At 62.9% G+C, this 57,416-nt stretch carries 50 protein-coding genes (2 of these 50 running past the window's edge); 24 read left to right on the forward strand and 26 right to left on the reverse strand.

Annotation, left to right across the window (positions count from 1 at the left end; all coding sequences use genetic code 11):
• Together argS and ABCV34_RS12405 are read right to left on the reverse strand one after the other, a co-directional pair.
• Positions 1-1,128 carry the 5' portion of an arginine--tRNA ligase gene (argS, locus tag ABCV34_RS12400; protein WP_345796516.1) on the reverse strand. The gene continues 555 nt to the left of window position 1, outside the view, so the window shows 1,128 of its 1,683 coding nt (coding positions 1-1,128); the start codon lies at positions 1,126-1,128; its stop codon lies beyond the left edge, outside the window.
• 74 nt (positions 1,129-1,202) lie between these two features.
• Complete coding sequence (locus ABCV34_RS12405) at positions 1,203-4,955, reverse strand: DUF2235 domain-containing protein (protein ID WP_345796517.1); 3,753 nt, start codon at positions 4,953-4,955, stop codon at positions 1,203-1,205.
• A 184-nt stretch (positions 4,956-5,139) separates the two neighbouring features.
• Between ABCV34_RS12405 and ABCV34_RS12410 the strand changes: the two genes are divergently transcribed.
• Together ABCV34_RS12410 and ABCV34_RS12415 are read left to right on the forward strand one after the other, a co-directional pair.
• Entirely contained in the window at positions 5,140-5,484 is a 345-nt protein-coding gene (locus ABCV34_RS12410) for a DUF1840 domain-containing protein (protein ID WP_345796518.1), read from the forward strand.
• A gap of 9 nt (positions 5,485-5,493) precedes the next feature.
• Positions 5,494-5,811, forward strand: a complete 318-nt coding sequence (locus ABCV34_RS12415) for a hypothetical protein (RefSeq protein WP_345796519.1) — start codon at positions 5,494-5,496, stop codon at positions 5,809-5,811.
• A 1-nt stretch (position 5,812) separates the two neighbouring features.
• Here the strand turns inward: ABCV34_RS12415 and leuA are convergent, their stop codons facing one another.
• Both leuA and ABCV34_RS12425 read right to left on the reverse strand, forming a co-directional pair.
• Positions 5,813-7,516, reverse strand: coding sequence for a 2-isopropylmalate synthase (gene leuA, locus ABCV34_RS12420; RefSeq protein ID WP_345796520.1), 1,704 nt, complete (start codon positions 7,514-7,516; stop codon positions 5,813-5,815).
• Positions 7,517-7,794: 278 nt separating this feature from the next.
• Positions 7,795-8,370 (reverse strand): hypothetical protein, encoded by a 576-nt coding sequence (locus tag ABCV34_RS12425; RefSeq protein WP_345796521.1) that lies wholly within the window; start codon positions 8,368-8,370, stop codon positions 7,795-7,797.
• Positions 8,371-8,389: 19 nt separating this feature from the next.
• On the opposite strand from ABCV34_RS12425, the gene rpoN reads away from it, so the two are divergent.
• Positions 8,390-9,733 (forward strand): RNA polymerase factor sigma-54, encoded by a 1,344-nt coding sequence (gene rpoN, locus ABCV34_RS12430; protein ID WP_345796522.1) that lies wholly within the window; start codon positions 8,390-8,392, stop codon positions 9,731-9,733.
• A gap of 92 nt (positions 9,734-9,825) precedes the next feature.
• Positions 9,826-10,080 carry a (2Fe-2S)-binding protein gene (locus tag ABCV34_RS12435; RefSeq protein WP_345796523.1) on the forward strand — a complete coding sequence of 85 codons (255 nt, stop codon included), beginning with the start codon at positions 9,826-9,828 and terminating at the stop codon, positions 10,078-10,080.
• Between the two features lie 53 nt (positions 10,081-10,133).
• Here ABCV34_RS12435 and ABCV34_RS12440 read toward each other — a convergent pair whose 3' ends face one another.
• Positions 10,134-11,054 (reverse strand): LysR substrate-binding domain-containing protein, encoded by a 921-nt coding sequence (locus tag ABCV34_RS12440; RefSeq protein WP_345796524.1) that lies wholly within the window; start codon positions 11,052-11,054, stop codon positions 10,134-10,136.
• Positions 11,055-11,179: 125 nt separating this feature from the next.
• Here ABCV34_RS12440 and ABCV34_RS12445 point away from each other — a divergent pair, with 125 nt between their 5' ends.
• The 11 genes from ABCV34_RS12445 (at position 11,180) to bfr (ending at position 23,666) form a co-directional block, all read left to right on the forward strand.
• Positions 11,180-12,418: a CoA transferase gene (locus ABCV34_RS12445; RefSeq protein ID WP_345796525.1), complete on the forward strand. Its 1,239-nt coding sequence runs from the start codon at positions 11,180-11,182 to the stop codon at positions 12,416-12,418.
• Complete coding sequence (locus ABCV34_RS12450; protein ID WP_345796526.1) at positions 12,415-13,212, forward strand: enoyl-CoA hydratase/isomerase family protein; 798 nt, start codon at positions 12,415-12,417, stop codon at positions 13,210-13,212. The genes ABCV34_RS12445 and ABCV34_RS12450 overlap by 4 nt, the downstream gene beginning before the upstream one ends.
• A gap of 75 nt (positions 13,213-13,287) precedes the next feature.
• Entirely contained in the window at positions 13,288-14,784 is a 1,497-nt protein-coding gene (locus tag ABCV34_RS12455) for an aldehyde dehydrogenase family protein (RefSeq protein WP_345796527.1), read from the forward strand.
• 108 nt (positions 14,785-14,892) lie between these two features.
• Positions 14,893-15,987: an ABC transporter ATP-binding protein gene (locus ABCV34_RS12460; protein WP_345796528.1), complete on the forward strand. Its 1,095-nt coding sequence runs from the start codon at positions 14,893-14,895 to the stop codon at positions 15,985-15,987.
• A gap of 92 nt (positions 15,988-16,079) precedes the next feature.
• Positions 16,080-17,147, forward strand: coding sequence for a polyamine ABC transporter substrate-binding protein (locus ABCV34_RS12465; protein ID WP_345796529.1), 1,068 nt, complete (start codon positions 16,080-16,082; stop codon positions 17,145-17,147).
• Between the two features lie 84 nt (positions 17,148-17,231).
• Positions 17,232-18,527, forward strand: a complete 1,296-nt coding sequence (locus tag ABCV34_RS12470) for an ABC transporter permease (RefSeq protein ID WP_345796530.1) — start codon at positions 17,232-17,234, stop codon at positions 18,525-18,527.
• Positions 18,528-18,538: 11 nt separating this feature from the next.
• Complete coding sequence (locus tag ABCV34_RS12475; protein WP_345796531.1) at positions 18,539-19,399, forward strand: ABC transporter permease; 861 nt, start codon at positions 18,539-18,541, stop codon at positions 19,397-19,399.
• A gap of 143 nt (positions 19,400-19,542) precedes the next feature.
• Positions 19,543-20,886: an aminotransferase class III-fold pyridoxal phosphate-dependent enzyme gene (locus ABCV34_RS12480; RefSeq protein WP_345796532.1), complete on the forward strand. Its 1,344-nt coding sequence runs from the start codon at positions 19,543-19,545 to the stop codon at positions 20,884-20,886.
• A gap of 69 nt (positions 20,887-20,955) precedes the next feature.
• Positions 20,956-22,152 (forward strand): ABC transporter substrate-binding protein, encoded by a 1,197-nt coding sequence (locus ABCV34_RS12485; RefSeq protein ID WP_345796533.1) that lies wholly within the window; start codon positions 20,956-20,958, stop codon positions 22,150-22,152.
• Positions 22,153-22,178: 26 nt separating this feature from the next.
• Positions 22,179-23,069, forward strand: a complete 891-nt coding sequence (gene mmsB / locus ABCV34_RS12490) for a 3-hydroxyisobutyrate dehydrogenase (RefSeq protein ID WP_345796534.1) — start codon at positions 22,179-22,181, stop codon at positions 23,067-23,069.
• Positions 23,070-23,201: 132 nt separating this feature from the next.
• Positions 23,202-23,666, forward strand: coding sequence for a bacterioferritin (bfr, locus tag ABCV34_RS12495; RefSeq protein ID WP_345796535.1), 465 nt, complete (start codon positions 23,202-23,204; stop codon positions 23,664-23,666).
• Positions 23,667-23,736: 70 nt separating this feature from the next.
• Here bfr and ABCV34_RS12500 read toward each other — a convergent pair whose 3' ends face one another.
• The 4 genes from ABCV34_RS12500 to ABCV34_RS12515 all read right to left on the reverse strand — a co-directional run bounded on the left by ABCV34_RS12500 (position 23,737) and on the right by ABCV34_RS12515 (position 28,265).
• Positions 23,737-24,378 carry a hypothetical protein gene (locus ABCV34_RS12500; RefSeq protein WP_345796536.1) on the reverse strand — a complete coding sequence of 214 codons (642 nt, stop codon included), beginning with the start codon at positions 24,376-24,378 and terminating at the stop codon, positions 23,737-23,739.
• 123 nt (positions 24,379-24,501) lie between these two features.
• Positions 24,502-26,109, reverse strand: coding sequence for a peptide chain release factor 3 (locus tag ABCV34_RS12505; protein ID WP_345796537.1), 1,608 nt, complete (start codon positions 26,107-26,109; stop codon positions 24,502-24,504).
• Between the two features lie 19 nt (positions 26,110-26,128).
• The gene (locus ABCV34_RS12510; protein WP_345796538.1) at positions 26,129-26,764 is read right to left on the reverse strand and encodes a LysE family transporter; all 636 of its coding nucleotides are present in this window, start codon (positions 26,762-26,764) and stop codon (positions 26,129-26,131) included.
• 34 nt (positions 26,765-26,798) lie between these two features.
• Positions 26,799-28,265 (reverse strand): DEAD/DEAH box helicase, encoded by a 1,467-nt coding sequence (locus tag ABCV34_RS12515; RefSeq protein ID WP_345796539.1) that lies wholly within the window; start codon positions 28,263-28,265, stop codon positions 26,799-26,801.
• A gap of 298 nt (positions 28,266-28,563) precedes the next feature.
• On the opposite strand from ABCV34_RS12515, the gene ABCV34_RS12520 reads away from it, so the two are divergent.
• The gene (locus ABCV34_RS12520) at positions 28,564-29,520 is read left to right on the forward strand and encodes a YgcG family protein (protein WP_345796540.1); all 957 of its coding nucleotides are present in this window, start codon (positions 28,564-28,566) and stop codon (positions 29,518-29,520) included.
• A 73-nt stretch (positions 29,521-29,593) separates the two neighbouring features.
• Here ABCV34_RS12520 and ABCV34_RS12525 read toward each other — a convergent pair whose 3' ends face one another.
• The 5 genes from ABCV34_RS12525 to ABCV34_RS12545 all read right to left on the reverse strand — a co-directional run bounded on the left by ABCV34_RS12525 (position 29,594) and on the right by ABCV34_RS12545 (position 35,946).
• On the reverse strand, positions 29,594-31,057 hold the full coding sequence (locus ABCV34_RS12525) for a GTPase/DUF3482 domain-containing protein (protein ID WP_345796541.1): 1,464 nt from the start codon (positions 31,055-31,057) through the stop codon (positions 29,594-29,596).
• Positions 31,050-32,444 (reverse strand): DUF2868 domain-containing protein, encoded by a 1,395-nt coding sequence (locus ABCV34_RS12530; RefSeq protein ID WP_345796542.1) that lies wholly within the window; start codon positions 32,442-32,444, stop codon positions 31,050-31,052. The genes ABCV34_RS12525 and ABCV34_RS12530 overlap by 8 nt, the downstream gene beginning before the upstream one ends.
• Before the next feature lie 85 nt (positions 32,445-32,529).
• Positions 32,530-32,943 carry a DUF1850 domain-containing protein gene (locus tag ABCV34_RS12535; RefSeq protein ID WP_345796543.1) on the reverse strand — a complete coding sequence of 138 codons (414 nt, stop codon included), beginning with the start codon at positions 32,941-32,943 and terminating at the stop codon, positions 32,530-32,532.
• A complete protein-coding gene (locus ABCV34_RS12540) occupies positions 32,943-34,967 on the reverse strand; it encodes a TRAP transporter permease (protein WP_345796544.1) in 2,025 nt (674 codons plus the stop codon). Before ABCV34_RS12540 ends, ABCV34_RS12535 begins: the two co-directional genes overlap by 1 nt.
• Before the next feature lie 22 nt (positions 34,968-34,989).
• Positions 34,990-35,946, reverse strand: a complete 957-nt coding sequence (locus ABCV34_RS12545) for a TAXI family TRAP transporter solute-binding subunit (RefSeq protein ID WP_345796545.1) — start codon at positions 35,944-35,946, stop codon at positions 34,990-34,992.
• A 91-nt stretch (positions 35,947-36,037) separates the two neighbouring features.
• Between ABCV34_RS12545 and thpR the strand changes: the two genes are divergently transcribed.
• From thpR to ABCV34_RS12560, 3 genes are read left to right on the forward strand one after another with little or no spacing between them, the layout of a single operon-like run.
• Positions 36,038-36,595 carry an RNA 2',3'-cyclic phosphodiesterase gene (gene thpR, locus ABCV34_RS12550; protein WP_345796546.1) on the forward strand — a complete coding sequence of 186 codons (558 nt, stop codon included), beginning with the start codon at positions 36,038-36,040 and terminating at the stop codon, positions 36,593-36,595.
• A gap of 22 nt (positions 36,596-36,617) precedes the next feature.
• A complete protein-coding gene (locus tag ABCV34_RS12555) occupies positions 36,618-38,051 on the forward strand; it encodes a chloride channel protein (RefSeq protein WP_345796547.1) in 1,434 nt (477 codons plus the stop codon).
• Entirely contained in the window at positions 38,035-39,882 is a 1,848-nt protein-coding gene (locus tag ABCV34_RS12560) for a sodium:proton antiporter (RefSeq protein ID WP_345796548.1), read from the forward strand. Before ABCV34_RS12555 ends, ABCV34_RS12560 begins: the two co-directional genes overlap by 17 nt.
• Before the next feature lie 69 nt (positions 39,883-39,951).
• On the opposite strand, the gene ABCV34_RS12565 is transcribed toward ABCV34_RS12560, so the two are convergent.
• Together ABCV34_RS12565 and ABCV34_RS12570 are read right to left on the reverse strand one after the other, a co-directional pair.
• A complete protein-coding gene (locus tag ABCV34_RS12565; protein ID WP_345796549.1) occupies positions 39,952-40,419 on the reverse strand; it encodes a carboxypeptidase-like regulatory domain-containing protein in 468 nt (155 codons plus the stop codon).
• A gap of 59 nt (positions 40,420-40,478) precedes the next feature.
• Positions 40,479-41,507: a hypothetical protein gene (locus tag ABCV34_RS12570; protein WP_345796550.1), complete on the reverse strand. Its 1,029-nt coding sequence runs from the start codon at positions 41,505-41,507 to the stop codon at positions 40,479-40,481.
• A gap of 201 nt (positions 41,508-41,708) precedes the next feature.
• Between ABCV34_RS12570 and ABCV34_RS12575 the strand changes: the two genes are divergently transcribed.
• From ABCV34_RS12575 to ABCV34_RS12590, 4 genes are all read left to right on the forward strand, one after another.
• On the forward strand, positions 41,709-42,260 hold the full coding sequence (locus tag ABCV34_RS12575) for a phosphatase PAP2 family protein (RefSeq protein WP_345796551.1): 552 nt from the start codon (positions 41,709-41,711) through the stop codon (positions 42,258-42,260).
• Between the two features lie 20 nt (positions 42,261-42,280).
• On the forward strand, positions 42,281-44,470 hold the full coding sequence (locus tag ABCV34_RS12580; protein ID WP_345796552.1) for an LssY C-terminal domain-containing protein: 2,190 nt from the start codon (positions 42,281-42,283) through the stop codon (positions 44,468-44,470).
• Positions 44,471-44,603: 133 nt separating this feature from the next.
• On the forward strand, positions 44,604-45,026 hold the full coding sequence (locus ABCV34_RS12585) for a helix-turn-helix domain-containing protein (RefSeq protein WP_345796553.1): 423 nt from the start codon (positions 44,604-44,606) through the stop codon (positions 45,024-45,026).
• On the forward strand, positions 45,023-45,637 hold the full coding sequence (locus ABCV34_RS12590; RefSeq protein ID WP_345796554.1) for a PIN domain-containing protein: 615 nt from the start codon (positions 45,023-45,025) through the stop codon (positions 45,635-45,637). The genes ABCV34_RS12585 and ABCV34_RS12590 overlap by 4 nt, the downstream gene beginning before the upstream one ends.
• Before the next feature lie 692 nt (positions 45,638-46,329).
• On the opposite strand, the gene ABCV34_RS12595 is transcribed toward ABCV34_RS12590, so the two are convergent.
• From ABCV34_RS12595 to petA, 9 genes are all read right to left on the reverse strand, one after another.
• Entirely contained in the window at positions 46,330-46,803 is a 474-nt protein-coding gene (locus ABCV34_RS12595; protein ID WP_345796555.1) for a hypothetical protein, read from the reverse strand.
• A complete protein-coding gene (locus ABCV34_RS12600) occupies positions 46,800-48,707 on the reverse strand; it encodes a hypothetical protein (RefSeq protein WP_345796556.1) in 1,908 nt (635 codons plus the stop codon). Before ABCV34_RS12600 ends, ABCV34_RS12595 begins: the two co-directional genes overlap by 4 nt.
• Complete coding sequence (locus ABCV34_RS12605; RefSeq protein WP_345796557.1) at positions 48,697-50,196, reverse strand: site-specific integrase; 1,500 nt, start codon at positions 50,194-50,196, stop codon at positions 48,697-48,699. Before ABCV34_RS12605 ends, ABCV34_RS12600 begins: the two co-directional genes overlap by 11 nt.
• The gene (locus ABCV34_RS12610) at positions 50,193-51,386 is read right to left on the reverse strand and encodes a site-specific integrase (RefSeq protein ID WP_345796558.1); all 1,194 of its coding nucleotides are present in this window, start codon (positions 51,384-51,386) and stop codon (positions 50,193-50,195) included. The genes ABCV34_RS12605 and ABCV34_RS12610 overlap by 4 nt, the downstream gene beginning before the upstream one ends.
• A 488-nt stretch (positions 51,387-51,874) precedes the next feature.
• Entirely contained in the window at positions 51,875-52,312 is a 438-nt protein-coding gene (locus tag ABCV34_RS12615; RefSeq protein ID WP_345796559.1) for a ClpXP protease specificity-enhancing factor, read from the reverse strand.
• A gap of 1 nt (position 52,313) precedes the next feature.
• Positions 52,314-52,922 carry a glutathione S-transferase N-terminal domain-containing protein gene (locus ABCV34_RS12620; protein WP_345796560.1) on the reverse strand — a complete coding sequence of 203 codons (609 nt, stop codon included), beginning with the start codon at positions 52,920-52,922 and terminating at the stop codon, positions 52,314-52,316.
• A gap of 54 nt (positions 52,923-52,976) precedes the next feature.
• On the reverse strand, positions 52,977-53,822 hold the full coding sequence (locus tag ABCV34_RS12625; RefSeq protein WP_345796561.1) for a cytochrome c1: 846 nt from the start codon (positions 53,820-53,822) through the stop codon (positions 52,977-52,979).
• Between the two features lie 32 nt (positions 53,823-53,854).
• Positions 53,855-55,240, reverse strand: a complete 1,386-nt coding sequence (locus ABCV34_RS12630) for a cytochrome bc complex cytochrome b subunit (protein WP_345796562.1) — start codon at positions 55,238-55,240, stop codon at positions 53,855-53,857.
• Between the two features lie 43 nt (positions 55,241-55,283).
• The gene (petA, locus tag ABCV34_RS12635; RefSeq protein ID WP_345796563.1) at positions 55,284-55,931 is read right to left on the reverse strand and encodes a ubiquinol-cytochrome c reductase iron-sulfur subunit; all 648 of its coding nucleotides are present in this window, start codon (positions 55,929-55,931) and stop codon (positions 55,284-55,286) included.
• Positions 55,932-56,093: 162 nt separating this feature from the next.
• Here petA and mscL point away from each other — a divergent pair, with 162 nt between their 5' ends.
• Entirely contained in the window at positions 56,094-56,546 is a 453-nt protein-coding gene (gene mscL / locus ABCV34_RS12640) for a large conductance mechanosensitive channel protein MscL (RefSeq protein WP_345796564.1), read from the forward strand.
• A gap of 347 nt (positions 56,547-56,893) precedes the next feature.
• On the opposite strand, the gene ABCV34_RS12645 is transcribed toward mscL, so the two are convergent.
• A protein-coding gene (locus tag ABCV34_RS12645) for a Nif3-like dinuclear metal center hexameric protein (RefSeq protein WP_345796565.1) crosses the window boundary here: on the reverse strand, positions 56,894-57,416 show its 3' portion. The gene runs 257 nt beyond the window's last position; 523 of the gene's 780 nt are visible here — the last part of the coding sequence; the start codon falls outside the window, past its right edge; the stop codon is at positions 56,894-56,896.

The following is a 57,416-nucleotide window of genomic DNA, read 5'->3' on the forward strand; positions in this document are numbered from 1 at the left end:
GTGCAGCACGTAGGCCGGGTAGTCGGCCGGGATGCCCAGGTTCATCCCTTGCAGGCCGGCGCGCACGCGCGCGATGGTGCCGTGGTGATCGGTGCCCTGGATGTTGATGGCGTGATGAAAGCCGCGTTCCCATTTGGCGACGTGATAGGCCACGTCCGGCACGAAATAGGTGTAGCCGCCTTCGGATTTCCGCATCACGCGGTCCTTGTCGTCACCCGTGCCCAGTTCGGTGGTGCGCAGCCACAGGGCGCCGTCCCGTTCGTAGGTATGACCGGCGTCGATCAGGGCCTGGACGGTGCGTTCCACCCGGCCGCTGGTGTAGAGCGAGCTTTCCAGGTAGTAGTTGTCGAAGCGCAGATCGAATGCCTGCAGATCCAGGTCCTGTTCGCGGCGCAGATACGCGACCGCGAAGCGGCGGATGGCATCCAGGTCATCCGGATCGCCGCTGGCCTGGATGGGCTCGCCGTCGCTGGCCTGCACGGTGGCGCGGGCCAGATAGTCGTGGGCGATGTCCAGGATGTATTCGCCCTTGTAGCCGTCTTCCGGGAAGTCGGGACTGCCCGGTGCGATGCCGCGGGCGCGGGCCTGCACGCTGATGGCCAGATTATGGATCTGGTTGCCCGCGTCGTTGTAATAGAACTCGCGGGTGACCTGGGCGCCCTGGGTTTCGAACAGCCGGCAGATCGAATCGCCCAGCGCCGCCTGGCGCGCGTGGCCCACGTGCAGCGGCCCGGTCGGGTTGGCGGAGACGAATTCCACCAGAATGCGTTCGTCGTGGGCGGCGCGGTGGCCGTAGCGTTCGCCCTGGGTCTGGATGACGTCGAGCACGGCCTGATGGGCGGCCGCCGACAGGCGGAAATTGATGAAGCCGGGGCCCGCGACTTCCGCCTGGGCGATCAGCGCGCCGGCGTTCGGCTGGGCGAGGACGGCGTCCACGATGGCCTGGGCGAGTTCGCGCGGATTGCGGCGGGCGCTGCGCGCCGCCTGCATGGCGATGTTGCAGGCCACGTCGCCATGGGCGGCGACTTTGGGACGTTCCAGGGTGATGTCCAGGGATAGCCCCGGGATCAGGGTGTCCAGGATCGAACGTAGAAGGGCGATGAGCTGGGTATGTTGCTCTGGTAGCATGACTGAGTGATCGGTGACGGCGGCCCCCTCGGATGAGGGGGCCGGTAAGGTGACCCCGAAATGATAGCCCGATTTCAGGGCTGTCGTGGGGGGCCGGCCATGCCGGACAGGCCCAGCTGCGATTCCAGCCAGGCCCCGTAACCCTGCATGTCCACCGTGCCCACCACGCTGCCCGACTGCAGTTCCCAGCCGGCCATGCGCTGGATGAAGGACTCGAACAGGGCGCGCTGGGCATTGCCCAGCCGGGCGTCGGCCCCTTGGGGGCCCAGCGGCCGGGTGCCGGCATCCTGCAGTTCCCGGTCGCCGGCCAGCAGGCGCTGCGCGGGGATACGCTCGTCATGCAGCCAGGGGCGCGCCACCTGCCGGTCGGCGTCGGCCAGCGGCTTCATGGGTACCAGGGCCGCCATGGCCTGCCAGCGCATCCAGTTCAGTGCCACATCGGACAGATCCCCGTCCGGGGTTGGCTGTCCCTCTTCGTTGAGCAGCAGCCCGCCGCCGATGTCGGCATGGGCGCCGATGAAGGGCGCCTCGACGGTGTTGCCGGGCTGGCCGCCCGTGGCCGAGATCAGGGGAAACAGGCTGCGCAGTTCATGCAGGGCCACGGCGTGGGCCACCCAGCCCCAGGCGCCGGAGACCGACAGATCGAAACCGGCGTTGGCCGCGCCCAGCAGCCCGAACTGCGCCACGGTGTCGAACAGGCCCAGAAAGCGCAGGTCCACGCACAGGGCGATCGTGCCGCGCAGCGGATCGTCATAGGAAAACCAGCCGTTGCGCGTCTGGCGGGCGATGCGGTTGGCGAACTCGCGTGCCAGCGCGGCCCCCCGCGAATAGCCCAGGATGTCGATGGGCGCGGCTTGCGGCGATCCCTGCGCACGTTGCAGGGCGTTGAGCAGCGACTGCCACTGATTGCGCAGGATCTGCCCGCTGCTGGCGGCGGTCACCGCATCCCAGTCCGGATACCGGTTGTTGCCGGGACCTGCATGATAGTAGGCCGGGCCATCGGTGTAGGCCTGGGTCAGCTTCCAGACATTGCTCTGGTTGGCGCGGCCATAACGGGTGCCGTCGAACGCCAGCAGGATCAGGCCCAGGGGATCGACATGGCGCATGGGCTGCTGGGCGCCGTAGCCCAGCGCCTGCTGCCCGGGAACGGGGCCCAACGGATCGGGTTCCAGGTACTGTCCGCGCCGCGGCAGGTAGGTGCGGAACACGTTGTCGTGCCAGCCCGTCGCCGGATCCTCGTCCTGGCCGGGCCAGCGCAGCGGCAAAGTCAGGTCGCCAGACCGGCGCGTTGCCCGGCCCAGGACGTCGTAGGTCGCTGACCAGCGGACTGTCCGCTGGTCGTCTGTGACCAGGACTGGCGCGCCCAGCAGGTCGGCCTGCATGAAATACAGGCGCGTGCGCCCGTCGTCGTCCGTCTGCAGCAGGCCGACGGGCGCATCCTGCGCGTAGATGTAGCGCTGGCTGACGCCAAAACGCCGGATTGCCGGCGGACCGCCGGCGGCCGACGCGGGGCGCAGCCAGCGTGCCGCCAGCCGGTTGTCCACGTAATAGCGCTCGATCTCCTGGGTGCCATGCCGCTGGCGGATCTGCTGGCCCCGCGCGTTGTAGGTGTAGCGCGCCAGGATCCGATCGCCGCTGCGCACCTCGGCCAGACGCCGTTGCGCCTGGTAGCGCAGCGCGAGGCCGTCGATGGACAAGGGCAGGCCGCCCGCGTCGCGCGGAATCGGGGGCGCGAAACCCGGGCCTGGTTCCTCGATGACCGCCCGGGCCTTCCGGGTGCCGGCTGCCGGATCGGATGCCGCAGTCTGGCCGATCGGGCCCGGCAAGGTACGCATCCCGGCCAGACTGCCATCGTCCGCCCAGGCGAACCAGCTTGTCCGCCAGGCCGATCGCCCGTCGTTCCGGGATTCCGCACGCTGGGCGATGCCGGCCAGTCGGCCCTGCATGTCGTAGGCGAAGCGGCGCAGCAGCCGGGGTTCGTCCGGAGCCAGTTGCGTCAGTTGCATCACCCGGCCCCGGTCGTCATGCCGGCGCCACTCGCCCCACAGGATCCGCTGGCCGTCGGACAGCGCCAGGCGGTCGGCCCGTCCGCGTGTGTCCGTTCCGGTCTGCAAATGCAGGCCGTTGCCGTAGCGGTAGCCGGCCGCGCCCGGGACCGTATCGATCACGGTGTGCCGCGTGCCGTCGGCATCTTCCCAGACGATGCGGCTCAGGCGGCCGGCGCCAGACCATGCGTAGTGCAGCGCGCCGCCCTCGGGCAGCGCATGGCGGGACAGGTGGCCCATCGCGTCGTAGTCAAAGGCTTCCTGATATTGCAGCATGCCGACCGGGTGGGGGCGGCGGATCGTGCGTGATCGCAGGCGACCGGCGTCGTCGTGGTTCAGGTACTCGGTTTCCGAGGGGTGTTCCAGCCGTTCAGGCAGGCGTCCGCGCCATTGGATGGAGACGGAGATGTCAGTCTGGCCAGGGCTGGTGTATCGCAGCCGGGCTGGGCGCCCGACAGTATCCGATCGCAGGTCCAGCCGGTCGCCGCTGGCGTGCAGCAGGCCCTGCGGTTGGCCGCCCGGGGCCGTCGATACGCGGGTCCGGCCGGTCAGTGCGCTGGACCAGGCCGTCAGCCGGCCGCCGTGGTCGTAGTCCAGCTGCAGCCCTGGCCAACCGCCATGCGTCTGAAGCAGCTGGCGGATGACGCCGTCCGGATGGCGGGTGATGCGCAGCCCGTCGATCTTGGTCAGCCGGTTCTGGTCGTCGCGCAGGACGCCCGATCCCGTCGCGATGCCGCCGCCATCCGGATAGCGCAACGCCAGCCGGCCGACTGTCTGGGTGGGAGGGCCCGGGATGGCCTCGACGACCTGGCCCTGCGCGTCGTAGGTCCAGGTGCGTGCCCGCCAGTGTCGTCCCGCGGCATCCTGCAGCGTGATGCCGGTCACGGCCCCGGGATGTCCCGCCTGCCGATCGGTTTCGTGGTGGTGGATGCGCCGCATGCCGTCCGGGCGTCGGACTTCGGTCAGCCTTGCCGGCAGGGGCGTCTCAGGGAGGGATTGTGCGTCGTCAGGGCGCTGCGTGAGGCGGGCGCCTTCGTGTGGGGCGGGTGTGTCGTATCGATACAGGAAGGTGCCTGCCGGCGAGTCCAGCGACTGCAGTATGGGCCGGTCACCCAGTAGCGCGTAGCGCAGGGTCAGCGCCGATGCACCGCGCCGGATCCGGCGCATCAGGCCGTCGAAAGGGCCTGTTTCGTGGTATTCGATCCCGATGATCGCGCGACCGGGCCGGTGCGCGGCGCGCAGACGGCCCTGGCCGTCGAAGTCCAGGCGGTGTCCGTCGCGACCCAGCCAGGCCATCGGCGCGCCGGCTGCGTGCGCGGGCAGGGTTTCACCCGGCTGGCCTGTCTCTGGCCATCGGGTCGCCACGAGTCGTCCGTCCGAGACTCGGCGCGAGTGTCCCCGGGCATCGTAGGACAGAATCCTGCCGTCGGGCAGGAGAAGCTGCCAGCCGCCCCCCTGGCGCCGCAGGCGGACATCGTACTCCGTGGTCCAGCCCTGGCCCAGCGGGCCGCCCGCCCTGGATCCGGAGCGGTACAGCCGGACGAAAGCCGGCCACTGCCCGTGGGCCGGCTCGGGCAGATCGATTTCACGCAGGAACTTTTCGCCGGTTGCCAGATGGACCGGATTGCCGATGCCGGTGTCCAGATCCGGTTCGCCGATGGGGCCCAGGGCCGAAGCGGCCCCGCAGGGTGGCGCGCCGCCTGCGTCCGCTTGCGGGACCGGGCAGGTCAGCGGTGCGGAAGCGGGCGTGGACAGGGCCTGGGCGACGCCGGCCAAGGACATGCCCGCAGCCAATAGGAGCCGCGGTGAAAGGCCCCTGGCCAATGGGTGCCGGCAGCTTGGAAAGTGGCGCCAGACGGCGGTCTTCGGCATAATGGGTTCTCCCCTCGAAGCTGGACATTCTCCAGCTTGGCAGGGTGCCGAACTTGCAGTAGTGTATGTTTATGTCCATTGCGGGAAACCCACCATGCTCATTTTGTTTCAGTCGAAATCCGCCGCCGAAGTCCTGATGTTCGCTCAGCATGCCAAACCGATCCTGGTTGCTGCCGGCAAACGATTCGACACGGCCGACCTGCCCGAGCGTGGGGTCATCACCCGGGCTCAAATGGACGCGGCCATTGCGGGCATCGAATCGCTGGTGGCCACCGATACCAGTCACAATGACAATCCCGGCGAACACGACGACGCCACCGAACACCCCATCGCCCAGCATGTCGGCATGCGGCGGCGTGCCTGGCCCCTGCTGGCCATGCTGCGGCTGGCCCGCGAAAAAGGCGAAGACGTCACCTGGGAACCGGCACCCATCTGGTAAGGAATCCCCATGCAGGGTCATGTGATCGTGATTTTCGATGCGCAGCGCTCGTTGGAATTTTCCGTCGATGCGCCGGTCGACGGGGATCGAGCCCGGGCGGCACGCGCCTGGTTCGGGCAGAACTGGGATTCGCTGGGTTGCGAGCCCCTGCGCGTCAGCGGCAAGGTCCTGCTGCTCGACAAGATCCTCGGCGTCGCCAAAGCGCTGGGGTACACCAACCTGTCCTCCCGGGCCGATCTGGCCCGGGAATTCGCCGTCCATGCCATTCAGGCATTGGAAAAGCCCCGAGTGACCGTCGATCTCCCGGGGCTAGCCATCGTGTACTGAATCAGGCCGCGACCGATGCGCGGGCCGGGATTTCCTTCCCGGCGGCGGCCTGCCGGTTGACGGCGCTCAGAATCGCCAGGAACGACGACGTCACGATGTCTTCGTGGATGCCCACGCCGTACCCGTTGGGTGCGTCGCCGATGCGCATTTCCACATAGGATGCCGCCCGGGTGTCGGTGCCCGTGCCGATGGCGTGTTCCTGATAGTCCATGACGCGCGCATCGATGCCCAGCGCATCGACGAAGGCCGAGATGGCGCCGTCGCCCTGGCCGGACAGGTGGCGCGTCTGGCCATCGGCCTGAATTTCGACCTCGATCGTGAACTGTTTCTGGCTTGTGTTCCTGGGGCTGCCTGTGATGCGATGCCGGACCAGCTTCCACGGGGTTTCAAGATCCAGGTATTCGCTGGAGAAGACCTCGAACACGTCCTTGGATGTGACTTCGCGGCCGGTTTCGTCGGTGACGCGCTGAATGGCGCGGCTGAACTCGATCTGCAGGCGGCGCGGCAGGACCAGGCCGTGTTCCTGTTCCAGCAGATAGGACACGCCGCCCTTGCCGGACTGGCTGTTGACGCGGATGACGGCGTCGTAGCTGCGGCCCAGATCGGCCGGATCGATCGGCAGGTAGGGAACTTCCCAGATGGCGTCGGGCTGCTGTATGGCGAAGCCCTTTTTGATGGCGTCTTGGTGCGAACCCGAAAACGCGGTGAACACCAGATCGCCCGCATACGGATGGCGCGGATGCACGGGCAACTGATTGCAGTCCTCGACGCAGCGGCGGACCTCGTCGATGTCCGAAAAATCCAGGCCCGGATGGATGCCCTGCGTGTACAGGTTCAAGGCCAGGGTGACCAGGTCTACGTTGCCGGTGCGTTCGCCGTTGCCGAACAGACAGCCTTCGATGCGGTCGGCCCCGGCCATGACGGCGAGTTCGGCCGCAGCCACCGCGGTGCCGCGGTCATTGTGCGGGTGGACGCTGATGACGATCTTGTCGCGCTGTGCCAGATTGCGGTGCATCCATTCGATCTGGTCGGCGTACAGGTTCGGGGTGGTGGCCTCGATGGTGGCCGGCATGTTCAGGATGATCTTGTCCTGCACGGTCGGCTGCCAGGTCTCGACCACGGCATTGCAGACTTCCAGCGCGAAATCCGGCTCCGTCGTGCTGAAGACTTCGGGCGAGTATTCGTAGCGCCAGTGGGTTTCCGGGTGTTTGGCGACTTCGGCCTTGACGATCTTCGTGCCCTCGATGGCGATCGTGCGGACCTCGTCGCGGCTCATGTTGAACACGATCTTGCGGAAAGCCGGTGCGCAGGCGTTGTACATGTGCACGATGGCGTGTTTGGCGCCGGCCAGGGCCTGTACCGTGCGGGGGATCAGGTCGCCGCGTGCCTGGGTCAGGCCGATGATGGTGACGTCATCGGGAATGCGCTTTTCCTCGACCAGTTTGCGCACGAAGTCGTAGTCTGTCTGCGAGGCGGACGGAAAGCCGACCTCGATTTCCTTGAAGCCGATCTTCACCAGCTGTTCGAAGAAGCGCAGTTTGCGCTCTACGCTCATGGGCTCGATCAGCGCCTGGTTGCCATCGCGCAGATCGGTGCTCATCCAGATCGGCGGCGTGGTGATGCGGCGGCTGGGCCAGGTGCGTTCGGAAAATTCACGCGCAAATGGCGCGAACGGAACGTATTTGGAGGCGGGGTTCTGGATCATGGCAATACCTGTCTGGGGGGTGTGCGCCGGAGTCCGGACACGGACATCGCACGGCGGCGAGGGTGTGGCGTAGGAACGGTTGCCGAACTGCCACGCGGCGCTAGGCCCGGCAACCGATCGCTAGCAGCAGTAGACCCGACAGGAAAGACAGGGGAGTCGCCAGGCGAGCGGACGCCGCCACCGACGCGCGCGCAAGCCCGGCCGCAGAAGCCTGCGGCTGAAGGGCAAAGGGTGCGCACGAAATATCCATAGCCATCAGTCAAACATATTTTCTGGCGTCACGCAAGTGTTGGCGCCTGTTTCGTGGGCGTCGGCTGCCGCTGGCGGGCGCTCTCCAGCGCCGCCAGCTGTTGCGCAGCCAGCTGCAGGCGCCTTGCCCGCCCGTTGGCCAGTTCGTTGCGGGCCAGCGACAGGTCGCCCACTCGCAGCGGCTCGTCGCGCGGCTGCCAGGCCCAGAGCAATACGTCCAGGGCGGGCGCCGACAGCTGGTCGGCCAACTGTGCGAACGAGGCGGCATCCACCGGTTTTAGCTGGGCGCGGGTCAGGATGGAGCGGACCGCCAGGTAAACCAGCCAGGCGATCAGGATGGTGAACAGGAAGACCAGGGCCCACCAGAAATACGGGTTGTAGCGCTGTACCAACGCGGTCGCCTCGGCCCCCATGAGGCGGTTTCCGGCATAATCGAGGCCATTGCCAAATGCCAGCAGGCGATTGAGCAGGTCATACCAGACCAGCGCGATCAGGACGACCAGGGTGGCCGAGACGATCTTGGCCGTGGCCGTCAGTTTGAGCAGGATTCTGCGCAGCAATGCGCCGTCCTGCCGGCTGGGAGTTTGGATATGTTCCTGATTCATGGTGTTCATCGAGTCGAATATGCGTTCGCAACCATCCCTGGAGTTGGGCCAGCACCAGCAGTTGGTGCTGACGCCACAGCTTCGCCAGGCCCTGAAGCTGCTGCAATGCTCGACCCAGGAACTGGAGCAGGAAATCACCCAGGCGTTGGCGGACAATCCCCTGCTGGAGCGGGATGATCCCGCCCCGGACGAGGCCGCGGCCCGGGCGGAAATGCTGGAGCATCGCTGGGCGCAGCCCGCACGCCAGATCGTATCGGATGATATCCCGGAATCGGGAACGACGCAGAGCCTGGCGGATCATCTGTTGCAGCAATTGCGCACGACCCGGGCCACACCGCGCGATCAGGGCCTGGTTGCGTTGCTGATCGGCGAGCTGGATGAGCGGGGGTATCTGGATTTCGACCCGCAGTCTTTTTCCTCTGCCCTGCCGCCCGGGCTGGACATCCAGGATGAGGAATGGCGGGCCGCTTTGCGCTTGCTGCAGTCTTTCGATCCGGCGGGCGTGGGCGCGCGGGACCTGTCCGAGTGCCTGCGGCTGCAGTTGCGCGCGCGGGAGGACGAATGGCCGCCGGACGTCCTAGCATGCGCGGTGCGCCTGACGGAATGCCTGGATGACCTGGGTGCGGGACGGTGGGGGCGGCTGTGCGAGACCCTGGGCTGCGAACGCAGCCTGCTGGATGCCGCCCATCGGGCCCTGCTGCGGTTGGATCCGCATCCCGTCAGCGCCTGGCATGATGAGGCGACTTGTTACGTGGTACCCGACATCCTGTTCTACCGGGGACCGGGGGAATGGCTCGCCAGCCTGAACCCGGCGCTGGAGCCGCGATTGCGGCTGGATGCCGGCCTGGTGGCGCAGATCCAGGGTGCGGACGTGCCGTCCGGGCTGCGGGAACAGGTAAGCCAGGCCCATCATCTGATCCAGCAGCTGGGCCAGCGGCGGCAGACCATCCTGCGTGTGGCCGGGTTCATCGCATCCCATCAGCGCCCGTTCCTGGATCACGGCGAAGGGGCCCTGCGGCCGCTGGTGTTGCGCGACGTCGCGCAGGCGCTGGATCTGCACGAGTCCACCATTTCCCGCGCGACGCGCATGAAGTATGCCCAGACCCCCTGGGGCGTGTTCGAACTGAAATATTTTTTCGGTACTGGCGTGCAGACGACATCGGGCGAGGATGCCTCGTCCCGGGCGATCCAGGCGCTCATGCGCGCCTTGCTGGACGCCGAGCCGGCCGGCAAGCCCTTGTCCGACATGCGCCTGACCCGGTTGCTGGCCGATCAGGGCATCGTCATCGCCCGCCGGACGGTCGCCAAATACCGCGAAGCCATGGGCGTGCCGGCGGCCAGTCTGCGCAAGGCCCGGTCGTGAGCCGAAAGACGGCCGATGGGCCAAAACGTCAGGTCCAAGGAAGCGATCAAAACCGCTTGCGCTGCGGATGAAGATGGATGATAATGATTCGCATGTATATCTGTGTATGCAACGCGATCAGCGAGCGCCATGTCCAGGACGCCATTGCCCAGGGGGCAAAGGATCTGGGTGATCTGCAGGCTCAGCTAGGCATCGCCACCTGCTGCGGCCAGTGCGCCGAAACCGCCACCGACTATCTGCCGGGCGGGCGATATGCGGCCGAAGTCGCCCCGGCGGCGTCGGTGCAACCCCGACGCGCGGTCGAGGTCACGCTGCTGACCAGTACCCAGGTCGCCCGCGTCGCCTGATTGCCGGGTGGCGACACCCTTCATGAGCCCCATGCCGCATCGGCATCCGGGGCTCATGCCAATTCACAGTGCCGCCAGGTACCGTCGTCGATCAGTCCTTGCGTCAGCGACCGGATCAGTTCGATGACGGCCGTGACGGCGGGCCGGTCCGGGGCGCTCTTGCTCGTGCACAGACTGATCTTGCGGGACAGCGATGGCGTCAGATGGTAGGCCTTGATGGCGCCTGTATGGATTTCCTTGTAGGCGGCGGAATACGGCAGGATCGTGACGCCGAGCCCCTCACTGACGGCGGGCAGCAGGATTGCCGAGGTGCTCGCCTGAGCCAGCAGCTGATACCGCAGCCGGGCATTCATGAAGGCGTAATCGATCCGCATGCGCAGCTTGTTGGGCGGGCGCGGGAGGATCAGCGGTATATCGGCAAGATCCGTGATCGACAGCCGAGTCCTGGGCAGGGCGACCGAAGGATGGGCCAGCACCAGCAATTCTTCCACGACCAGCGGTGTCGTCGACAGGCTGGAACTGTTCTCCTCGTCTGGCGGCAGCGAAATATCCACGCGGCCCTGCTGGATGGCCAGGGGCAGATCGGCGCTGGGAATGTCCACGATTTCCAGTTCGATGGCGGGGTAACGCTGCCGCACGGCGCGGATCAGGGGCAGGGCCAGTATCCTGGCCGTGCTGGATGCCATGGCGACCGAGACCGCACCCGAGACCGGATCCGCCTTGCGGGTCAGGATGCTGTGGATGGAATCGACCTGGCGCAGGATCGTCTGGGCCTGGCGATACAGCAGCTGGCCCTCCACCGTCGGCTCGACGCCCCGCGGCCTGCGAACCAGCAGCGCCACGCCGACGTCATCTTCCAGCAGCGCCATTTGCTGGCTGAGCGCCGGTTGTGCCACGTGCAGGCTCTCCGCGGCATGCGTCATGTTGCGCAGCTCGACGACACGCACGAAGTAGGCCAGTTGCTTCAGATTCATGATGAGTGACGGCTGATGAGATGGCTGATGATAGCAATAAGATAATCTTATCTTTTGATTAGAAGACGCTATTTGTTCCCCTGATCCGGTTTGGCTAGGATGGTCTCAACAAGAGGAGACCTAGCATGTCCATGTCATTGACCGGGCTGAAAGTCCTGGATCTCACCCGTGCGCTGTCGGGACCGTTCAGCACCATGATTCTGGCGGATCTGGGGGCGGACGTCACCAAGGTCGAGCCCAGTCCCGACGGCGACATGATCCGCCAGTGGGGGCCATTCGATCAGGATGTCAGTGTCTATTATCTGAGCGCCAACCGAAATAAGAAAGGCATAGAGGTCAACTTCCGGGATCCGGAAGGCCTGGCCCTGATCCGGCGGCTGGCCCTCCAGGCCGACGTGGTCGTCGAAAACTTCAAAGTCGGCACCATGGAATCCATGGGGCTGGGATATGCCGATCTGGCACGCGAGAATCCAGCGCTGATCATGGCGTCCATCTCCGGCTTCGGCCGGACCGGCCCAGCCAGCGGTTGGGCTGGCTTCGATCAGATCGCGCAGGGGTATTCTGGTTTCATGAGCCTGAGCGGTACGCCCGAAAGCGGCCCGATGCGCGTGGGGACGGCCATCGGCGACCTGACCTCTGGCATGTGGCTGGTGATCGGCATCCTGTCGGCCGTGGTCGAACGCCAGCGCAGCGGGCGCGGCCAGCACGTGGATACCTCGTTGCTGGGCAGCCTCATGGGTCTGCTCAGTGTCCAGGGCCAGCGCTACCTGAGCGTGGGAGAGATCCCGCAGCCGTGCGGCAATGTGCATCCAGTGATCGCCCCGTATGGCACCTTCGAGGCCGCGGATGGACCGATCAATCTGGCGCCCGCGACCCAGGCCATGTGGCTGAAGCTGTGCAAGCTGCTGGATCTCCAGCATCTGACCACGGACCCGCGCTTTCTTGCTAATGCCGATCGGATGCAGCACCGCCATGCGCTGAAAGACCTGCTGGAGATTCGGCTGAAGACCCGCTCCCGCATGGAATGGACCAACCTGCTCATCGAGCATCAGATACCCGCCGGACCGATCAACAACCTGGCGGACGTCTTCACGGATGATCAGGTGCTGGCCACGGGGTTGGTCGAAACGATCGATCACCCGGTTCTGGGCCCGTTGAAGCAGGTGGGCCTGCCCATCCGCACTTCGGCCGATCCGGACCGCCGCAGTGTCCGGATGCACCCGCCGATCCTGGGCGAGCATACCTGTGAAGTCTTGCAGGCTTTCGGGCTCTCGGCCGATGAAATCGCCCGCTTGCGGGACGGCAAGGTCGTGCGGCAGGCCGAACTGGCGGTCCAGGCCTCCGAGGCCGGGGGGCGGATATGATCGCAAGTGCTTCCGTGGCGCCGCCGTGCGAACACACGCAGACTCGTCCCACCCTGGACATCCAGGGCCGCATCGCGACGATCCGTCTATGCAATCCTTCCCGCAGCAACCGCCTCAGCCCCGAGGATCTGGATGCTTTGCGCCAGCACCTCGACACGGTCAATGCCAGCCCGGATGTCCTGGTGCTGCGCTTCATGTCCGCCGGCAAATATTTCTGCAGCGGCTATGACATCTCCTCGCTCGCCAGCCAGGATGCGCCCAGTTCCCTGTATTTCGGCGAGACCATCGACCTCGTCGAGGCCGCCCGGCCCGTGACCATTGCCGCGATTCAAGGTGGTGCTTATGGGGGCGGCACGGATCTTTGCCTGGCGTGCGACTTTCGGATCGGCACTCCGCAGGCCAATGCTTTCATGCCGGCCGCGCGGCTGGGCCTGCATTTCTATCCGGGGGGCCTGCGGCGCTATCTGTCCCGCCTGGGTGTCAATGCGGCCAAGCATCTGTTTCTGACAGCCGAAAAGATCCAGGCCGAGGACATGTTGCGGATCGGTTTTCTCACCGAGCTGGTGGCGGCCGAGGACCTCTCCGCGCGCGTCGAGACGTTCAGCGCGCAACTGGCGGGCATGGCACCGCTGGCCTTGCGGGGAATCAAGCAGGATTTGAACCGGGTCATCAATGGCACACTGGATCTCGAAGCGAATGCCCGGGCGGTACGCCTGTCGGAAGCGTCCGAGGATCTGAAGGAAGGGGCCCTGGCCTGGAAGGAAAAACGGGCGGCCCGGTTTCGGGGCGTCTGAATCCTTTCGCCAGTCCATCGCCCCATTGGCGCGCCGGGCGGATGCCCGACCTATTGACAACAGGAGACACTGATCATGGACAAACCCAACAACCTGCTGGAAACCGCCCTGGCCCATGCTCGGCGGTTGTCCGGTGTGCATCTGTATGCTGGAAAATTGCAGGCGCCTCTGTCGGGCAAGACCTTTCCGGTCGCTAGCCCGGCCACGCGTCAGCAGATCGGCACGGCAGCCGACGGAGACGCCCAGGACGTGGCGGCGGCGGTGGGTGCGGCGGCCGGCGCCCAGGCCGACTGGGCTGCGATGAGCCCGCGCGCTCGTGGCAAGATCCTGCAGAAGGCCGCCGCGCAGCTGACGCAGCACACCGAGGAAATCGCCACCCTGCTGGCCCTGGAAACCGGCAAGGCGATCCGCACGGAAAGCCGGGTCGAGGCCAATGTCCTGGCGGACTGTTTCGAATTCTATGGCGGGCTGGGCAGCGAACTGAAAGGGGAAACTATTCCCTTCGCGCCCAATATGCTGGTCTTCACGCAGCGTGAGCCAATCGGCGTCGTCGCGGCCATCCTGCCCTGGAACGCGCCCCTGATGCTGATGGCCTTCAAGATCGCCCCCGCGCTGGTGGCGGGCAACACCGTGGTGGTGAAATCAGCCGAGGAAGCCCCGCTGTCCACACTGTTCGTTGTGGACCTGCTCAATCGAAGCCTGCCGCCGGGCGTGGTCAATATCCTGTCTGGTTTCGGGCCGTCCTGCGGCGGGCCGCTGGTCGCGGACCGCCGGGTGGGCAAGGTCACTTTCACGGGATCTGTGGATACCGGCAAGATCATCGCCCATGCGGCGGCCGATCGTCTGATCCCCACCACGCTGGAGCTGGGTGGCAAAAGCCCCATGATCGTCATGGACGACGCCGACCTGGATCGCACGGTGGCGGGAGCCGTCGCCGGGATGCGCTTCACCCGCCAGGGCCAGAGCTGCACGGCGGCGTCCCGCATGCTGGTTCACCGGTCCGTGCGCGAGGAATTCGTCGCCCGGATGGCTGACAAGGTCAACGCGATGCGCATGGGTGACCCGCTGGATGAGGCCACCGACATCGGCACCATCATTTCCACCGGGCAGTTCGATCGGGTGCATTCCTATCTGGAGCTGGGCAAGCGGATTCCTCATGTCGAAACGCTGCAGCTGTCGAAGATGCCGGAAGCCCCCGAACTGAAAGACGGCCTGTTCGTGCAGCCCACTGTGTTCGTCGGCGTCAGCAATGAGGACAGGCTCGCGCGCGAGGAAATCTTCGGGCCGGTGACCTGCGTGATCCCTTTCGACGATTATGAACAGGCGATCGCCATGGCCAATGATTCGGACTATGGCCTGGCCGCGACGATCTGGACCCGCAACCTGCAGCGTGCCCTGGATGCCACCCAGCGCCTGCAGGCCGGTTTTGTCCAGGTCAATCAGAACATCGTGGCGCAGCCTGGTTTGTCCTATGGCGGTATCAAGCAATCCGGTCTGGGCAAGGAGGCCTCGATGGAAGCGATGCTGGATCACTTCACACAGAAAAAAACCATATTGATCAGCCGCGATTGAAGATCATCAGGCTTCAGGCAGTGGTCGCCAGCGGAAGGAGGACTTCCTGCGGCCCATTGCCCTGAAAGAGCCTTCTGATGACCCTGTGTCCGAAGCGAGGAGGAGACAATGGACGAAGACAAGAGCCGCTTCTTGAGCGCCATCAACGTCAGAAAGACATACGACCACAAGAATCTGGTTGTCAAGGACTTCAATATCGATGTGGCGGAAGGCGAGTTCATCACGCTGCTGGGCCCGTCTGGATCGGGCAAGACGACGGTCCTAATGATGCTGGCGGGGTTTGAAACCGTCACCAGCGGCGATATCCGCGTCGATGGAATGTCCTTTCTGAACATGCCGCCCCACAAGAGGGACATCGGTATGGTGTTCCAGAACTATGCGCTTTTCCCGAACATGACGGTGGCCGAGAACCTGGCCTATCCGCTTCGGGTTCGCAAGATGCGCGCAACGGATATCCAGCAGCGCGTGAATCAGTTCCTGAAGATGATCGAACTGCAGGATTTTGGCTCTCGTTACCCGAATCAGCTGTCCGGGGGCCAGAAACAGCGGGTGGCCCTGGCGCGTTCGCTGATCTTCCAGCCGAAGCTCGTACTGATGGACGAGCCGCTCGGAGCCCTCGACAAGAAGCTGCGCGAGCAGATGCAGTTCGAGATCACGACCATACACAAGCAGTTGGGATTCACCGTCGTTTATGTGACGCACGATCAGGTCGAGGCCCTGACCATGTCCAGCCGGATCGCCGTTTTCAATCAGGGCGTGGTGCAGCAATACGCCAGTCCGACCGAGCTTTACGAACGCCCGAGCAACGCGTTCGTCGCGGACTTCATCGGCGAGAACAATCTGATTCCCGGGCGGGTGAATTCGATCTCGGACGGGCTGGCGCTCGTGCGGCTGGCGAGTGGCCAGGAGATCCGCGCGGAAATCGGCGATGCGATCACGGCGGGACAGCCCTGCGTGGTGTCCGTGCGTCCGGAGAAACTGACCATCGGTCTGCCGGACGGAGACCATGAGAATCATCTCAAGGCCCGTCTGCTGACCAGCCATTACGTGGGCGACTTCATCCGCTATTTCCTGGAACTTGAGGGCGGAGGACAGCTCATCATCAAGGAACTCAGCAGCGCGAGCCAGCGCCCCCATCCGGATGGTTCCGTGCTGGATGTGTCCTGGCGGGTCCGGGGGTGTTTTGCCTTTTCCTCGCATTAGATACGAGCACCCGCGCCGTCTGGCAGGGTGACAGTGCCTCGTTGCATCGTGGTATCAGAAAAAATCAGATGACTTAAAGACAGGAGACAAACATGAGCAAATTGCTGAAATTGACGGCGGCTGTTCTTGCCTGCGGCGCCATATCCAGTGGCCCGGTTCAGGCGGCTGATTCGCTGACCTTTGTGTCTTTTGGTGGGGCGTGGGGGGGCGTACAGAAAAAACATATGATCGATCCCTATGTGAAGGAAACTGGCACCGAGATCCTTTTCCAGAACTACACGGGCGGGACGGCGCAGATCAAGGCGCAGGTCGAATCCGGCAATGTCCTGTGGGATGTGGTTGACCTCGAGACCATCGATTTGCAGCGTGCCTGCTATGACGGTCTGCTAGAGCAGATTCCCCGAAATCTGATTCCGGCCGGGGCTGATGGTGTCCCTGCAAAGGATGATTTCATCAAGGGGACTTTCGAAGACAGCCCATGTGGGCTCAGCGAGGTGGTCTGGAGCATCGTCTACGCCTACAACAAGGACACGGTCGGGCCGGTGGCACCGACCTCGGTTGCCGATATTTTCGATACCAAAAAGATCCCGGGCAAACGCGGTCTGCGCAAGAAGGCACAGATCAATCTGGAATGGGCCCTGCTGGCTGATGGTGTGCCGGCCAGTGATGTCTACAAGGTGCTGGCGACCAAGGAAGGGCAGGACCGGGCGTTCAGGAAGCTGGATACGATCAAGAAGGATATCGTCTGGTTCGACAGCTGGTCCCAGGCGCCCGGGCTGCTGAACAGCGGCTCCACGGTTATGGTGCAATCCGCCAATGGTCGCCTGTCTGACGTCATTAAGAGCGAGAAGAAGCCTTTCAACATCGTCTGGCATGGCAATGTATACGATCTGGAAGCCCTGGGTATCGTCAAGGGTTCGAAGAACAAGGACGCCGCGCTGAAGTTCGTCCTGTTTGCAACGGGGACTAAACCGCTGGCGGGCATGGCGGATGTGAACTACGGACCGGTGCGCAGGTCCTCGCTGGCGCTGCTGAGCCCGGACGTTGTCAAAGACTTGCCGAGTCAGCATGCTTCGGAAGGCTTGCGGGCCGACTCGAGCTTCTGGGCGGATTTCGATGAAACGCTCAATGAGCGCTTCAACCAATGGTTGCTGCAATAGCCATTGAATAACGGACAGACTCCGGGTAAGGCGGTGGCGCCCGCGTGACGCAGCGCGCCGCATCGTCCGGAGTCCTCTGGAGCCATGACTATGTCCAAGGCAAGCACCTCGTTCGGAAATCAGCTGGATGCTTTCGACCGGAAGGCACTCGGCAAGCTGTCGCGAACGGAAGAACGCGGGATTGAGCAAAACGTCCGGCGGCGCAAGCGAAATAGTTTTCTGCTGGTGGTGCCGCTGTTGGCCTTTTTGCTGGTCACCTTTTTCGCCCCGATCGGCTCCATGCTCTTTCGTAGTCTGTATAGCCCGACTGTGCAGGGTTTGATCCCCCAGACGATTCAGCGACTGGACGATTGGGATCAAGCTTCGCCGCCTCCGGCGGCGACCCTGAAGACGCTTGCCGTGGAGCTTAAGGACCTGGCGCTGAGCCACAAAGAAGGCGAGCTGGGTTCCGCTGTGAATCAGGTGATGCCTGGGACCGCCAGCGTGTTCAAGATGACGGGACGCCGCATCCGGAACGCGGATCTGGCCGGCATGTCAGATCCTCAGGCGGCGCAGTGGCTGACCGACGCCAATCCGGATTGGGGTAATGTCAAGCTATGGCAGGCGATCGCCGAGGCGGGCCGCGTCTATACCGCGCGAAACTACATGAAGGCGGCCGGCTTCGATTTCGTCGGCGGGACTTTTTCCCAGTCGAATACGGCATCCGTCTATCAGGTGCTCTATGTGAAGACCCTGGGCATCGCCCTGTCGATCACCGTCCTGTGCATGCTGCTGGGGTATCCGCTGGCCTACTATCTGGCGAAAGCACCCAGCAAAACCGCCAATGCCCTGATGATCCTGGTGCTGCTGCCATTCTGGACGTCCTTGCTGGTCCGGACGACCTCGTGGATCGCCTTGTTGCAGACCGACGGCGTCGTCAATACGGTGCTGATGGGGCTGGGCCTGATCGACACGCCGCTGAATCTACTCTATACGCGGTTTGCCACGGTCATCGCCATGACCCATATCCTGCTGCCCTTCATGGTCTTGCCGCTGTACAGCGTCATGCGCGGCATCGACCCCAGCTACATGCGCGCGGCGATCTCCATGGGCAGCCCGCCGATGCAGGCGTTCTTCCGGGTGTTCTTCCCCCTGACCTTGTCGGGGCTGGGCGCCGGTACCTTATTGGTCTTCATCATCTCCATCGGCTACTACATCACACCGGCATTGGTGGGCGGAAGCGATGGGCAGATGATTTCAAACATCATCGCCTTCAACATTCAAAGCACGAGCAATTGGGGGCTGGCTGCCGCGCTCGGGTCGATCCTGCTGGCGATCATTCTGCTGCTGTATTGGGTGTACGACCGGCTGGTCGGTGCGGGCAATCTGAAACTGGGTTAGGGGGAAATCACATGACCGCACTCTCAGTCGTGGCGGGCCTGCAGGACAGGTTCGGCGAATATGTCTTGAAATTGTTTTCATGGATGGTGTTGCTGTTTCTAATTCTCCCCGTGCTGGTGATCATCCCCCTGTCCTTCAACGCAGAGCCGTTCTTCACTTTCACGCCGAGCATGTTGCGGCTGGATCCGGACGCCTATTCCCTGAAGTGGTATGCCGCGATCTTCGAAAGCCAGAACTGGATCCTGGCCATCAAGAATAGCTTTTTCATTGGGATCGTCTCCACGCTGCTGGCCACGGTTCTGGGTACCGTGGCCGCTGTCGGGCTGGCGCGTGAAGACATGCCGTTCCGGCGGTTCATCACCGCCGCGATTCTGTCCCCGATGATCGTGCCTCTGATCATCGTCGCGGCCGGCATGTTTTTCTTTTATTCGCGTTTCGATCTGGTGGCGACCTACACCGGGATCATTATTGCGCACACCGCCCTGGGTGCGCCGTTCGTGGTCATCACTGTGACGGCCTCGCTGCAAGGATTCGACCAGTCCTTGTACAAGGCCGGACTGAGCCTGGGTGCGCCACCTCTGAAAGTCTATCGAGATGTGGTCTTGCCGGTCATTCGGCCGGGTCTGATCTCGGGAGCCCTGTTCGCCTTCGTTACGTCGTTCGACGAGATCGTCCTGGTTCTGTTTTTGGCGGGGCCGCAGCAGCAGACCGTTCCGCGTCAGATGTTTTCCGGTTTGCGGGAGAGCATCAGCCCCACGATCCTGGCGGTGGCGACGCTTCTGATCATCACGTCGGTCATCTTCCTGGTCAGCCTGGAATTCCTGCGCAGGCGGGCGGAACATGCCAAGACGTCCGGACGGGGGGATGAGTGACGGGGGGGGGCGGAGGCGCCGTGGGCCGGATGGGTTGGCCTGACTACAGTAGTGGAGCCGAGTGCAAGGAGGGACATAGAGACGATGACAGCATCTTCGTATGGCGCACAACTTTTTTAGCATTCATATAAGGAGTACACGAGGTGACAACGAATACTTTGAACCGGACAGAACCCGGACAGCGCACGGAAAATGTCTTGTCCGCCCAGGAACGGGAACTGGCGCAGGTCGCCGCCCGGTATTTGCCGGGAGGCACGTTCGGCAATCTGCCGGAACAGATCATCATCGCCAAGGGGCAGGGTAGCCGGGTCTGGGACGAGAGCGGCAACGAGTACATCGACTATCTGATCGGCTCAGGGCCAATGCTGATCGGCCATGGGCATCCCGACGTCAACGCGGCGGTCAATGCCCAATTGCCAAACGGCACGACCTTTTTCGCCAACAATCGCCATGGCATCCGGCTGGCGGAAGCTATCGTGGATGCCGTGCCCTGCGCGGACAAGGTCCGGTTCGTGTCTTCGGGGACCGAGGCGGATTTTTATGCCATGCGCCTGGCCCGGGCATTCCGCAAACGCGACAAGATCCTGAAGTTCGAGGGCGGCTATCACGGCATGAGCGATTACGGCCTCATGAGTCTCGCCCCGACCCGTGAAGCGTCCTTTCCGGAACCGATTCCAGACTCTCCGGGGATCCCGAAGAGTGTCCGCGAAGAAGTGGTCGTCGCACCCTTCAACGATACGGATCTGGTGGTGCGCTACATCCGCGAGCACGCCGATGAGCTGGCCGGAGTGATCGTCGAACCGCTCCAGCGCCTGGTGCCCCCGCGCCCTGGGTTCCTTGAGGCACTGCGCGAGGTGACGGCCGAAACCGGGGTGCTGCTGATTTTCGACGAAGTCGTGACGGGTTTCCGGTTCTCGTATGGCGGTGCCCAGCAGTACTACGGGGTCACGCCGGACGTCTGCACCCTGGGCAAGGCCTGCGGTGGCGGCTTTCCCTTGGCGGCGATCGCCGGCCGCGCGGACATCATGGACCTATTCGATCGGTCAGCGGCCGATGCGGACCGTTTCCTGGTCCAGATCGGGACGCTGAGCGGTAACCCGATCGCGGCGGCGGCAGGGCTGGCCACTTTGAATGTCCTCAAGCAGCCTGGCGTCTATGACCGCTTGTTCGCAACCGGCAGGAAGCTGCGTGAGACGCTGGGTGAGATGCTGAACCGCGCCGAACTGCCGGCCCAGATCCTGGGGGCGGAGCCTTTGTTCGACGTGATCTTCCATCGCCGCGAGATTCGCAATTACCGCGACACGATCAGTGGGGATGCCTGGCTGACCAGGCGCTTCAATGTACTGTTGCGTGAACGCGGCATCTTCAAGGGGGACACGAAATACTACGTATGCACGGCGCACGGCGACCGGGAGATCGCACAGACGACGGATGCCTGGGCCTCGGCGATCGATGTCTTGTGTCATGAAATGAAGCATCGCGCATAGGATGTTCGACGAAGAACGGCCCGCCGGCGTTCATCAGCGGGCCAGGCACCAACACCAAAGGAGACTCCCATGAAAAAAATGTTGATCGCTGCTGTACTGGCGCTGGCGCTGCCGCAATGGGCCGCCGCGGCGGCTCCGCTGCGCATTGGCGTGCTGAACGACCAGTCCGGCCTGTATTCGGACTTTGGCGGGGTCACGTCGGTGACGGCCGCCGAGATGGCGGTGAAGGATTTTGGCGGCGAGGTGCTGGGCCGCAAGATCGAGGTCGTCTCGGCCGATCACCACAACAAGGTGGATGCGGCATCCGCGATCGCCCGCAAATGGTTCGATCTGGAACACGTCGAGATGATCACCGATCTGACCAATTCTGGCGTTGCCCTGGCGGTGCAGGGGCTGGCCAAGGAAATGGGCAAGATCACGATCGCGACCGGCCCATTTTCGGCCGCGCTGACCGACAAGGCCTGCTCGCCGACCGGGTTTCATTGGGTGTTCGATACCTATGCGGCATCCGTGGGGACGGCACGCGGCGTGATCGAGGATGGCGGCAAGACCTGGTTCATTCTGGCGGCCGACTATGCATTCGGCAAGCAGATGGCGGCCGATCTGACCAAGACCATCAATGCCAACGGGGGCAGGGTGCTGGGCGAGGTGCGCCATCCGGTGGAATCCTCGGACTTCGCGTCCTTCCTGCTGCAGGCGCAGTCGTCCGGTGCGCAGGTCATCGCCTTGGCCAACGGCGGGCTGGACACCACCAACAGCATCAAGCAGGCCTCTGAATTCGGCATCACCTCGGGCGGGCAGCGGCTGGTGGCCCTGGCCATGGTGATCAGCGACGTGCATGCCCTGGGCCTGCAAAAGGCGCATGGCCTGGTGGCCACGACGGCCTATTACTGGGATCGTGACGACGCCAGCCGTGAATTCGCCAAGCGTTTCCAGGCGCTGACCAAGCGCATGCCGGGGATGGTGCAGGCCGGAACGTATTCGGCCGTGATGCACTATCTGAAGGCGGTCAAGGCCGCCGGGACAGCGGACGGCAAGGTCGTCGCGCAGAAGATGCATGAAATGCCGGTGAATGATTTCTTTGCGCCTCACGGCGTGGTGCGTCCGGATGGCCGGATGGCCCATGACATGTATCTGGTTCAGGTGAAGACGCCTGCGGAATCCAAGGGCCCATGGGACTACTACAAGATCCTGCGTACGCTGCCCACCGAACTGGTGACGCGACCCTTGTCCGAATCCCAGTGCCCCCTGATCAACAAGAGCTGATCCAGCCATCACAGAGGAAAACGATCATGACCACGATTGCCTTCATCGGCCTTGGACACATGGGAACCCCCATGAGCAAGAACTTGCTCAAGGCGGGGTATGACGTGATTGGATTCGATCTGGCGCAGGATGCCCTGGCCTCGCTGGTCCAGTCCGGCGGCCGGGCCGCGTCATCCATCGCCGACGCGGTGCGTGGCGCGGATGCCGTGATCACCATGGTGCCCACCGGCACGCATGTGCGCCAGGTGTACGAGGGTGATGCAGGCATCCTGGCCCATGCGCGGCGGGATGCCTTGCTGATCGACAGCTCCACGATCGACGTGGAAACATCCCGGGTCGTGCATGCGCTGGCTGCGGGGCAGGGCTTTGCCATGGTGGATGCCCCGGTGTCCGGCGCGGTGCCGGCCGCAGAGGCGGGCAAACTGGTCTTCATGGTCGGGGGGGAGGCGGCCAACTTCGTCCGTGCCGAACTCGTGCTGCGCCATATGGGCAGTTCGGTCGTGCATGTGGGCGCCGCAGGTACCGGGCAGTCCATGAAGGCCTGCAACAACATGATGGCCGGCATGACCGCCATCACGCTCAGCGAAACGCTGGCGCTGGCGCGGCGGCTGGGGCTGGACGACCAGAAGGTCTACGACGTCATGACACATGCCTCCGGCAATTGCTGGATGCTGCAGTCCTATTGCCCGGTTCCGGGGCCGGTGCCCGGTGCGCCGTCCAATCGCGACTATGCGCCGGGCTTTGCAATGGCCTTGATGCTGAAGGACATGCGCTTGTCCCAGAAGGCGGCGCAGGCCGTCGACTACGAGACCCCGTTCGCGGCGCGTGCCACGCAGATGTATGAAGACGCAGTGGCCCAGGGCCATGGCGGACGCGACTTCAGCTATATGTTCAAGATCGTGTCGGGCGAGGACTGATCCGTTGAGTGGATCCGCGCATCCGGCCCCGGGTGTGCGGACCCGCCGAACGGCACACCCGGGCGGGCTCGCGTGGTAGTCTAGACATTCCGGCCTGCGCCTGACAGCGGGTCGCGTCTAGGAGCACTGGCCATGAAGGGCGACAAGACCGTCATCAAATTCCTGAATCAGCAGCTGAAAAACGAACTTTCAGCCATCAATCAGTATTTCCTGCACGCGCGCATGATGCGCCACTGGGGCTTCGACAAGCTCGGGCAGCACGAATACGACGAATCCATCGGTGAAATGAAGCATGCCGATTTGCTGATCGAGCGCATCTTCATGCTGGATGGCCTGCCGAACCTGCAGGATCTGCACAAGCTTCTGATCGGCGAATCCGTGCCCGAAATCCTGGCCTGCGACCTGAAGCTGGAAACGGCGGCGCAGGCCACCGTCAAGGAAGCCATGCAGTATTGCGAATCGGTGCAGGACTACGCGTCGCGCGACCTGTTCCTGACCATCCTGAACGACACAGAAGAACACATCGACTGGCTGGAAACCCAGATCGGCCTGATCGATCAGGTCGGTCTGCAGAACTACCTGCAATCCCAGGTCTGACGCCGTCAGATCCCTGCCAGGCCGCCCCGCCAACCGGATGGGATTCCGGTTCCGGGGCGCGTGTCGAACATCAGAACGTCGATTTCTTCGCAGGGCAATCCGCGACCTGGCCCCAGGCGTGGTGGGGTTCGCAGTATTTGTTGCGGGCCGCCCAGGCGCACGAGGGCCGCGAGAAGAACCCCAGGGATTCGCAGGTTTTCAGTTCCGATTGGAAGGCGGCCTGCCAGTTGCGGCCGCCGACTTCCGGCGGCATGTTGGCCGGTGGCGGTGGCGGCGCCGGCACGTCGATGGGCTGCACGGCCTGTGGCGATACCAGGGTGCCGACGTTGGCGATGCCTTGCAGGCTGTTGCCATTGTCATCCATCTGATTCTGGGACGCCAGGGTGATGGCCTCATCCATGCTGATGGTGGTCGTGGCCAGGGCGATGGGCCGGTGCTCGTTCATCAGCGGGTCCGTCTGGACCTGCCAGTCCACGGGAGGCGGCAGGCTGGGGACGCCCTGACGTCCGTCGGATAGCGGCTGCGGCGCCGAGGCGACGAACGGCTTGCCATTGGCATCCAGGACGGGTGTCTTGCCGGGCGCTTCGGGGGACTCGTGGGACTGGATCTGGGCGGGACTGTGGATGATCAGCCAGTCGCCCAGCCGCAACCCGCCCCAGGCCGAGGCCCCGGCGGCGAGCAGCAAAATGGCAATAATTAGACGCCAGGACATGGGCGACTTCCCTCGTCGGTCAATGCGGTCAACCGTGTCATTGTATCGAATGCGATCCCCGTTCCCGGTCCTGTCGGTCAGCGACTGTGACAGAACCCGACAGGACATGAGTACCAGAGGACACTAGACGCCGGCGCCGAACACGCGCCCGGCGTGTTCCCGCATGGTGTGGAATTCGATCTCCGGATAGCGTTCCTGCGCGACCCGCAGTTGCGCGGGGGACGTGGCCAGGAACGCAACGGCCTCGACCACGTCGTAGGCGATGTTGGCGGCATTGGCGTCCATGAATTTCTTCAGCGCCTTGGCATCCGTGCTGGTGATCCAGCGCGCCAGGCTGTAGCGCGAGGGCATCAGCCGCGCATCGACGCCATATTCGGTCTTCAATCGGTGGGCAACCACTTCGAACTGCAGCTGTCCGACGGCGCCCAGCAGCAGCGCGCCACCAGCGGCCTCGGGCCGGAACACCTGGATGGCGCCTTCCTCGCCCAACTGTGTCAGACCGGTGCGCAGCTGCTTGGTGCGCAGCGGATCCTTGACCTCGACGGCCTGGAACAGTTCCGGCGCAAAGAACGGCAGACCCGTGAAAGTCAGTGATTCGCCTTCGGTCAGCACATCGCCCAGCTGCAGGATGCCGTGATTGGGGATGCCGATGATGTCGCCTGCGAAGGCTTCCTCGACGATCTCCCGGCGTTGCGACAGGAAGGACACCACGTTGTTGGGGCGGATTTCCTTGTTGTTGCGGGCGACCTTCAGACGCATGCCGCGCTGGAAATGCCCGGAACTCACCCGCACGAAGGCCACGCGGTCGCGGTGCGCCGGGTCCATGTTGGCCTGGACCTTGAAGACGACGCCGGTGAACTTGGCCTCGTCGGGCTCGACGGTCCGTTCCAGGGCTGCGCGCGGGCCTGGGGGCGGCGCCAGTTCCACCAGGGCGTCCAGCACTTCACGCACACCGAAATTGTTGATGGCCGACCCGAAGAACACCGGCGTCTGGCGTCCGGCCAGAAACGCGGCTTGGTCGAATTCGGGCACGGCGCCGGAGATCAGCTCGATCTCGTCGCGTGATTTCGTGTAGGCGTCCTCGAAGCGCGCCGCCAGGACCGGATTGTCCAGGCCGTCGATCGTCTCGTTGTCATCGTGATGGCGTTCCGACCCCGGACGGAAGACACGCATCCGGTCGTGCCGGATATCGAACACGCCGCCGAAATGCCGCCCCATGCCCACGGGCCAGGAAAACGGGATGGCATCCATGCCCAGGTGGCCTTCGATCTCGGACAGCAGGTCCAGCGGCTCGCGGACCTCGCGGTCGAGCTTGTTGATGAAGGTGATGATGGGGGTGTTGCGCGCCCGGCAGACTTGCAGCAGGCGGATCGTCTGCGGCTCGACGCCGTTGCCGGCGTCGATCACCATCAGCGCCGCGTCCACGGCGGTCAGCACCCGGTAGGTGTCTTCGGAGAAGTCCTGGTGGCCCGGGGTGTCCAGCAGGTTGATCACGCAGTCGCGGTATTCCATCTGCATGACCGATGACGCGACGGAAATGCCGCGCTGCTTTTCGATTTCCATCCAGTCGGACGCCGCGTGGCGGCTGGCCTTGCGCGCCTTGACGCTACCGGCGATCTGGATCGCGCCTGCGAACAGCAGCAGCTTTTCGGTGAGCGTGGTCTTGCCCGCGTCAGGGTGGGAGATAATGGCAAAAGTGCGTCGGCGGGCGACTTCGTCGGTCAGGCTCATGGACAATGATCGGGTGGCTTCAGTCGGCGGCGCGACCGAAGGAGGCCAGGACGGTGCCGGCCAGGATGAACAGGGAACCGAAGCCGCGGTTCAGCCAGCGGATGTGGCCGGGGCGGCGCAACAGTCCCAGGATGCGCGAGGCCAGCGAAGTATAGCAACTCATCGCCACCAGGTCGGTCAGGCACAGGGTGGCCCCGATCAGCGCGTATTGCAGTGCCAGCGGGCGGTTCAGGTCCAGGAACTGCGGCACGACCGCCAGCAGGAACATGGTGCCCTTGGGGTTGATGATGTTGACCAGATAGCCGCGCAGCAGCTGATCCCGGATCGGATGTGTGCTGGGCAGCGGCCGGGCCTCGACGGCCACGGGCGCCGCGTCGGTGCGAAACTGGCGTATCCCCAGGTAGACCAGATAGGCCGCGCCGGTCCATTTGACCAGAGAGAACGCGACCTCGGAGGTAGCCAGCAGGGCGCCGACCCCGACCGCCACGATGATCAGCTGGCAGATGATGCCGGCCTGCAGGCCGAAAATGGTCCAGAAGCCGTGGCGAAAGCCATATTTCAGGCCGGACGCCATGGAGCAGATCGCACCGGGCCCGGGCGAGAACGAAATCGCCCAGGAGGCCGCGAAGAACGCCAGCCAGGTGGAAAGTGCCATGGTTGTGCTCCTGAGTGGCGCAGGCAGGCGGGTTTTAATCCGCCTTGTGCAGCAGTGCGGACGATTGGCCGGTGCGAGGCCGCGTGTCGCGACGGGGGGCGCCGGAGGACGTGGCGCCCGTGTCACGGCCGGATCGGGCGCCTTGGGGGCGGGCATTGCCGCGGCGCGGATCCTGGCCGGTGCGGCGTTCGGCCGATGCCGGGCGCTGACCGTCGCGCTGCCCCGGACGATGTCCTTCGCGGCCGGTGCCGGCATCGCGCCGCCCGCCGCGTCCCGCCGGCAGGTCGCCCTGCAGTCGCGCCAGTGCGCGCTTTTCGCGGGCATCGGGTGCCGAGTCGCCGGTGACCATGGCCGCCGGATTCCAGCCTTCGACCACGATGGGCTCGATCGTCTGCTTGGTCAGGCGCTCGATGGCGCGCAGCAGCTTGATTTCGGTCTGATCGACCAACGAGAGGGCCGAACCGGTGCTGCCTGCGCGGCCTGTGCGGCCGATGCGGTGCACATAGTCTTCGGGGACGTTGGGCAGCTCGAAATTCACCACCTGGGGCAGCTGGTCGATGTCCAGCCCGCGTGCGGCGATGTCGGTGGCCACCAGCACCGCGACTTTACCGTCCTTGAAGCCGGCCAGCGCCTTGGTGCGGGCGGCCTGGCTCTTGTTGCCGTGGATGGCGGCGGCTGTCAGGCCGTCCTTGGCGAGTTTTTCGGCCAGGCGGTTGGCGCCGTGCTTGGTGCGCGTGAAGACCAGCACCTGATGCCAGCCGCTTTCGCGGATGATGTGGCTGAGCAGGTCGCGTTTGTGCGACTGTTCGGTCATCACCATGCGCTGGCTGACCAGTTCGGACGTGGTGTTGCGGCGCGCCACCGAGACTTCGCCCGGATTGTGCAGGATGCCCTGGGCCAGGCCGCGGATTTCGTCCGAGAACGTGGCGGAAAACAGCAGGTTCTGCCGTTTGGCCGGCAGGAGCCTCAGGACGCGGCGGATGTCATGGATGAAACCCATGTCCAGCATGCGGTCGGCTTCGTCCAGCACCAGGATCTCGACGCCGGACAGGTCCAGGGTCTTTTGCTGGGCGTGATCCAGCAGGCGGCCCGGGGTGGCCACCAGGATGTCCAGGGGCTTTCTCAGCGCCGTGATCTGCGGATTGATGTTGACCCCGCCGAACATCACCATGGAACGGATCTGGGTGTGCCGGCCGTACAGGCGCACGGATTCCTCGACCTGGGCGGTCAGTTCGCGGGTCGGGGTCAGCACCAGGACACGCGGGCGGCCCGGCTGACGGCTGGTGGCCGGGTTCTGGATCAGGTAATGCAGGATGGGCAGGGTGAAGCCGGCCGTCTTGCCGGTGCCCGTCTGGGCGGCGGCCAGCAGGTCGCCGCCTTCCAGCACGCGCGGGATGGCCTGCGCCTGAATGGGGGTGGGGTGGGTGTAGCCCGCGTCGTGAACGGCACGCAGCAGGGGCTCTGCCAAGCCTAGCGAGGCAAAGGTAATCGAAGTATCCAAGGGTTTGACTCCAGCGACCGCCTATCGCTCAAGTCGAGAGATACCAATCTAGGCCGACGAATGAAAAAAGTCTGGGTGGGATGCCGCCGGTCGCGTGAAATCAGGGCCGGGGTCCAATGAAAGCGCGCTGTGACTGGTTTGCAGCACGTAAGCCCACGATTATAGCGCGTGTATCCATTGTATGGGCGGTTGATGTGTCGCATGGGCCTGCGGCAGGCCGGCGATGGGTCGCGATTGGTTATGGGGCGTGGGGTCCTTAAAATGCCGGGATCTCCAATTTTTGATCGAAGAGGTTCGCATGCGGGCTCGTGCATGGGTCTTCAGGCTGCTGGTCGCGCTGGGCCTCGGGTGGGTGGCTCTGCCCGGCGGCGCGTGGGCGGCCAGCGAGCCTGCCGTCCCTGCCTGGACGGCGCCGGTCATGGATCTGACTCGCACGCTGGACCCGGCGCAGCTGCAATCGTTGACCGCGCGGGTCCAGGCCCTCGAACGGGACAAGGGCTCGCAGCTGTTCGTGCTGCTGGTGCCCACCACCGGCAGCGACACCATCGAGCAATACGCCCGGCGGGTTTTCGACCAATGGAAGGTCGGGCGCAAGGGGGTGGATGACGGGGTCCTCCTGGTGGTCGCCAAGCAGGATCGTCACGTGCGCATCGAGGTCGGCTATGGCCTGGAAGGTGCGGTGACCGACGCGGCGTCCGGGCGCATCATCCGCGAACAGATGACGCCCCGATTCGCCCAGGGGGATTTCGCGGGCGGGCTGGAGGCCGGTGTGCAGTCCCTGGTCGCATTGATCTCGGGCGAGGCCTTGCCGGCGCCGGCCCGAAGCGTGGCCAGCCGGACCGATGACGCTGATGGGCCGTGGTTCATGCTGGTGCCCATCGCCCTGTTTTCGCTGGTGGTACCCCCTGTGATGGCGGCCTTCATGCTGGGTGCATTCGTCTGGGTCGTGAGTTCGAGCCCGATCTGGACGATTCTGGCTGCTGCGGCGGGGTTTGTCCTGGCGTGGTTCGGGCGTGCCATGGGCTGGGCGCGACGCTTCCGGCGCAGTGGCCGAGCGGGGCGTGACGACGCGGGCGGTGGCTTCGGAGGCGGGTTTGGCGGCGGATCCGGCGAGGGTGGATCCGGCGGCGGATCGGGTGGCGATGGTGGTTCAGGAGGCGGATCGGGTGGCGATGGTGGTTCAGGAGGCGGCGGTTCAGGGGGCGGCGGTGGCGGGGGCTCGGGCGGCGGTGGCGGAGGCTCGGGCAGCTGGTAGCCGCCTGGGCGCCCGTGCGCCAGGCGCTTTCATCGGGGGTGGTCGGGGAACGACCGGCCAGCCGCTGTCATCGTCAGAGCGCCGTGAACAGCGATTGCGCCATCTGCCCGATCAGCGCCTCCCGGCGGGAATCCGAGACGGGGTGCTCGCCGATCGTCGACCAGGCGGGGTGGGTGCGCGCCTCGTCCAGGATGCGTTGGACTTCGACGGGCAGGCGGTGCAGGGGTTCCACGGGTTCCGGATCCGGCGTGTCGGTCATGTCGGGTTCCGGCGCGGACGTATCCGGTTGCTGTGGCGGGGAGAGCCGCATCAGGTCGCCGTCGATGGGCCGCAAAGCCGCATGTCCCCGGCATTCCAGAGCTCGCACCAGCGCCAGCTGGCGCAGCCCAAGCAGATGCAGCACCGGATCGCCCACGGTCATTTCCATGTTGCCGGCCAGACGGCCCATCAGCCGCTTGCCCCATTGGCTGGCCCCCTGCCAGACCCCCCCGATGGCGGCGCCCAGCAAGGTTGCCGCGCCCAGGCTCAGGCCGCCGGTCAGCATGTCTAGTGTGGCGCCCGCCATTGCGCCGGTGGCCAGGCCCTTGCCGACCTGGATGCCGAAGCCGCGCAGGGCCTGGGGATTGAACAGATCCATGCCCCAGCGCTCGCCTTTCAGCGGCAGGGGGTGGTGCGGGAAGGTGACCTTGCTGAAGCGGTAGCGTTTGAGCAGGGCATGCACGCAGTCCTGTTCGCGGTCACGTGTGCGCTTGCGCATGGCCAGCGTGATGGCGGCGATGTCGGTCGGTTCCTGGGAACTGGGCAGCCGCAGGGCGGCGGCGTCCATCAGCAATTCCGCGATCAGCCGGGTGGCATCCTGCAGGCGCTTGAGCCGTTGCTGGCCCAGATCCGTGCGCAGCGCCTGCAAGGCGGCGGCGTGGTGATCAAGCATCAGGGCCAGGCGGTCGAGCATCTGGCTTTCCCCGTCCAGCGCGGGTGCGACGGTGTCGAAATCCACCGTCGCGTGCAGGCCCAGGCGGGCCAGGGCATCGCGCCAGGCGCCGATATCGGCCTGCGGGCTGCGGGTGAAGTTCAGCACCGGCAGGATCGGGCGGCCGCAGGCCGCCAGCAGCATCAGTTCGTCCCGGTGCTTGGGCAGCACGGGATCGCGGGCGTCGATGACGTACAGCGCCGCATCGACGGACAGGACCGTCGTCAGCACCCGGCATTCCTGTTCGAAGCGGCCGGCGGATTCGGGGCTGTCCAGCAATTTCTGGATGCGATCCGGCCCGTCCATGCGTTCCTGTGGGGCGACCAGCTGGTCCAGGTAGTCCAGCACCCCCATCGCGTCTTCCAGGCCCGGGGTGTCCCTGAGGATGAGCATGGGCTGGCCGTCCTCGGACAGCAGCTGCGCGCTTTCGACGTGCCGGGTGGTGCCGGGCTGATCGGCGACATCGCCGAAGGACTCGTCGCGCAACAGGGTGCGCAGCAGCGAGGTCTTGCCGGTGTTGGTGTGGCCGACCACCGCCAGGTCGATGGGATGGGGAACTTCAGTCATGAAGGGAACTTCCGATGTGCTCGGTCCAGGCCGCCAGGCTGGGCACCTGGGATAGGTTCTGCCGCGAGAGCGTTTCCTGCCAGACCTTCCGCCGCTGCGCGGAGCCGTCCAGGCAAAGGATCCGCAGGTCCGGACAGGTGTGGCGCAGCTCGTCGAACCAGGTCGCGGTGCCGCGATCCGGGGTCAGGCGGGCGTCGCAGATGAGCAGCAGGTGGGCCGCATTGAGCTGCAGGCGGACGCGGGCCCGGTCTTCCCGGCTGTCGCAGCGGCCCAGATCCAGGACGCCGGGGGGCAGATCGGCGGGCGGCCAGGGCAGGTCGGGGCCCAGTTCGTAGCCCAGAACGGCCGCATGGACCATCAATGCCGGGGATGCGTGGGATGCGGCCCGGGCGACGCCGGCCGGCGGGCCCGGGCGGTCGATCCCCAGGGTTTCGTGCGTGGGCAGCAGGCGTTCGCGCAGTTCCATCCAGCCGGGCAGGTCCGGGGAGACGCGTAGATGGCGGATGCGCTGGCGTAGCCAGAGGCCGCAGACGATCAGGGCGGTCAGGCGCGGCAGCAGGCCCCAGGCGACGACGCAGCCGATCAGCCACAGCGACCAGTCGGCCTGGATGGCGGCGGACACGGGCTGCATGCCGACGCTGCGCGCGATGTCGAAGCCTTCCGGCGTGGGGAAGCCCAGGGCCCGGGGCAGGCTGCCCAGCAGGCGGCTGGCGGTGATGAAGGCATCGGGCGACAGCAGGGTGGTTTCCCAGTGGAACGTGTAGCGGCGGGTACTCAGCAGCAGCACCAGGGTCGGGATGGCGCACAGGTAGGCACTCGTCCAGGCGCCGTGGCTGATGATCCCGATGGCCGGTTTCCAGGCCCGCGCCCGTCCCAGCAGCGACAGGAAGGCCTGGGCGGCCAGACCGCTGTCGGGGCCGTGTGCGAGTTTTCGCGTCAGCCACAGCCAGAGTCCCGACAGGGCCGTGGTGGGGTGCAGCCCGGGCAGGCAGCCGGCCAGCCAGATCAGGAAGGTCAGGGCATGCAGGCCGAGCAGCCCCATCACCGCCAGGGCCAGGTTCACGGAACTCTGATCGTGAGCCAGGGCAGCGGCCGCAGCGCCGATTCCCGCCAGCCCGGCGCCCAGCCAGAGGGCCGCCAGCGACCAGCGCGCACCGTCGGCCCATTGGCGCAGGCGGTTTTGCAGCGGGCTGTGTTCCGCCAGCCAGGCCGATCGGGCCAGAATGCGCCGTTCCAGATCGGCCGGTTCGCGCCGGGCCGACTGACAGGCAGCCCGGTCTTCCAGAGGCCCCCAGTGCGCCTCGCGCAGGCGCACGGCCTCGGCCCGCCAGTGCTGGAACAGCGGACCGGCGAGGCGGCTGGATGGGCTGGACGAGGCGTTGCTCATGGCTGCGCTGGGGAGAAAACAGGATGATACCGAGTTTTACCGGCTCCACGCACGGTGTCGGCATTTGGTCTGGTGCCGATGCGGGTCAGGGGGCGGTGCAGGGCGCCAGCAGCGTCACGTCTCCGTCGGTCGGCATGATGCCGCGCAGCGGTTCGCAGCTGCCCCCGACGCACCAGTCGTAGTCGGCGGTGTAGGGTGAGCGGGTCAGCCGCAGGATCCGCAGGGGCCCGGTATGCGGCTGGTATTCGTACCAGCCGTCGGCATGGTGCACCGCGTCGGGCGGTGGGTCCATGCCGGCGCCCGACCCCAGGATCCGGGCATGGCCCGGGATCAGGACCGGTTGATTCGCGGCATCCCGTTCGATCCGGTAGTCTTCTTCCCAGCGGATCTTTTCGATGGAATGCGTCCAGGCCAGCGTGAAGGCCCGGACGGGCACGAAGCGCGGCGGCACCCGGGGCGCCGCCGCCAGCGTCAGGCACACGCCCAGCGCGCCCAGCATCAGGCCGCCTGAGCCCGGGTGGGCGGCACGCGGCGGCTGCGCGTCAGATGCCAGATCAGGAATATTGCGGTGGCCGCGAAGCCCAGTTCGTCGGTCATCGGCACAGCGGCGACCAGCAGGGCGGCGGCCAGCACGACATAGACGCGTTCATAGGCGTTCAGACGGGTTTTCAGGAAGCCCGTGATGCCCGCCGCCCACAGCGTGATGGCCAGCAGCGCCTTGAAGACGATGTAGGCCACGTCCCAGAGGCTGCCGCCCTGCAGCATCAATGCCGGGGAGTAGACGGCCATGTAGGGCACGACGAAGCCGGCAGCGGCCACCCGCAGCGCCTGGATGCTGATCTTCAGGCCGTTTTCCCGGGCGATCGGGGCGGCGGCAAAGGCCGCCAGCGCCACCGGCGGGGTCAGGTCCGCCATAATGCCGAAATAGAACACGAACATGTGCGAGATGATCAGCGGCACACCGAGCTTGAACAGGATCGGCGCGGCCAGCGAGCTGGTGATGATGTAGTTTGGGATCGTCGGGATGCCCATGCCCAGCACCAGGCAGGTGATCATGGTCAGGACCAGCGCCAGAAAGAGGTTGTTTTCCCCGATGGCGATGACCTGGCCGCCGAATTCGGCGGCCACACCGGTCAGATTGATGATGCCGATGATGACCCCCACCAGTGCGCAGGCGGCGGCCACCGACAGGGCATTGCGGGCCCCGTCCGCCAGGGAATTGACGGCCAGTTTCAGGGCGTCGCGCCCGTGTTGGCGAAACAGCAGGGCCAGCGCCAGAACGGCCACGATGACGAAGAAATCCGTCACGCCGAACTGGATGAAACCCGCGCAGGCGATGCCCAGCAGCAGCCAGAACACATAGCGCAGAATCATCGGGCGCGCGCCCTGGATGATGGCCGCGCCGAAGATCAGGATCACCGTCAGGCCCAGGCCGATGGTTCCCGAAAAGAGCGGCGTATAGCCCGAGAACAGCAGCACCACCAGGCCGATCAGCGGCAGCAGCAGGTACCAGCTCTTGCGCACGGCGGCCCAGGGGTCGGGGCAGTCTTCCTTGGCCAGGCCATGCAGGCCACGCCGGCCGGCTTCCAGGTGCACGGTCAGGAACGCGGTGGCGAAATACAGGATCGCCGGGATGATGGCGGCCTTGACGACATCGACATAGGGGATGTTCAGGGTTTCGGCCATGATGAAGGCTACGGCCCCCATGACCGGCGGCATGATCTGCCCGCCCATGCTGGATGTGGCCTCGACCCCGCCGGCGAAGGCCGACGAATAGCCGAAGCGTTTCATCAGCGGGATGGTGAACTGGCCGGTGGTGACGACGTTGGCCACGCCGGAACCGTTGATCGTCCCCATCAGGCCCGAACTGACGACCGAGACCTTCGCGGGGCCTCCGCGGGAATGCCCCACCAGCCCCATGGAAAAGTCGCTGAAGAGTTGGATCATGCCGGCCTGTTCCAGGAATGCGCCGAACAGGATGAACAGGAAAATGTAGGTAGACGACACGTAGGTTGGGGTGCCGTAGATGCCCTCGACCCCGAAGCCGAGCGTGCCGACGATCTGATCCAGGCCGAACCCGCGGTGCATGAAGGGGCCCGGAATGTACTGGCCGAACAGGCCGTAGGCCAGGAACAGCCCGCAGATGATCGGCAGTGCCCAGCCCATCATGCGACGGGTGGCTTCAAAGACCAGAATGAGGGTCAGGATGCCGACCACCATGTCGGCATCGGTCATCTGGCCGGCGCGCGCGGTGAGGTCGGCTTCGTAGACCCAGTGGTACAGGCTGAGCCCGAAGCCCAGGATCCCCAGTACCCAGCCGATGATCGCACGTGGGCTGCCCTGGCGGCCGGAATACAGCGAGAAGACCATCAGCAGCACGAAGCCGACGTGAATGGCGCGGATGACCTGGCTGGACAGGGGGCTGTAGGCGGCTGTCCAGATCTGGAAGCAGGAAAAAATGACTGCGATCCAGAAGACGCTGCGCGGCATCGGCTGGTCGGCGAGATCGTGAGCAGAACTCATGTGTTGGGTTCCAAAGCATTGATTATTTGATCAGGCCGACTTCCTTGTAGTAGCGTTCGGCGCCCGGGTGGACCGGCACGGGCATGCCCTTCAGGGCGTTGGCCAGCTCGATGGTCTTCGCGGCGTTGTGCGCGGACTTCAGCGTGTCCAGCTGTTCGTAGAAGGTCTTGGTCATCTGGTAGACCAGATCGTCAGGTACGCCTTCGGCCGTGACCAGGAAGTTCGGCACGGCGACGGTGGGGGTGTCGGCCGTCATGCCTTCATAGGTGTTGGCGGGGATCGACGCCGGCTGGTAGGCCGGGTTGTTGATCTTGGCGACAATGTCCTGGGAGATGGGCACGACGACGATCTTCACCGAAGTTGCCAGGTCGCGGATGGACGATACGCCCAGGCCGGCCGACTGCAGGGTGACGTCCAGCTGGCGGTTTTTCATCAGCTCGACCGATTCGCCGAAGGGCAGGTATTCGACCTTGGCGAAATCGGCGTAGGTCAGGCCGGCGGCCTTGAGTACGGCGCGGGCGTTCAGTTCAGTCCCGGAACGCGCGGCGCCCACGGAAATGCGCTTGCCCTTCAGGTCGGCCAGGGTCTTGATGCCGGAATCGGCATTGGCCACGATCTGGATGTAGTTGTTGTAGGTGGCCGTCATGCCGCGCAGTTTCTTCAGCGGGGTCTTGAAGCCGGCTTCCGCGTTGCCGGTGTAGGCGTCGGACACGGTATCGGCCAGGGCGAAGGCCAGTTCACCGCGGCCGGCCTGCAGCAGGTTCATGTTCTCGGCCGAGGCCTTGGTTACCTGGGCCGTGGATTTCGCGTCGGGGATGTTCTTGTTGTAGAGCTGGGACAGCGCGACACCCATCGGGTAGTACACGCCGCTTTGGCCACCGGTCAGGATGTTGATGAATTTGGTGTCCGCGTGGGCGGGGACCGTGGCGATGGCAGCGGCCGCCATGGCGGCGGTGGCCAGCCATTTTGTAATATTCACGATGAGCTTCCTCTCTGATCAGGTAGGGTTCAATATCGCATGGTACCAGTGCACCCCGGTCCTTAAACTTAGGAATCACCCTGGAAAACGGATGGAATTCCAACGCTTGTTTTTCGCGCTATGGCCGGATGCCGATGTCGTCGGTGCCCTGACCCGATGGGCAAGGACGGCGCATGCCCTGTGCGGCGGGCGCATCATGCGCCCCGATACCCTGCATCTCACGCTGGCGTTCCTGGGGAATGTGCCGACGGATCGGGTGCCGGACGTCCAGGCCATCCTGCGCGAAGTCCAATGGTCGGGCGGCTCTCTGACGTTGGACCGCTATGGCCGCTTTCGGGGGCCCCGGATCGTCTGGGCGGGACCTTCCACGCCGGTGCCCTGGCTGGATGTGTTGCAGCGAGGGCTCTGGCAGGCCCTGGCGCGTCAGGATTTCACCCCGCCCGACGAGCCCTTTCGCCCCCATGTCTCCTTGCTGCGCCGCGCGGGTCCGGGGGATCTGGCGCGCCTGCCGATGCCCGAGCCGATCCTGTGGGTTCCGCGTCGTTGCGTGCTGGTCGCTTCCACGCCCCGTGAAACCGGGTCGTATTATCGGGAACTGGCGTCCTGTCCCGTGACTGGCGCGTCCGACCGGCAAGACGATACCGATTGAAACCCTACAGTGACCGCATTCCATGAGACTACCCTCCGCACCGCGCATCGACCTGCTGGAACCCGCCATCATGCTGGCCACGGTCGTGCAGTGGCTGGTCCTGGCTTCTTTGGTCGGGCTCGTGGTGGGCGTCGGGACCAGCGCGTTCCTGCATGCCCTGTTCACCATGACCGGTCGCACGCAGGCGGTGCCGCATTGGGCCTACTGGGGCATGCTGCCCCTGGCCGGCCTGGTCAACGGCCTGCTCATGACCTACGGCTACCGGGCGCTGGGCACACCGGGGCTGAAGGATTCCATCTTTGCCGCCGTGCATGAACAGGGCGGCCGGATGCCCTGGCGCACGCTGCTCATCAAGCCTGTCGCGGCCATCGTCACGCTGGCCAGTGGTGGGTCCGCCGGCAAGGAAGGGCCCTGCTCGCATCTGGGGGCGTCGCTGGCCGCCATCATTGGCCGCGTGTTCCGGCTGAATGCCGAACTGCGCCAGCGCATCGTCGCCTGCGGGGTCAGCGCCGGCTTTGCCAGTGTGTTCGGCACCCCGATCGCCGGCGCCATTTACGGTGTCGAAATGCTGGTCATCGGCCGGATCCGGCACGATTTCCTGTTTCCGGCCCTGATCGCCGGCATGACCTCGTTTCAGGTCAGCAAGGCGCTGGGCATTCCCTATCAGTACTACGCGATTCCCACGCTGCCCGGGTTTTCCGAATCCCTGTTCCTGCGCACGGTCCTGATCGGCATGCTGTGCGGCGTGGTGGCCCGGATCTTCGTGGATCTGATCTACGCGGTGCGCAATGCCTTTCAACGGCTGCAGGTCCGCTACCAGCTCTGGCCGCCCCTGATGCCACTCCTGGGCGGGCTGCTGCTGGCGGTACTGATCACTGTCATTCCGACCGACTATCTGGGCCTGAGCCTGCCGCTCATGGACCGCGCCCTGCAGGGTGATTTCATGCCCTATCTGGGGTTCTTGTGGAAAGCGCTGCTGGTGGCCGTGACGCTGGGATCGGGGTTTTATGGCGGCATCGTCACGCCGCAATTCGTGATCGGCGCCGTGGCGGGCAATGCGTTCGCCCATCTGTTCGGCATCAGCCCGACGCTCGGGGCGGCCGTGGGGCTGGTGTCGGTGGTCGCGGCGGCCTCGAACACGCCATTGGCCGCGATCCTGATGGGGGTGGAGCTGTTCGGCGGCGTTGTCGGCACCGTCTATGTGTCGGGCGCCGCCATCGCGGCGTACCTGATCATCGGCCATCGCAGCGTGTATCCCGATCAACGTCTGGGGCACGCGAAATCGTCCTGGATGCGGGTTCGCACCGATGTTCCCGTCGGCCAGGAAAAGACGCATCTGTCCTACGGCCTGCTCAAGAGCTGGCAACAGGCGCGGGCGCAGGGCTGGCGGGCCTGGGGACGGGCCTGGTGGCTTGCGGTGCGACACCGGAAGAATGCGCATGACGACGAGTCCTGAGCTCCTGCTGGCCGGCATCGGCGTCGTGGCCATGGCCGCGCAGTGGCTGGCGTGGCGGCTGCGCGTTCCGGCCATTCTCTTCCTGCTGCTGGCGGGCATCGCCGTCGGGCCGGTGGCGGGTTTGTTGAATCCGGACGCCCTGTTTGGCGATTTGCTGTTTCCGATCGTCTCCCTCTCCGTGGCCGTGATCCTTTTCGAAGGCAGCCTGACGCTGGAGTTTCACCAGACCCGCGGTCTGGAACGGGTCGTGCGCCGCCTGGTGACGGGTGGCCTGCTGATCGCGTGGTGCGTGTCGACCGTCGCAGTGCACGTGTTCCTGGGGTTTCCCTGGGATCTCGCGGTGCTGTTTGGTGCGATCACGGCCGTGACGGGGCCGACCGTGATCGCACCGCTGCTCAAGACCGTGAAACCCGTCGCGCCGGTCGCTCATGCCCTGCGCTGGGAAGGCATCCTGATCGACCCGATCGGCGCAATCCTGGCGGTACTGGCCTATGACCTCATGGCCGCTTTGCGCGCGCATCACACCTGGGTGCACGCCTTATGGGATTTCGGGGCGACCGTGGCCACCGGCCTGGGCATCGGCCTCGTGGCCGGCTGGCTGCTGGAAGTCTTGCTGCGCCGACGCTGGATCCCGGATTCGCTGCTCAATCTGTCGGTGCTGGCGTCGGTCTTTGCCGCCTTTTCCCTGGCCAACCACGGTCAGCACGAGTCCGGCCTGCTGGCCGTGACGGTGATGGGGATCTGGCTGGCCAACCGTCCGGGAATTCCTGTGCACGATATTCTGGAATTCAAGGAAGTACTCAGCCAGATCCTGTTGTCCGCCTTATTCATTCTGCTGGCTGCCCGGGTCGCGCCTGATCGTCTGTTCGGGCTGGGTTGGCCAGCGCTGGCGGTCCTGGCGGTCATGTTGTGGGTGGGGCGGCCGCTGAAGGTTCTGTTTGCCACCTGGGGCTCGGCGCTGAACTGGCGCGAGCGGGCCTTGCTCGCCTGGATCGCCCCGCGTGGGATCGTGGCCGCGGCAGTGTCGGCCCTGTTCGCTCTGCGCCTGGAGGCGCTGCGGGTGCCCGGGGCGGACCGTCTGCTGCCGATGACCTTCCTGGTCATCATCGGCACCGTGATCTGGCAGAGCCTGACCGCGCGGCCCGTGGCCCGTTTGCTGAAATGCGCCGAACCGGACCGCGTGGGCTTTCTGATTTCCGGGGCCAACCCGGTGGCCCGCGCCATTGGCCTGGCGCTGCATGAACAGGGTGTCCCCGTCAGACTGTGCGATAGCGACTGGTACAGCCTGTCCAAGGCCCGGATGCTGGGGCTGCCCACCTATCATGGCAGCCCCGTGTCCGAGCATGCGCAGCGCAACCTGGACACGAGCGGCCTGGGGCGGTTGCTGGCCCTGGGGACGCGCGATCACGTCAATCAGCTGATCATGGTGCGCGGCCGGGATGATTTCGGCAAGGACAAGGTCTTCAGCCTGCCGCTCTCGCAGGACGGCGACATCGCGGAAAAGCACGCGCTGGATCCGGAATATCGCGGACGCACCCTGTTCGCGGCCGGGATGGGGTACTGGACCTTGTCGGCTTTGTTGATGGCCGGTGCGCAGATCAAGGCCACCCGCTTGTCGGAGTCCTTCGACTTTGCGCAATATCGCAGCGGCGAATCCGGTCGATCCGTCATTCCGCTCTTTGCGGTGACGCCGAAGGGCTATGCCATGCCTTTCACCCTGGACCAGGAACTGAGCCCGGAAACCGGCTGGACCATCATCGGATTGCATTCCGAGGGCGCGTCCGGTGGAGATGTCGGCGGGGTGAATCCCGCCGCGACGCGGGAACCGTGACCCCAATGAAAGCCGGCCGGCGGTTTCCAGGGAAACGGCCGGCCGACGGGGGAATCCCGTATCGGGGACTTACTTTTTCGTCATCTTGCGGTGCCACGAGAACACCAGATGCTCGGATCCCTTGCGGCCGATGTCTACATTGCGCGTCTGGGTTTCGTTCTGGTAAGTCGCCTTGACCTGATATTTGCCCGCCGGCAGCCTGGCCAGCAGATAGGGGCCCTGGGCCGTCGTGTCCAGCACGTCCTTGCCATGCCCGTCGCGAACGGCCACCTTCACGTTGGCGACGTAATCGCCTTTGCCTTGCTCCATCTGGTCGAAGGTGATTGCCAGCGGGAACTTGGACATCGATTCCTTGAAGGACGTGGATTCGTCGATGCCGATGCCGCCGCTGACATATTCCACGTTGCCCTGATGCTGCATGGGCGGCAGGGCGGCCCAGGCGGGGGAAAGGAAACCGGCGCCCGCCAGCACCAGACCGGCCAGCGCGAAATTCCGCGCGACATGGAGCTCGAGATGATTGGAAGATTTGAGTTGCATGATGCGGTACTCCTGGAAATGACCCTGATTCGGGCGCCCGATACGCGGTCGCTCATCCCTCAGCGGAAGCGGCCCTCACCCCGATGCTCCGGGCGTGAGTCGCCGCTTCGTTCCTCACGCGCCGGGGCCTCGCCGCGTGGCCTGTATTCCTGTTGCCTGACCTCGGGCTGCCGGTCTTGACGTTGAGCTGGCCTGACGTCGCGTTCCCTGAACTGGCCGCGTGGCGGTTCGGGTGCTCGGGACTGGGGTTCGGGTGCCCGCGGCTGCGGTGCGAAGCCGGGGCGGGGGCCTCGGTCTTGCTGCATGCGTTCTTGTGGCATGCGCTCCTGCTGCGGCCGGTCCTGCTGCATCCGGCCTTGTGGTGGCCGATCCAGTGGCGCCCTGCCTTCAGTCGGCGTCATGCCCTGACGCGGGCCGCGATCCATCGGCGGTAGTGTCTGGTGGCGCTGAGACGCATAGTTGCGCTGCTCGGGCGTGGGGCGCGATTCGATACCGCCTCGGCCGCCGTTGTAGCTGGCCCGGTTGGTGTGCACGTTGTCGATGACGGTCTTGTCGACGTAGACGTTGTGGATGTTCGTCACGTTGATGTTGTTGACCGCGCGGTTGTAATAGAAATGGCGGTCATGCCAGTAGCCACCGACGTAACCGATGCCGAAATAGCCGAAGCCGTAGTTGATGCCGCCGTAGAAGCCGACCCGGGGTCCCCAGTAGCCGGCATGCCAGTAATACAGTCCATCCTCCCAGCCCCACCAGCCCGGTGTCCACAGCATGCCGACTGTGGGGGGCATCAGCCAGGTGCCGTTGACCCAGTAATAGCCGTTCGGGCCCCAGGCCCAGTACCCCGGCGTCCAGATGTATCCGGGGCCGGGCGCGACGGGCTGGGCATAGACCGGCAGTGCCGGCGGCGCGATGCCGATCCCCACGCCGATCCTGACATCGGCATTTGCGATCACGGGAAGGGTCAAGCCGGGGATGGCGGCCAAGGCCGCCATGAGCGCGAGTCTTGTCAGGCGGTGATGTCCCTTCCCGGTATTGGACCGATCGGAAATGGACCGATCGGAAACGAGGGTGATCCTGGTGCTGTCCATGATGGCTCCCCGCGCAAAGCGGATGAATCTATGACAATACGGTCGCGGGATAGTTCCTTGGGGACTGCCGGATCGAGGCATCGAGCCCCTGAGCTTCCCGACGGCACCGGTTTTCCGGGTGGTAATATTTTGAGGCTTGTTTGCTGCCCGGGGCCGTAATGACCAGTATCGCGATTTCGAAACCCCGATCGAGGATCAATCATGTACGAGCTTGACGCTGCAATCACACACGCCATCAACAGCCTTGCCGGAGCAAGCGCCGCCGTCGATTTTCTGATGATCTGGGCCTCGGCCATCGGCGTGCCGCTCCTCGTGCTCGCGGTCGCAGGGCAATGGTGGCAGCGCAATGCGCGCACACAGACCCGTCATGTCCTGATTGCCACAGGATTCTCTTTCCTGGCCGGCCTCGCTCTGAACCAGCTGATCCTGCTGTTCGTGCACCGGATGCGCCCATACGACGCCGGCTTGACACACCTGATCGTGGCGCCGAGTATGGACTTTTCGTTCCCCTCGGATCACGCAACCGCGGTTTTTGCCATCGCTGCCGCTTTCCTGTTGCACGGCTTTCACCGCCGCGGCCTGGTTTTTCTCGCGGCGGCCTTGTTGATCGCATTCTCCCGGGTGTACATCGGGACCCATTACTTCAGCGATGTGCTGGGCGGTGCAGCCACCGGCGTTATCGCTGCCATCCTCGTGCGCATTCTGTATCGCGAAGGCTCGAAGCTCGACCGCCTGCTCACCAGCATCTGGTAATCATCCCGCGAGGGGTTCCTTTGATCGAGAAATTCTTCAGCGCCATCCTGCCATCCATCCAGCACTTCCATATGCTGGGTTATTGGGCGGCCTTCCTGGCCGCTCTGCTGGAGACGGCGCTTGTCGTCGGGCTGTTTCTGCCCGGCTCGACGCTGTTGCTGCTGTTGGGGGCTTGGGCGGCCGGCAGCTACCTGGACTTCGGTGATCTGTTGTGGTTCGCCATTGCCGGCGCTGTCCTTGGCGATAATTTCAATTACTGGCTGGGAGAGCGTTACGGTCAGAAATGGACGCGCAGTGGCGTCTGGTTTCTGACCCCCGGCCATTTCGAGCAGGTCCACCGCTTTTTTGACCGGCATGGCGCCAAGAGCGTTTTTCTGGGGCGCTTCATCCCGAGCGTCAAGGAAATCGCGCCATTCGTCGCCGGTACCGTGCAAATGAGGTATCGCACGTTCCTTTTCTGGAACTTCCTGGGGGCGATCGGGTGGGGGCTGCAGTGGGTGGGCGGCGGCTATCTGTTCGGACAGTCGCTCAAGGTTGCGCAAACGTGGATGTCGCGGGCCGGGATGGTGGTGGTGGCCGTGCTGGTCGCATGGGTGCTGCTTTGGCTCTTGCAGCGCTTTGTCGTGCGCAAGGGGCGCGATGCATGGCGGGTGACGGTTTCGCTCATGCGTTCGATCAAAGAGGCTCTGGGTCGCAATGCCTACATACGGCGGTGGGTGCGTCGGCATCCGGCCGGCATCCGCTTCCTCGCGGGTCGTATCGATCGCACGCATTTTCAGGGCCTGCCGCTGACGGTTCTCGTCCTGGCGTTTACCTATGTTCTGGCCTTGTTCGCCGGCATCGTCGAGGACGTTGTCACCTCGGACCCGATTGTCGCGATTGATCACGCCACGGCCCAACTGGTTGCCACTTTTCGCGCGCCGGTGGCCATTCCTCCGTTCGTGTGGATAACCGATTTGGGCCAGCTGCCGGTGGTCGGGGTGCTGTTGCTGATCGGGGCGCTACTGCTCTGGCTCGTGAACCGGAAGTACGCGGTTGTGGGTTTGCTGGTCTCCAGCCTGGGAGCGGTGGCTTTCAGCTCTCTGGGTAAGCTGGCCTTCGAGCGGCCACGGCCGACCGAGGCCGTCCTGCTTGAAACTTCCTATTCGTTTCCGAGCGGGCACGCGACCATTGCCGTCGCCTTTTACGGTTTCGTGGGCTATCTGCTGATCCGCTCCGCAGCCCGGTGGAAGACGCGGGTCCACCTGTTCTTCTCGACGGTTGCACTGGTGTTCCTGATCGGCCTCAGCCGCATCATGCTCGGCGCACACTTTTTGAGCGACGTCTGGGCGGGTTACCTGGTTGGCGCACTTTGGCTGATTGTGGGCATCAGCCTGACGGAATGGCTCAGTGTCGGCGGGCGAATGGATTGGGATGCGCCGGCCGAACGCAGCCGAAAAGCGGCGGCCTTCGGCCTGGTCGCGATCGCGGTTGCCGGGTTTGTCGCCTATGCCGCCACCCGCACGCTGCCAGCCCCGGTTTCCGCCCCGGAAACCATCATCCACGTCGATCAGCCTTTGGACGACATACTGCGTGCACAGAAACTGACGAGCACATCGTCTCTGTTTGGCGCGTCCGATCAGCCGCTCTCGTTTGCCATCGCCACGTCAGGCGCGGATGCATTGTCCGCTCTTCTGCGCCGGGCAGGCTGGCTCCCCGCCGATAGGCCGGATCTGAACAGCCTGCTGCGCCTGGCACGACAGGGTCTGGACTACACCACGGCACCGCTCGCGCTGGCGCTCTGGAACAACCGTATCAACGATCTCGCTTTCGAACGCCTGATTCAGAACGCGCAGGGCAAGGCCGTCGTCACCGTCAGACTCTGGCAAACGCCTTTCCGTGTCGGTGAGCAACAGATCTTCGTGGGGGTGACGCGGACGTACGACGGCATCCGCTGGGGCATTTTGCACACAGTCTCGCCCGATGTGGATGCGGCAGCCGAACGATTCGTCGAATCGCTCAAGCAGTCCGGGCAGCCATTGAGTCTCTGCCAACGCGCGTTGATCGCTCCGATGACGGGCTCGTATCCGCTGGGCGACCGTTTCTTCACACGGGGGCAGCTATGGCTGCTCGATCCGGGTGGCGGCGCCGATGCCGCGGGTCTTTGTCGCGCTCACGGGGCGGGGATTGCTCTACTGCTGAAGCATGAGCAACCCCAGAGACAAGATTGATTTTCGTGTATTTCGAGTATTTCGCGAATGTGCTACCATGAGACGCATGACTACCGCTCACCGCTCTGCCGCTAAGCCGCGCACCGCTCCGACCACCAATCGGCCCGCTGCCCGCACCAGGAAAACCGCGTCAATGCCACCATTGGTGGCGCTGTCGTTCTCTGTGGAACCTTTTATGTCCGTCGTGCAGCGCCACGTCAAACTTAGCAAGAAAGCACGTGATGCCATTACTCATGACCTGGCCGAGGTGTTGGGGCACACCAATGTGCAGTTGATCACGGACAAGGGGACGGTAGACCACCACCTCACCCCGGCAGTGGGTGAAGCTGATTCTGTACTGACAACAGAAGAGGCAGCCCAACTGGTCAACGTCAGCCGCCCCTACATGGTGAAGCTGATCGACACCGGCGTCATCGCGCTGCACCAAAAAGTGGGGAACCAACGCCGGGTGCTGCGTAGCGTGGTCCTGCAATGGCAGTCCAAAGAGCGCGCACGCCAGGCGCAGGCGCTCAAGAGCCTCTCTGAGGGGCTGAGCGAGGAAATTTTCGCATCGTGAGCATCCCTGTTGTCGCCGACGCCGATGTGCTGTTTCCCGCGACGACACGCGGCCTGCTCATCTACCTGGACTACCAAGGGCTGCTTGCCCTGCATTGGTCGCCCCTGATCCTGGATGAAGTCAGCCGGGCGCTGGTTGAAACCGGACGCAAAAAGACCCTGGCCGAAGCCAAGATCAACGAAAACCGCATGAAGAACGCGCTACCCAACGCACTGGTGGCGACAAAAAGCGTTCAGGCCCGATTCAAAGCCGTGGAACCTGCCGTCCACTCCGCCAAAGACATCCACGTCGCGGCATGTGCCTACCACTTGGTTGCCACGAAGGCCTATCCCGATCACTCGACGGTCACCCTGACATCGCGCAACGTCAAAGACTTCAAGAAAGGCGCGTTGACCAAGTTGGGCATCACGTTACAGAAACCGGATGATTTCCTCGACGCGCTGTGCGCTTCGCATCCGTCCGAAGTGATGGCAGCATTCCACCGATTCCGTCTGGACATCACCATACAACCCAAGCCGGAAATCTTGCTGAAACGCCTGGAGCAAGACGGACAGGTTAAAACAGCAAAGAGGCTCTTGGAACTGCTTCAGCAGAAGGCAAAGAAACAGTAGTCCACGGCTGTTCCTGGCCATTTTCAACCACGTACATCTTCCGTGAATGCAGGATGTTGTATGACTGCATTACACATAGCATAGCGAGTACGTGGATATGCCTACAGCCTACCCCATCCATGGATTTGCATTGATCGAATTGGCTTACATAGCGGTTGCATGGACAAAGAAAACAAAAGGCCAGCCCATTCGGGCTGACCTAAGTATTTGAATTCATTGGTGCCGGCTAGAGGAATCGAACCCCCGACCTTCTCATTACAAGGCATTATATGCACTTGTATGATGTTGCCTTATAAAGGCAATAAAAACAACAACTTAGAAAGTCGGGTGTTGCCCTCTGTTTCAACAGCTGTTGCTCTTCTGAAGATAAATCTATGGTGCCGGTTGTCGGATTCGAACTGACGACCTCCCGCTTACCTTACCACTACGACTTTCGTCGCCTGACGTTTGTGGTCTGGACTATCCCTTGACCGTAGCTTTCGCCTTAGGCCCCCTCCGTCTAGTCTCTACACCTTCTTGCTATGCAAGCTTGGCTCGGGATTGGCTTTGCCTAAAAGGCTTTAGCGTTCCCCGAATTTGAAGGGTTCTACTTCCGCCGTTTCCAACGGAGCACTCGTACATAATCAAGGCGGATGCTCTACCAACTGAGCTAAACCGGCATAACAAAAAAGTATAGCAGATTGCAAGAGGGCTCACCGACCCTCATCCTTCTTTTTGAGGGGCAGGCTGACCACTTCAGCACGTTGTGGAAAAGCGCTGACGTTTTCAAGAACATCACCAATCTTCTTGTATTCTGCCCAGAAGCGTGTAAGCGCGGGCATTCCGCCAGAAGTGGCAACAGCCCTTACACATGCTGCATGCGAGACAATTAGAGCTTTCACCTGCTCCTCAAGCTCGGAGACCCGCTCTGCTTGACGACCAAGTTTGTCCGAAAGTGATGCTGCCTTTGCGACAAAAGGATTCAGGTTGTTCCGTAGCTGCAATTGCCTGCTCTGAGCCTGCTCAATCAGCGCCATTCGTTCTGTGTTGCGAGTGAAGGCGGAGGCAGTGCGCAGAAAGGCATGCCTACGAGCAACTTCGCGGACAGTAATTGTCACGTTTGAGGCAAGCAACTCGTCTAAAAGGCCTGCGAGAACGATATGGTCTGTATCTCGCTTTGATTTCATGTGAAGATGTCCTTCTTCGGAGCGGAGTGGTCATTACCCTCGCTGAAGACTGTGTCACCAGGTTGGGCCTTTAGGGCTGCATCTACTCCGCTTAGGAGCCGCTCTGCGTGAACGATTTGATTTTTCCGGCCAATAGAAGTCACCGGTTTTGCCGCAGCAGCACTCCTCATCTCTGCAAGACGGCCACGCAACTCTTCCAAAGCAATGCGATGCTCGTCATTACCGCTTGCAATGAAGTGCTTGCACGAATCAAAACACTTAAGGTGTCTCGCACATGGATTCATTGCAAAGCTGGTGGTGCAGAAACCAAACGGAGTAACGTGGAATCCATCCGAATTGGCTGCAATATAGCTGAATGCGGCCTCATCCCCGTGCTCCTTTTGAATGCGCTGAAAAGACTGTGAGATATGGCTTTGCGTTGCGAAGCCAGACACTATCATCTTCGCTACGATTTCTTGGGTGGTTCCTGGTGCAATATTGTCACTAGCACTGGGAGGGAGCTGTACAAAAGACAGTTTCTCCGAAAGACTCCTGTGGTCATACTCATAGCTCTGTTGAATGGAGCTTCGTCCGAAATGTTGCGTAATGATGGTGTCGGGGACGTTGAGCCTGAACAACTCTGTATTCATTAAGTGACGTAATGAATGCGGATTGATTTGCATAGAACAACTACTGTCTGACTTGCCGTATCGACTAAAGATAGAGCTCCGGCCAGGTCGTACCCCAAGGCCCAAAAAGGGATAAAAGCTGCTCTCTGCAATAGTTTCTATTTCTGTGTTGCATGGAATTTCAATGGGGAGTTCGCCCGTGCCGCCTTGAATTACCAAGAAAAGCATGTCAGCGATAGTCAGATTCACCCCAGCTGAAGTTTGGAACTGACGGCAACTGCTTGTGCCGCTTCTCAATGTCCGGCGCAGTGGCGCGGTCGCCACAAGTGCTGCCGATACCGCGTCCACGACAAGCTGATGAAATCGTTCTGGAATCCATTGATAGTCCTCGACCAGCAGGTCCGGACGTCCTTGCTCTCTTTTCTCTCCAAAGTAGCGCAGTCTGAGAGACCGACTGGTTCCACCAACGTCACCTGCGGGCTTGCCTGTAACAATATCGGTATGCTCCTCCCAGCGCAAGCAGTCCTCTGGAAGCAACAATATTTCGTTAAGCCTCAACCCGGTGAGCAGCAATAATTTGGTAGCGCAAAAGCGGACGCTGTCCTGGTGTCCGAATGGCTGCTCGTGGAATAGAATCCTTGTCAACTCATGTAGTGATTCAGCCTGTGGAAGTTTCTTCTCAGACTTTCGTTCAGCAAACCCAGAAGCCAATTGAGCCTTTGATTCTTCGCGCAGCTCCGGCGCCAGGGGTGAGTGACGCGATATCATCTTCTGATTAATTAGCTTAACCAGAACGCTCATTATCGATAGTGTCTTTACGTTATTGCTTTCCAGTGCTACGAAACGATTGAAATCATCTGTATTGAGATTCCATGGACTCTTTGCTGTCACCGAAAATAATTTTCTAAACACTCGTAGTTCATGCCTAACGGTGCGTGGAGTTATGGATTCCTTACACCGATGAGCAACTACCGCCTTCAGGAAATCCTGCGTGTCTGATGGCAAAATCAGGCATGAGGGCAATAAGGACTCTGGCCAGCCTTCTGCCAGAGCCCGAGCTCTGACACTACTATCGATGGATAAGCTAGTTATGCGAGCCGCATTCCGCGCATGACTACCAGTTAATTGTCTGAGGTCCCATTGATAGGCTTTATGGATATCACCCTTGTCATCGACTGGGGTTTCCCATGATAGGCCCTTCAGTTCGACAAATGCCCGTGAGCGCTTGATGAATGACGTGTAGCTGTCTGGTGGCGTTCCGACGCCACGAGAAAATATTTTAAGCTTAGCCATCATGGGACCCAAGGATGCGTTTCGATTCTTCGAGTGCTTTCTGTGCACCCGCAAGAGCCTTCGTCATTTGAAGGTAAGCTGGACTTTGCTCTGACCTCCCATTGCCAAGGAACGTCAGTATTTGCTCACGCATTCCTGCTATGGCCTCCATGTGAGCAGCAGGATTCAGCGCCGGGATGTACTTTGGACAGCTGTAGCACGAAGATACTGGGTCATACCCGCAAGAGCTTTGGCCAGAACTGCACTGACCGATTCCAGCGATAAGCCGCGCACCTACCACGCCGCCAATCTGCTGCTCTTCCGGCATGCGGCTTAGCTCTTCGATGGAAACGAACTTTCCCGAAGCCAGCGAGAGGATGGAGTTATATAGCGGGGATGTCCCCAACGCGAGATTTATCAGGGCAACCTGTTGTCGGCTAGCACGGATATAAGTGGTAGCAGCGTTTTCATTGGAATGCCCCAAGAACCACTTTAAGCTTCGCCTACTGTGCCCGGCATCAGCCAGGGCCTGTGCAGAGGTGTGTCGCAATTGCTTGGCGGTGAAATTGACCTTTACTCCGACTTCGGCACACACTCGCTTTACCTTGGTCCAGAGCTTCGGCGCAGAGCTGTCGCCAAATAGGCGGTCTCGTCCAGATGACTGTGCAAATTCTCTTAACCTAATGACCGGATGGGACCACTCTTGTTTTATCTGACGCGCCATCTCGCCATCTACGGTTTTTCCAGTCCTTTGCTTTGCTGTATGAAACGATACGACGCAGATGGTGTCGTCGGCCGCATCGGTAAAGGTCCAAATATTTTCAAGTCTCAACGAGAGTAATTGAACAGGGCGCATGCCATGCTGAAAAATTAGCGCTAGTGCCGCTAATCCTTCGGCTTGCCTCTCCGATAGGTGTGTTCTTTCTGCTCCGTTATCCAATACCTTTACCAACTGGGATTGGACCTCTAGGCTAAGGAGTTGCTCACGACGTCGCAGGCGGCTTTGTTGGGCGGCAAGCGAAGGGTTTGCCCTTGTATCAAGGCTTCCAACTAAATCCTCATGCTCATTCCGCCAGGGCCCTAAGGATGACAAAACTGCAAGCTTAAGGAGGGCCTTTCCTGCTTTTGCAGTGTCAATTGTTTTGACGTGCCCCTCCCACAGGTCCTCCAACTCCGAAGGGCCACCTTCGAGTATCTTGATATAAAGGCCCCAGTGCGCAAGTAAGGAGCGAGTGAACTTATAAATGGACGAAGGGGCATGGTCTCGCTGTGTCAGCATTATGAGCTTCTGCTGCAGCGCACCTCTCTCTCCAGGGAGAAAGTCGAAACTAACGCTGTGACCTTGAACAAAAAATGTCCAAGTAGAGGCGCCCGTCATTAGGCTTACTTCAACGTCTGCGTACTTGTCATATATCTTAAATATGACCGGCGAGACCGGCCACGCCCAAGTGAGCAGGTTTTCGGGGGGAGTGCCAGAAACTTCAACTAAGTCCGGCCGTTGAGTAGCGCTCATTCTATTCCTTGTCGCAGGAGTTCAACCTTTTTATCGAATAGGTCATTCCATGATTTAAGCAGGTCGTCATGGATAGCAGCGCGCGCGTATAGGGCCGGTTCATCGGATTCAATAGCCCAGCCAAAGAAGGCTCTCATGCGTTGGAACGCGAGCTCTCGATTTGAATCGGTTGCGATGAATAACGCATATCTGACAGTTGCGCAGGTATGTCGGAGGTCGTGAGGCGAGATATGCTGCTTACCTCCGGTTCGCTCTCTAAACCGCTGCAAAGCCTGCGGCTCCAGTCTTTCGGAAAAGTCCACCAACATCTTATTGACACTTTCAGCTGACAACGGCTTGCTTGTGCTCGACGTTAGCAAGAAGTTATGCTGAGCGACATCCCCTCGGAAGTCCGCAACGTAGTTTTCGACAAGGGATGCGAGTTCATAAGAAATTGGCACTTGTCGATGCGCGTTTGCAGTCTTCATACTGGGCCGGGTGGCTCTACTGTCGTTGATGGTATTGTCTTCTGTTGTTGTTACATCCAGCCAGTATTGGAGCTCACCGGTTTTTGGTTCTATGTCGTGCTTGAGGGAATCAACGGTTAGAAGCAATACCTCACTTCTCCTTAAACCGCATAGCAGCATCAAGAGCAAAATAAGCCAATTCCGGATTTGTATTGCTCGACTCTTAATCGGGTTGCGGATAGATGCCGGCTGAGCGATTGCTAACAGGTCTGTGAGAGTCCTATCGGGCAGGGAGCGGGCAAATTTAATACAACCCCGCTTCGGGGGCCTTATACGCCCAGTCCCTTTGAGCGCTCCGATAACAGCTCGCCAGGAGTCATCCTTAATGGCCCAGTATCTGGCAAAGTAGAGAACAAATCCTCGCACAGCATCCCAAGACTGGACATCCGTGGTGGTGTATTTTGTGTTAGATGTCAATCCCACATAAAAGTCATCCGCCATGCGATGTACTCGTGCAGCGTTAGACTCTCCGAGCGCAGAGTCCAGTGAGTCAATGCCGAACTTGGTGTCGCAATGCCGATAGAAATTATCGATATGACGCAGTCTAGTGATTAGAGTGTTAGCTGCCCAGCCTTTCCCTGCCGTCATCACCACCCAGGCTGTCGCCCAAAAGCGCGGCCTACCAGGGGAGCGCTCCGAGGTGATGATATAGCGTGGGCTAGCTCCTGTATCTACGATGGCCATGGCGAGGCTACAGCCCTTTCTCGTGGAGCAGGCGCACAGCATCCGTAAAGTTGATTTGCGCCAGATACATGACCAAGTCAACCGCACCACCGCCGCCTCTGGCTGCACGCGGGTCCCAAAATTTGGGACCGGTCAGAATGAGTTCAAACTCACGACTACCATAGCGTGCGTGCCATCTTGATGAAAGAGGGGACTTCAGGGGGGAGTACGAGACGTCGCGCTTCGCATAATGCGCTAAGGATGGCAATACATCGGCGGCAGGTAGCGAACGCCACCGCGCAAGCACGGACTTATCCACAGCCATTTGCCCTCCCCCAGGCCCCCACCTGCTACTCGCCTATCAAAGATAGGCAAACAACAACACCCGTGGGATGCTACCTCTTATGGGGCAGTAAAGCAACACGCCATAGACTTACACATTAAAGTGAGCTGCTCTACCAACTGAGCTAAGCCGGCCAAGGACCGCCATTCTACAGGAACAGCGGGTTTTATTTGACGATCTTCAGGTGCGACGGCTTGGGGCCGTCTGGCGAGTCGTCGCCCGAAGATGCCGGTGCCAGGGTCGAGGGTGTGGCGGTCGGCTGGGACTCGTCCCCCCCCGGGTAAGGCTGGGATGCCACGACCTCGAACCCCATGCCCGCGCCGGTTTCCCGGGCGTAGATCGCCGAGATGGCCGCGACCGGGATGAACAGATGTTCGACCATACCGTTGAAGCGGGACTCGAACTCGATGTATTCATTGCCCAGCGTCAGGCGGTTGGTGGCCAGGGGGCTGATGTTCAGCGTGATCTGGCCGTCGTGCACGTGCGCGACCGGGACCACGGTGTTGGCATCCACAGTGACCACCAGGTAGGGCGTATAGCCGTTGTCCGTGCACCACTCGTGCAGGGCACGGATCAGATACGGCTTGGTCGAGGTTTCCTGCATATCAGCGACGCATGACCTTTTCGGACGGCGTCAGAGCCTCGATGTAGGCCGGGCGGGAGAACAGGCGCTCGGCGTATTTCTGGATCGGCGCGGCGCTCTTGGGCAGTTCGATGCCGTAATGCGCCAGGCGCCACAGCAGCGGCGCCACAGCCACGTCCAGCATGGAGAACTCTTCGCCCAGCATGAACTTGTTCTTCACGAGCAGCGGCGCCAGCTGGGCCAGGCGGTCACGGATGTTGGCCCGTGCCGTATCGCGGATTTTTTCATCCCGGATGCTGCGGTTTTCCAGTGTGGAGACGTGGACGAACAGTTCCTTTTCGAAGTTGTACAGGAACAGGCGGGTGCGTGCGCGCATGATCGGGTCCGCCGGCATCAACTGCGGATGCGGGAAGCGTTCGTCGATGTATTCGTTGATGATGTTCGATTCGTACAGAATCAGGTCCCGTTCGACCAGGATGGGTACCTGGCCGTAGGGGTTCATGACCGCGATGTCTTCCGGCTTGTTGTACAAGTCGATGTCGCGGATCTCGAAATCCATACCTTTCTCGAACAGCACGAAACGGCAGCGTTGCGAAAATGGGCAGGTCGTCCCGGAATAGAGCACCATCATGTCGTGGATTCCAATACAGAAAAAGCGGGGGATGCGCCCCGAGGGGCGCATGATTTATCGGACATGCTTCCAGTAGGCCTTGTTCATGCGGATCGCCACGAACAGGAACAGGAACAGGAACAGCATCACCCAGACGCCGATCTGCTTGCGTTCCAGTTGCCCGGGTTCGGACATCCAGCCCAGGAAATTGCTGATATCGGCGACGTTGCTCTCGAACTGGGAGAAGGTCTTCTGGTCGGCGGAATCGAAGCGCCCGGTCGTGGAAGCCTCGCCAGTGTAGTCGGTCAGGGTTTCGTTCTTGACGGTCGGGAAACCGGCGGCGTCATAGACCGTGGTCGTGCGTTGCCAGTGCTCGGCGCCCTTGGCGTCGGCGACCTGGTGGACCGTGATGTCCGTGTAGCTGCGGGGGCCTTCGAGTTCCCAGAGCGCGTTAGGCATCGCTACGCTGGGGAACACGACATTGTTCCAGCCGGTCTTTTTCGATGTGTCGCGGTAGAAGCTGCGCAGGTACGTGTAGATGTAGTCCACGCCGGACGGACCGAAGTTCGTGTTCTTCGCGCGGGCCATCACGGACAGGTCCGGAGGGGCTGCGCCGAACCATTTTTTAGCATCCGCGGGCGTCATGGAGACCGTCATCAGATCGCCGATCTTGTCGCGAGAGAACAGCAGGTTTTTCTTGATCTCGTTTTCGGTCAGGCCCAGGTCCATGAGTTTGTTGTAGCGCATGGAGTTGGCGCTGTGGCAGTTCAGGCAGTAGTTGACGAACAGCTTCGCGCCGTTCTGCAGAGCTGCCAGATCAGTGATGCGGTCCGGGGCGCGGTCCAGATGCGGCCCGCCTTCCGCGAAGGCGAGCGTGCAGGTCAGGGACAGGGCCAGGGCACCGAGCAGTTTTTTGATCATGATCTTTCCGTAACAGTCAGTCGAGAGGCCTATCAATGAGCGCGGAACGTGACGCGGGTCGGGACCGGCTTGAATGTGCCGAGTCGGCTCCAGACGGGCATCGCCAGGAAGAACGCCAGGTAGATGACCGAGCAGATCTGGCCCAGGGTCGTGAAGGTCGGCGTCACAGGTTGCGTGCCGAGCCAGCCCAGGATCAGGAAATCGGCGATGAAGACCGCGTACAGGAATTTGTGCCACGACGGACGATAGCGGATCGATTTCACGGGGGAATGATCCAGCCACGGCAGGAAGAACAGGATGACGACGGCGCCGCCCATGGACACCACACCCCAGAATTTCGCGTCCAGCGTCCTCATCAGGATGGCCACGATGATCAGGATCGCCGGTACGGCCAAGCGCCAGATGCCCGAGAGCTTGCCCTTGACGAACAGTGCCAGGGCGGCGATCACGGCACCGGCCGACAGGACCCAGGTGAAGTCGCTGGTCGTGGCGCGGAGCATCGTGTAGAACGGCGTGAAATACCAGACCGGCGCGATGTGCGGCGGCGTCTTCAGCGGATCGGCCGGGATGAAATTGTTGTATTCCAGGAAGTAGCCGCCCATTTCGGGGCCGAAGAAAATGATCGCGGCAAACACGATCAGGAAGCCCGCCACGCCGACCACGTCATGCACGGAGTAGTAGGGGTGGAAGGGGATGCCGTCGACCGGATGGCCGTATTTGTCCTTCGGGCCCTGCTTGATTTCGACGCCGTCGGGGTTGTTCGAGCCCACTTCGTGCAGCGCGATGATGTGCGCCACGACCAGGCCGATCAGCACCAGCGGGATGGCGATCACGTGAAACGAGAAGAAGCGGTTCAGGGTGGCGTCGGACACCACGTAGTCGCCGCGGATCCACAGGGACAGGTCCGGACCGATGAAGGGGATGGCCGAGAACAGGTTCACGATCACCTGGGCGCCCCAGTAGGACATCTGGCCCCAGGGCAGCAGGTAGCCGAAGAAGGCCTCGCCCATCAGCGACAGGAAAATCCCCACGCCGAAGATCCACACCAGTTCGCGGGGCTTGCGGTAGGACCCGTAGAACAGGCCGCGCAGCATGTGCAGGTAGACCACGACGAAGAACATCGAGGCACCCGTGGAGTGCATGTAGCGGATAAACCAGCCGCCGGGCACTTCGCGCATGATGTATTCGACGGATTCGAAGGCAAAGCGCGCGTCGGGTTTGTAGTTCATCACCAGGAAGATCCCGGTGACGACCTGGAGCACCAGCACCAGCAGGGCGAGCGACCCAAAGAAATACCAGAAGTTGAAGTTTTTCGGAGCATAGTATTCGGACATATGCTCTTTGAACATCTTGGTCAGCGGGAAGCGGCGGTCGACCCAGCCCAGCAACCCGGTCGTTTCAACGTTGTTTTCGGCCATGAACGGCTCCTTCAGTCTCGGGGATCGATGAACGGCGTGTTCATCAGGCCTTGTTGGGGTAGGTGTCCACACCGATCACGACGTGCGTGCCGTCGGGTGAAAACGCATAGGGCGGGACTTCGAGATTGTCGGGAGCTGGCTTGTTCTTGAAGACGCGGCCAGCCAGGTCGAACGTGGAACCGTGACAGGGGCACAGCCAGCCGCCCGGCCAGTCATTGGGCAGGCCCGACTGGGCGCCCGTCTGGAAGTGCGCGGTCGGCGAGCAGCCCAGGTGCGTGCAGATGCCGATACAGATGAAGATTTCGGGTTTGCGTGAACGATATTCGTTTTCGGCGAAGGGCGGCGTGAAGCCGGGGCGCTTGGACAGGGGGTCGGCAAGCTCGCCGTCGTGTTTTGCCAGGTCTTCGAGTTCGGCCTTCGTGCGGCGCACGATCCAGATCGGCTTGCCGCGCCATTCGACGACCATCATCTGGCCCATGGGCAGATTCGAGATGTCGGCCTCGACGGGGGCGCCGGCGGCCTTTGCTTTTTCGGAAGGAGCAAACGAGCCGACAAACGGCACGGCCGTGGCGACACCCGCCACGCCGCCCAGAGTACAGGCCGAAGCCACCCAAAAACGGCGTGAAGGGTCGGGGGGCAGGTTCGGGTCGACCGCGCCCTGCTCGTCGGACTGTGTCGGATTCTGACTCATTTGTAATCCCTGATAGCCGCCCAGCGGGCGGAGGCGTTTGTCAATAAACTGTCTGTGCGCGGGGATGCCGCAGCCTGGGCGGATTCAGGCATCCACGAAGCTCTTCAACCGCGTATTATAGCGTTACGCCCAGTAGGGTAAACCGAGAAGGGGAGACTCAATATGGCCAGCGCACGGGGTTTCATCAAAGAATTCCAGGAATTTGCCGTCAAGGGCAACATGATGGATCTCGCCATCGGCGTGATCATCGGTGGTGCGTTCGGGAAAATCATCGACTCCATCGTCAACGACCTGGTCATGCCGATCATCAATTTCATCGTCGGCGGTAAAGTCAACTTCGACAACCTCTTCTGGGTCATGCGCCTGCCCGAAAATTACGCCGGTCCGATGACGGCCGCCGATCTGACAAAGGCGGGCGCCGTGGTGTTTTCATGGGGGCATTTCCTGACCGTCTTCGTCAATTTCATTCTGCTGGCCCTGGTCGTGTTCATCCTGGTCAAGATGGTGAACAACGCCCGCCGCCGCTTCGAGGCGCCCCCCGCGCCCGCCGCCGCCCCCGCAACCCCCGAAGACGTCCTGCTGCTGCGCGAAATCCGCGACTCGTTGAAGCGATAGTCTTAGGCGCGCATCGGGCGATGACGTCGTCGATCCCAAGCATGACGTCATCGCCCTAATGCCCGGTGCCATAGCGTTACCGCGTGACTGCGTCGCCACCGTGCACCGCACTTCTTTTGGTGCGCGTCTTGTCGGAGAACCCAGGTGTTGGTGGGCAGGTGCCCCAAACTTGCGTCAATCGGCGCGGCCAGGTGCCTGGGGGCACTGTTGGAGCTTACTCGTCCACATCCGGCGAAGCCGCCAGGTTGCGACCTGTGCCACCAGGCACCTGGCCGCGCCGATGAGATCCAACAAAAGAACCCGCATCGCAGCCCGCATCAATGAGATCCAACAAAAGAACCCACTCCTCAAACCGGATTATCGATATCCACAAAAGTGCAAGGCACCCCGAACTGCGCCTCGATCGCCGCGCCCAGCGCCTGCACCCCATAGCGCTCAGTCGCATGATGCCCCGCGCTAATGTACGCACTACCCGTTTCGCGCGCCAGATGCACCGTCGGTTCCGAAATCTCGCCGCTCACGAAACAATCCGCGCCCGCAGCCAGCGCCGCATCCATCATGCTTTGCGCAGCCCCAGTGCACCACGCCAAACGTCGCACCGGCTGATCCAGCTCGCCGATCACCAGCGGCTTGCGCCCCAGACGCTGAGCCACATCGGTCGACAACTCGCCCACCGTGCAGTCCCAGGCGGGCGCGCCCAGCCAGACCAGATTGTCCGGGCCGCAGCGCGTCGGCGTCCCATCCGGCTGGATCTCCGGAGTCCAGTCCATCACCCGCGCCAATTGCGCATTGTTGCCCCATTCCGGGTGGGCATCCAGCGGCAGATGATAGGCGAACAGATTGATCTCCTGGGCCAGCAGAGCCGACAGG

Source organism: Castellaniella sp. MT123, assembly GCF_039614765.1.
In the GTDB taxonomy this organism is placed as follows: Bacteria; Pseudomonadota; Gammaproteobacteria; order Burkholderiales; family Burkholderiaceae_B; genus Castellaniella.

Coding starts and splice junctions, on each gene's coding strand:
- ABCV34_RS12405 (WP_345796517.1), bottom strand. CDS start 4,955: ATGTCCTTGGCCGGCGTCGCCCAGGCCCTGTCCACGCCCGCTTCCGCA.
- ABCV34_RS12410 (WP_345796518.1), top strand. CDS start 5,140: ATGCTCATTTTGTTTCAGTCGAAATCCGCCGCCGAAGTCCTGATGTTC.
- ABCV34_RS12415 (WP_345796519.1), top strand. CDS start 5,494: ATGCAGGGTCATGTGATCGTGATTTTCGATGCGCAGCGCTCGTTGGAA.
- leuA (WP_345796520.1), bottom strand. CDS start 7,516: ATGATCCAGAACCCCGCCTCCAAATACGTTCCGTTCGCGCCATTTGCG.
- ABCV34_RS12425 (WP_345796521.1), bottom strand. CDS start 8,370: ATGAATCAGGAACATATCCAAACTCCCAGCCGGCAGGACGGCGCATTG.
- rpoN (WP_345796522.1), top strand. CDS start 8,390: ATGCGTTCGCAACCATCCCTGGAGTTGGGCCAGCACCAGCAGTTGGTG.
- ABCV34_RS12435 (WP_345796523.1), top strand. CDS start 9,826: ATGTATATCTGTGTATGCAACGCGATCAGCGAGCGCCATGTCCAGGAC.
- ABCV34_RS12440 (WP_345796524.1), bottom strand. CDS start 11,054: ATGAATCTGAAGCAACTGGCCTACTTCGTGCGTGTCGTCGAGCTGCGC.
- ABCV34_RS12445 (WP_345796525.1), top strand. CDS start 11,180: ATGTCCATGTCATTGACCGGGCTGAAAGTCCTGGATCTCACCCGTGCG.
- ABCV34_RS12450 (WP_345796526.1), top strand. CDS start 12,415: ATGATCGCAAGTGCTTCCGTGGCGCCGCCGTGCGAACACACGCAGACT.
- ABCV34_RS12455 (WP_345796527.1), top strand. CDS start 13,288: ATGGACAAACCCAACAACCTGCTGGAAACCGCCCTGGCCCATGCTCGG.
- ABCV34_RS12460 (WP_345796528.1), top strand. CDS start 14,893: ATGGACGAAGACAAGAGCCGCTTCTTGAGCGCCATCAACGTCAGAAAG.
- ABCV34_RS12465 (WP_345796529.1), top strand. CDS start 16,080: ATGAGCAAATTGCTGAAATTGACGGCGGCTGTTCTTGCCTGCGGCGCC.
- ABCV34_RS12470 (WP_345796530.1), top strand. CDS start 17,232: ATGACTATGTCCAAGGCAAGCACCTCGTTCGGAAATCAGCTGGATGCT.
- ABCV34_RS12475 (WP_345796531.1), top strand. CDS start 18,539: ATGACCGCACTCTCAGTCGTGGCGGGCCTGCAGGACAGGTTCGGCGAA.
- ABCV34_RS12485 (WP_345796533.1), top strand. CDS start 20,956: ATGAAAAAAATGTTGATCGCTGCTGTACTGGCGCTGGCGCTGCCGCAA.
- mmsB (WP_345796534.1), top strand. CDS start 22,179: ATGACCACGATTGCCTTCATCGGCCTTGGACACATGGGAACCCCCATG.
- bfr (WP_345796535.1), top strand. CDS start 23,202: ATGAAGGGCGACAAGACCGTCATCAAATTCCTGAATCAGCAGCTGAAA.
- ABCV34_RS12500 (WP_345796536.1), bottom strand. CDS start 24,378: ATGTCCTGGCGTCTAATTATTGCCATTTTGCTGCTCGCCGCCGGGGCC.
- ABCV34_RS12505 (WP_345796537.1), bottom strand. CDS start 26,109: ATGAGCCTGACCGACGAAGTCGCCCGCCGACGCACTTTTGCCATTATC.
- ABCV34_RS12510 (WP_345796538.1), bottom strand. CDS start 26,764: ATGGCACTTTCCACCTGGCTGGCGTTCTTCGCGGCCTCCTGGGCGATT.
- ABCV34_RS12520 (WP_345796540.1), top strand. CDS start 28,564: ATGCGGGCTCGTGCATGGGTCTTCAGGCTGCTGGTCGCGCTGGGCCTC.
- ABCV34_RS12525 (WP_345796541.1), bottom strand. CDS start 31,057: ATGACTGAAGTTCCCCATCCCATCGACCTGGCGGTGGTCGGCCACACC.
- ABCV34_RS12530 (WP_345796542.1), bottom strand. CDS start 32,444: ATGAGCAACGCCTCGTCCAGCCCATCCAGCCGCCTCGCCGGTCCGCTG.
- ABCV34_RS12535 (WP_345796543.1), bottom strand. CDS start 32,943: ATGCTGGGCGCGCTGGGCGTGTGCCTGACGCTGGCGGCGGCGCCCCGG.
- ABCV34_RS12540 (WP_345796544.1), bottom strand. CDS start 34,967: ATGAGTTCTGCTCACGATCTCGCCGACCAGCCGATGCCGCGCAGCGTC.
- thpR (WP_345796546.1), top strand. CDS start 36,038: ATGGAATTCCAACGCTTGTTTTTCGCGCTATGGCCGGATGCCGATGTC.
- ABCV34_RS12555 (WP_345796547.1), top strand. CDS start 36,618: ATGAGACTACCCTCCGCACCGCGCATCGACCTGCTGGAACCCGCCATC.
- ABCV34_RS12560 (WP_345796548.1), top strand. CDS start 38,035: ATGACGACGAGTCCTGAGCTCCTGCTGGCCGGCATCGGCGTCGTGGCC.
- ABCV34_RS12565 (WP_345796549.1), bottom strand. CDS start 40,419: ATGCAACTCAAATCTTCCAATCATCTCGAGCTCCATGTCGCGCGGAAT.
- ABCV34_RS12570 (WP_345796550.1), bottom strand. CDS start 41,507: ATGGACAGCACCAGGATCACCCTCGTTTCCGATCGGTCCATTTCCGAT.
- ABCV34_RS12575 (WP_345796551.1), top strand. CDS start 41,709: ATGTACGAGCTTGACGCTGCAATCACACACGCCATCAACAGCCTTGCC.
- ABCV34_RS12585 (WP_345796553.1), top strand. CDS start 44,604: ATGCCACCATTGGTGGCGCTGTCGTTCTCTGTGGAACCTTTTATGTCC.
- ABCV34_RS12595 (WP_345796555.1), bottom strand. CDS start 46,803: ATGAAATCAAAGCGAGATACAGACCATATCGTTCTCGCAGGCCTTTTA.
- ABCV34_RS12600 (WP_345796556.1), bottom strand. CDS start 48,707: ATGATGGCTAAGCTTAAAATATTTTCTCGTGGCGTCGGAACGCCACCA.
- ABCV34_RS12605 (WP_345796557.1), bottom strand. CDS start 50,196: ATGAGCGCTACTCAACGGCCGGACTTAGTTGAAGTTTCTGGCACTCCC.
- ABCV34_RS12610 (WP_345796558.1), bottom strand. CDS start 51,386: ATGGCCATCGTAGATACAGGAGCTAGCCCACGCTATATCATCACCTCG.
- ABCV34_RS12615 (WP_345796559.1), bottom strand. CDS start 52,312: ATGCAGGAAACCTCGACCAAGCCGTATCTGATCCGTGCCCTGCACGAG.
- ABCV34_RS12620 (WP_345796560.1), bottom strand. CDS start 52,922: ATGATGGTGCTCTATTCCGGGACGACCTGCCCATTTTCGCAACGCTGC.
- ABCV34_RS12625 (WP_345796561.1), bottom strand. CDS start 53,822: ATGATCAAAAAACTGCTCGGTGCCCTGGCCCTGTCCCTGACCTGCACG.
- ABCV34_RS12630 (WP_345796562.1), bottom strand. CDS start 55,240: ATGGCCGAAAACAACGTTGAAACGACCGGGTTGCTGGGCTGGGTCGAC.
- petA (WP_345796563.1), bottom strand. CDS start 55,931: ATGAGTCAGAATCCGACACAGTCCGACGAGCAGGGCGCGGTCGACCCG.
- mscL (WP_345796564.1), top strand. CDS start 56,094: ATGGCCAGCGCACGGGGTTTCATCAAAGAATTCCAGGAATTTGCCGTC.